The organism is Altericroceibacterium endophyticum (genome assembly GCF_009827595.1).
GTDB classification, from domain to species: domain Bacteria; phylum Pseudomonadota; class Alphaproteobacteria; order Sphingomonadales; family Sphingomonadaceae; genus Altericroceibacterium; species Altericroceibacterium endophyticum.
This window is the reverse complement of sequence record NZ_WTYT01000002.1, coordinates 230687-287747: the sequence shown is the minus strand read 5'-3', so window position 1 is coordinate 287747 and position 57061 is coordinate 230687. Positions and strand designations below refer to the sequence as shown.

52 protein-coding genes, 1 tRNA gene and 1 pseudogene (2 of these 54 cut by a window edge) are annotated in these 57061 nt (G+C 58.4%); 29 read left to right on the top strand and 25 right to left on the bottom strand.

The features are described 5' to 3' along the window. The 3 genes from GRI91_RS05375 to GRI91_RS05365 all read right to left on the bottom strand — a co-directional run. A protein-coding gene (locus GRI91_RS05375; RefSeq protein ID WP_160735605.1) for an amidohydrolase family protein crosses the window boundary here: on the bottom strand, nt 1-941 show its 5' portion. The gene continues 115 nt to the left of window position 1, outside the view; the window shows 941 of its 1056 coding nt (coding positions 1-941); it begins with the start codon at nt 939-941; its stop codon lies off the left edge, out of view. 16 nt (nt 942-957) lie between these two features. Continuing rightward, nucleotides 958-2388, bottom strand: coding sequence for an NAD-dependent succinate-semialdehyde dehydrogenase (locus GRI91_RS05370; protein WP_160735604.1), 1431 nt, complete (start codon nt 2386-2388; stop codon nt 958-960). A 289-nt stretch (nt 2389-2677) separates the two neighbouring features. Next, entirely contained in the window at nt 2678-4090 is a 1413-nt protein-coding gene (locus GRI91_RS05365) for an MFS transporter (protein ID WP_160735603.1), read from the bottom strand. A gap of 158 nt (nt 4091-4248) precedes the next feature. Here GRI91_RS05365 and GRI91_RS05360 point away from each other — a divergent pair, with 158 nt between their 5' ends. The 7 genes from GRI91_RS05360 (at nt 4249) to GRI91_RS05330 (ending at nt 10698) form a co-directional block, all read left to right on the top strand. After that, nucleotides 4249-5157, top strand: coding sequence for an SDR family NAD(P)-dependent oxidoreductase (locus GRI91_RS05360; RefSeq protein ID WP_160735602.1), 909 nt, complete (start codon nt 4249-4251; stop codon nt 5155-5157). A gap of 57 nt (nt 5158-5214) precedes the next feature. Next, complete coding sequence (locus GRI91_RS05355; RefSeq protein ID WP_160735601.1) at nt 5215-5727, top strand: nuclear transport factor 2 family protein; 513 nt, start codon at nt 5215-5217, stop codon at nt 5725-5727. 15 nt (nt 5728-5742) lie between these two features. After that, nucleotides 5743-6660, top strand: coding sequence for an SDR family NAD(P)-dependent oxidoreductase (locus tag GRI91_RS05350; RefSeq protein WP_160735600.1), 918 nt, complete (start codon nt 5743-5745; stop codon nt 6658-6660). A 171-nt stretch (nt 6661-6831) separates the two neighbouring features. Further along, nucleotides 6832-7212: a hypothetical protein gene (locus tag GRI91_RS05345; protein ID WP_160735599.1), complete on the top strand. Its 381-nt coding sequence runs from the start codon at nt 6832-6834 to the stop codon at nt 7210-7212. A 59-nt stretch (nt 7213-7271) separates the two neighbouring features. Continuing rightward, nucleotides 7272-7943 carry a glutathione S-transferase family protein gene (locus tag GRI91_RS05340; protein WP_160735598.1) on the top strand — a complete coding sequence of 224 codons (672 nt, stop codon included), beginning with the start codon at nt 7272-7274 and terminating at the stop codon, nt 7941-7943. A 56-nt stretch (nt 7944-7999) separates the two neighbouring features. Continuing rightward, nucleotides 8000-8401, top strand: a complete 402-nt coding sequence (gene msrB / locus GRI91_RS05335; RefSeq protein WP_160735597.1) for a peptide-methionine (R)-S-oxide reductase MsrB — start codon at nt 8000-8002, stop codon at nt 8399-8401. A gap of 98 nt (nt 8402-8499) precedes the next feature. Further along, the gene (locus tag GRI91_RS05330; RefSeq protein WP_160735596.1) at nt 8500-10698 is read left to right on the top strand and encodes a transglycosylase domain-containing protein; all 2199 of its coding nucleotides are present in this window, start codon (nt 8500-8502) and stop codon (nt 10696-10698) included. 338 nt (nt 10699-11036) lie between these two features. Here GRI91_RS05330 and GRI91_RS05325 read toward each other — a convergent pair whose 3' ends face one another. From GRI91_RS05325 to hflK, 3 genes are all read right to left on the bottom strand, one after another. Beyond that, entirely contained in the window at nt 11037-12551 is a 1515-nt protein-coding gene (locus GRI91_RS05325) for a Do family serine endopeptidase (protein ID WP_337190322.1), read from the bottom strand. 106 nt (nt 12552-12657) lie between these two features. Then, a complete protein-coding gene (gene hflC / locus GRI91_RS05320) occupies nt 12658-13518 on the bottom strand; it encodes a protease modulator HflC (RefSeq protein ID WP_160735595.1) in 861 nt (286 codons plus the stop codon). A gap of 1 nt (nt 13519) precedes the next feature. Next, nucleotides 13520-14650 (bottom strand): protease modulator HflK, encoded by a 1131-nt coding sequence (hflK, locus tag GRI91_RS05315; protein WP_160735594.1) that lies wholly within the window; start codon nt 14648-14650, stop codon nt 13520-13522. A 133-nt stretch (nt 14651-14783) separates the two neighbouring features. On the opposite strand from hflK, the gene GRI91_RS05310 reads away from it, so the two are divergent. The 4 genes from GRI91_RS05310 to GRI91_RS05295 all read left to right on the top strand — a co-directional run bounded on the left by GRI91_RS05310 (nt 14784) and on the right by GRI91_RS05295 (nt 19562). Further along, nucleotides 14784-15752, top strand: coding sequence for an Mrp/NBP35 family ATP-binding protein (locus tag GRI91_RS05310; RefSeq protein ID WP_160735593.1), 969 nt, complete (start codon nt 14784-14786; stop codon nt 15750-15752). Between the two features lie 39 nt (nt 15753-15791). Further along, nucleotides 15792-18056, top strand: a complete 2265-nt coding sequence (locus GRI91_RS05305) for a xanthine dehydrogenase family protein molybdopterin-binding subunit (protein ID WP_160735592.1) — start codon at nt 15792-15794, stop codon at nt 18054-18056. After that, a complete protein-coding gene (hemH, locus tag GRI91_RS05300) occupies nt 18053-19078 on the top strand; it encodes a ferrochelatase (protein ID WP_160735591.1) in 1026 nt (341 codons plus the stop codon). The genes GRI91_RS05305 and hemH overlap by 4 nt, the downstream gene beginning before the upstream one ends. Before the next feature lie 169 nt (nt 19079-19247). Beyond that, nucleotides 19248-19562 (top strand): hypothetical protein, encoded by a 315-nt coding sequence (locus GRI91_RS05295; RefSeq protein WP_160735590.1) that lies wholly within the window; start codon nt 19248-19250, stop codon nt 19560-19562. A gap of 62 nt (nt 19563-19624) precedes the next feature. Here the strand turns inward: GRI91_RS05295 and GRI91_RS05290 are convergent, their stop codons facing one another. Then, the gene (locus tag GRI91_RS05290; protein WP_160735589.1) at nt 19625-19804 is read right to left on the bottom strand and encodes a DUF1674 domain-containing protein; all 180 of its coding nucleotides are present in this window, start codon (nt 19802-19804) and stop codon (nt 19625-19627) included. Nucleotides 19805-19868: 64 nt separating this feature from the next. Between GRI91_RS05290 and GRI91_RS05285 the strand changes: the two genes are divergently transcribed. After that, complete coding sequence (locus GRI91_RS05285) at nt 19869-21104, top strand: RsmB/NOP family class I SAM-dependent RNA methyltransferase (protein WP_160735588.1); 1236 nt, start codon at nt 19869-19871, stop codon at nt 21102-21104. A 4-nt stretch (nt 21105-21108) separates the two neighbouring features. Here GRI91_RS05285 and msrA read toward each other — a convergent pair whose 3' ends face one another. Then, nucleotides 21109-21648 carry a peptide-methionine (S)-S-oxide reductase MsrA gene (gene msrA, locus GRI91_RS05280; protein WP_160735587.1) on the bottom strand — a complete coding sequence of 180 codons (540 nt, stop codon included), beginning with the start codon at nt 21646-21648 and terminating at the stop codon, nt 21109-21111. A 202-nt stretch (nt 21649-21850) separates the two neighbouring features. On the opposite strand from msrA, the gene GRI91_RS05275 reads away from it, so the two are divergent. The 6 genes from GRI91_RS05275 to GRI91_RS05250 all read left to right on the top strand — a co-directional run bounded on the left by GRI91_RS05275 (nt 21851) and on the right by GRI91_RS05250 (nt 27260). Next, nucleotides 21851-22609 carry a class I SAM-dependent methyltransferase gene (locus GRI91_RS05275; protein WP_337190321.1) on the top strand — a complete coding sequence of 253 codons (759 nt, stop codon included), beginning with the start codon at nt 21851-21853 and terminating at the stop codon, nt 22607-22609. 89 nt (nt 22610-22698) lie between these two features. Next, nucleotides 22699-23865, top strand: coding sequence for a 5-demethoxyubiquinol-8 5-hydroxylase UbiM (gene ubiM / locus GRI91_RS05270; protein WP_160735585.1), 1167 nt, complete (start codon nt 22699-22701; stop codon nt 23863-23865). A 61-nt stretch (nt 23866-23926) separates the two neighbouring features. Next, nucleotides 23927-24781 carry an N-carbamoylputrescine amidase gene (gene aguB / locus GRI91_RS05265; protein WP_160735584.1) on the top strand — a complete coding sequence of 285 codons (855 nt, stop codon included), beginning with the start codon at nt 23927-23929 and terminating at the stop codon, nt 24779-24781. Next, nucleotides 24778-25272, top strand: a complete 495-nt coding sequence (gene folK, locus GRI91_RS05260; RefSeq protein WP_237437678.1) for a 2-amino-4-hydroxy-6-hydroxymethyldihydropteridine diphosphokinase — start codon at nt 24778-24780, stop codon at nt 25270-25272. Before aguB ends, folK begins: the two co-directional genes overlap by 4 nt. 12 nt (nt 25273-25284) lie before the next feature. Continuing rightward, nucleotides 25285-25360, top strand: a tRNA-Lys gene (locus tag GRI91_RS05255). Nucleotides 25361-25649: 289 nt separating this feature from the next. Then, nucleotides 25650-27260 carry an inorganic phosphate transporter gene (locus GRI91_RS05250; RefSeq protein WP_202385467.1) on the top strand — a complete coding sequence of 537 codons (1611 nt, stop codon included), beginning with the start codon at nt 25650-25652 and terminating at the stop codon, nt 27258-27260. 58 nt (nt 27261-27318) lie between these two features. Here GRI91_RS05250 and GRI91_RS05245 read toward each other — a convergent pair whose 3' ends face one another. Together GRI91_RS05245 and GRI91_RS05240 are read right to left on the bottom strand one after the other, a co-directional pair. Further along, on the bottom strand, nt 27319-28830 hold the full coding sequence (locus tag GRI91_RS05245; RefSeq protein ID WP_160735583.1) for an aldehyde dehydrogenase family protein: 1512 nt from the start codon (nt 28828-28830) through the stop codon (nt 27319-27321). After that, nucleotides 28827-30512 (bottom strand): GMC family oxidoreductase, encoded by a 1686-nt coding sequence (locus GRI91_RS05240; protein ID WP_160735582.1) that lies wholly within the window; start codon nt 30510-30512, stop codon nt 28827-28829. Before GRI91_RS05240 ends, GRI91_RS05245 begins: the two co-directional genes overlap by 4 nt. A 316-nt stretch (nt 30513-30828) precedes the next feature. Here GRI91_RS05240 and GRI91_RS05235 point away from each other — a divergent pair, with 316 nt between their 5' ends. From GRI91_RS05235 to GRI91_RS05225, 3 genes are read left to right on the top strand one after another with little or no spacing between them, the layout of a single operon-like run. Next, a complete protein-coding gene (locus tag GRI91_RS05235) occupies nt 30829-31233 on the top strand; it encodes a protocatechuate 4,5-dioxygenase subunit alpha (RefSeq protein ID WP_160735581.1) in 405 nt (134 codons plus the stop codon). Next, nucleotides 31230-32087 (top strand): class III extradiol dioxygenase family protein, encoded by an 858-nt coding sequence (locus tag GRI91_RS05230; protein WP_160735580.1) that lies wholly within the window; start codon nt 31230-31232, stop codon nt 32085-32087. The genes GRI91_RS05235 and GRI91_RS05230 overlap by 4 nt, the downstream gene beginning before the upstream one ends. An 11-nt stretch (nt 32088-32098) precedes the next feature. Next, nucleotides 32099-33568, top strand: a complete 1470-nt coding sequence (locus GRI91_RS05225; protein ID WP_160735579.1) for a lignostilbene-alpha,beta-dioxygenase — start codon at nt 32099-32101, stop codon at nt 33566-33568. A 152-nt stretch (nt 33569-33720) separates the two neighbouring features. On the opposite strand, the gene GRI91_RS05220 is transcribed toward GRI91_RS05225, so the two are convergent. From GRI91_RS05220 to ccoN, 11 genes and pseudogenes are all read right to left on the bottom strand, one after another. After that, a complete protein-coding gene (locus GRI91_RS05220) occupies nt 33721-33978 on the bottom strand; it encodes a hypothetical protein (RefSeq protein ID WP_160735578.1) in 258 nt (85 codons plus the stop codon). A 69-nt stretch (nt 33979-34047) separates the two neighbouring features. Further along, nucleotides 34048-35361: an oxygen-independent coproporphyrinogen III oxidase gene (hemN, locus tag GRI91_RS05215; RefSeq protein ID WP_160735577.1), complete on the bottom strand. Its 1314-nt coding sequence runs from the start codon at nt 35359-35361 to the stop codon at nt 34048-34050. A gap of 43 nt (nt 35362-35404) precedes the next feature. Next, nucleotides 35405-35653: a hypothetical protein gene (locus GRI91_RS05210; protein WP_160735576.1), complete on the bottom strand. Its 249-nt coding sequence runs from the start codon at nt 35651-35653 to the stop codon at nt 35405-35407. Nucleotides 35654-35721: 68 nt separating this feature from the next. After that, a pseudogene (ccoS, locus tag GRI91_RS16010) lies at nt 35722-35865 on the bottom strand (cbb3-type cytochrome oxidase assembly protein CcoS); the annotation flags it as partial. After that, nucleotides 35862-37991 carry a heavy metal translocating P-type ATPase gene (locus tag GRI91_RS05200; RefSeq protein ID WP_337190320.1) on the bottom strand — a complete coding sequence of 710 codons (2130 nt, stop codon included), beginning with the start codon at nt 37989-37991 and terminating at the stop codon, nt 35862-35864. The gene GRI91_RS05200 and the pseudogene ccoS, both read right to left, overlap by 4 nt. Next, nucleotides 37988-38446 carry a FixH family protein gene (locus GRI91_RS05195; RefSeq protein WP_160735574.1) on the bottom strand — a complete coding sequence of 153 codons (459 nt, stop codon included), beginning with the start codon at nt 38444-38446 and terminating at the stop codon, nt 37988-37990. The genes GRI91_RS05200 and GRI91_RS05195 overlap by 4 nt, the downstream gene beginning before the upstream one ends. Before the next feature lie 5 nt (nt 38447-38451). After that, nucleotides 38452-39966, bottom strand: a complete 1515-nt coding sequence (gene ccoG, locus GRI91_RS05190; RefSeq protein WP_160735573.1) for a cytochrome c oxidase accessory protein CcoG — start codon at nt 39964-39966, stop codon at nt 38452-38454. After that, nucleotides 39953-40864, bottom strand: a complete 912-nt coding sequence (ccoP, locus tag GRI91_RS05185) for a cytochrome-c oxidase, cbb3-type subunit III (RefSeq protein WP_160735932.1) — start codon at nt 40862-40864, stop codon at nt 39953-39955. Before ccoP ends, ccoG begins: the two co-directional genes overlap by 14 nt. Further along, nucleotides 40854-41018, bottom strand: coding sequence for a cbb3-type cytochrome c oxidase subunit 3 (locus GRI91_RS05180; RefSeq protein ID WP_160735572.1), 165 nt, complete (start codon nt 41016-41018; stop codon nt 40854-40856). The genes ccoP and GRI91_RS05180 overlap by 11 nt, the downstream gene beginning before the upstream one ends. Then, nucleotides 41015-41803 (bottom strand): cytochrome-c oxidase, cbb3-type subunit II, encoded by a 789-nt coding sequence (gene ccoO, locus GRI91_RS05175; protein WP_160735571.1) that lies wholly within the window; start codon nt 41801-41803, stop codon nt 41015-41017. Before ccoO ends, GRI91_RS05180 begins: the two co-directional genes overlap by 4 nt. A 3-nt stretch (nt 41804-41806) precedes the next feature. Then, nucleotides 41807-43474: a cytochrome-c oxidase, cbb3-type subunit I gene (gene ccoN, locus GRI91_RS05170; protein WP_160735570.1), complete on the bottom strand. Its 1668-nt coding sequence runs from the start codon at nt 43472-43474 to the stop codon at nt 41807-41809. A gap of 534 nt (nt 43475-44008) precedes the next feature. Here ccoN and GRI91_RS05165 point away from each other — a divergent pair. Beyond that, nucleotides 44009-44689, top strand: a complete 681-nt coding sequence (locus tag GRI91_RS05165) for an OmpW/AlkL family protein (protein ID WP_160735569.1) — start codon at nt 44009-44011, stop codon at nt 44687-44689. 3 nt (nt 44690-44692) lie between these two features. Here the strand turns inward: GRI91_RS05165 and GRI91_RS05160 are convergent, their stop codons facing one another. Then, on the bottom strand, nt 44693-45379 hold the full coding sequence (locus tag GRI91_RS05160) for a Crp/Fnr family transcriptional regulator (protein ID WP_160735568.1): 687 nt from the start codon (nt 45377-45379) through the stop codon (nt 44693-44695). Between the two features lie 82 nt (nt 45380-45461). On the opposite strand from GRI91_RS05160, the gene GRI91_RS05155 reads away from it, so the two are divergent. The 4 genes from GRI91_RS05155 to GRI91_RS05140 all read left to right on the top strand — a co-directional run bounded on the left by GRI91_RS05155 (nt 45462) and on the right by GRI91_RS05140 (nt 49399). Next, entirely contained in the window at nt 45462-46244 is a 783-nt protein-coding gene (locus tag GRI91_RS05155; RefSeq protein ID WP_160735567.1) for an enoyl-CoA hydratase-related protein, read from the top strand. A 253-nt stretch (nt 46245-46497) separates the two neighbouring features. Further along, entirely contained in the window at nt 46498-48474 is a 1977-nt protein-coding gene (locus GRI91_RS05150) for a pilus assembly protein TadG-related protein (protein ID WP_237437677.1), read from the top strand. Beyond that, on the top strand, nt 48474-48980 hold the full coding sequence (locus tag GRI91_RS05145; protein WP_160735565.1) for a TadE/TadG family type IV pilus assembly protein: 507 nt from the start codon (nt 48474-48476) through the stop codon (nt 48978-48980). Before GRI91_RS05150 ends, GRI91_RS05145 begins: the two co-directional genes overlap by 1 nt. Further along, nucleotides 48977-49399 carry a TadE/TadG family type IV pilus assembly protein gene (locus GRI91_RS05140; RefSeq protein WP_160735564.1) on the top strand — a complete coding sequence of 141 codons (423 nt, stop codon included), beginning with the start codon at nt 48977-48979 and terminating at the stop codon, nt 49397-49399. Before GRI91_RS05145 ends, GRI91_RS05140 begins: the two co-directional genes overlap by 4 nt. A gap of 56 nt (nt 49400-49455) precedes the next feature. On the opposite strand, the gene GRI91_RS05135 is transcribed toward GRI91_RS05140, so the two are convergent. Continuing rightward, nucleotides 49456-50034 (bottom strand): nucleotidyltransferase family protein, encoded by a 579-nt coding sequence (locus GRI91_RS05135; protein WP_160735563.1) that lies wholly within the window; start codon nt 50032-50034, stop codon nt 49456-49458. Between the two features lie 10 nt (nt 50035-50044). Beyond that, on the bottom strand, nt 50045-50917 hold the full coding sequence (locus tag GRI91_RS05130; RefSeq protein WP_160735562.1) for an XdhC family protein: 873 nt from the start codon (nt 50915-50917) through the stop codon (nt 50045-50047). 239 nt (nt 50918-51156) lie between these two features. Between GRI91_RS05130 and GRI91_RS05125 the strand changes: the two genes are divergently transcribed. The 3 genes from GRI91_RS05125 (at nt 51157) to ftsH (ending at nt 55850) form a co-directional block, all read left to right on the top strand. Then, nucleotides 51157-51864 carry a Crp/Fnr family transcriptional regulator gene (locus tag GRI91_RS05125; RefSeq protein ID WP_237437676.1) on the top strand — a complete coding sequence of 236 codons (708 nt, stop codon included), beginning with the start codon at nt 51157-51159 and terminating at the stop codon, nt 51862-51864. Nucleotides 51865-52256: 392 nt separating this feature from the next. Next, nucleotides 52257-53792, top strand: a complete 1536-nt coding sequence (locus tag GRI91_RS05120) for an FAD-binding oxidoreductase (protein WP_160735561.1) — start codon at nt 52257-52259, stop codon at nt 53790-53792. A 102-nt stretch (nt 53793-53894) separates the two neighbouring features. Then, on the top strand, nt 53895-55850 hold the full coding sequence (gene ftsH / locus GRI91_RS05115) for an ATP-dependent zinc metalloprotease FtsH (protein WP_160735560.1): 1956 nt from the start codon (nt 53895-53897) through the stop codon (nt 55848-55850). Between the two features lie 135 nt (nt 55851-55985). On the opposite strand, the gene GRI91_RS05110 is transcribed toward ftsH, so the two are convergent. Continuing rightward, nucleotides 55986-57061 carry the 3' portion of a DUF3667 domain-containing protein gene (locus tag GRI91_RS05110; RefSeq protein WP_160735559.1) on the bottom strand. Its footprint extends 10 nt past the window's final position, so only the last 1076 of its 1086 coding nucleotides appear in the window; its start codon lies beyond the right edge, outside the window; its stop codon occupies nt 55986-55988.

Sequence of the window (57061 nt, the reverse complement as noted above, 5' to 3'; positions counted from 1 at the left end):
TCCATCGCGTACATGACGCGATCTTCGCCCATCACTTCGATCATCAGCTTGATCGCCGGTTCGAATGGCAGGCCGCTGGTCGTCCCCAGAACGTTATTGCGCATATAATGGAACAGGTCGTGTTGCAGCGGCTTCATCCGTTCATAACGGTTGGAGCGTACGCCCGCCTGATGCATGTAATTCGTGCGATACAGCCAATAGGGCAGGGCTTCACAGCCATGACCGGCCATGATCTGCAGGCTGGGATATTTGTCGAATATCCCGATCGTGAGCAGGCGCAGCATGTGATAGCTGGTTTCCACGCCAAAGCCGAAAATCGCGCCATCCAGTCCGGTGTCGACCATATCGCCGACCAGCTTGTCGGGCGGCCCCTGCGGGTGGATATAAAGCGGCAGATCATTGTCCACACAGGCCCGGATGATGGGATCGAACTGTTCTTCATCCAGATATTGCCCATGGGTGTGGCTGTTCACCATCACCGCATGAAAGCCGAGCTCTTCCTTGCCGCGGCGAATTTCCTGGGCGGACCATTCCGGGTCCTGCGGCACGACGGCCACTGTGCCATAGAAACGGTCAGGATGTGCTTCGCAGCGTTCCTTGAGATAGTCGTTGGCGCGTGTGACGATGCCCTTGGCCTGATCGACATCGAATAAAGGCTGCACACCGGGCGAGGTGAGCGACAGGACTGCCTTGTCGATCCCGGTCGCGTCCATGTCCTCCAGCCGCTTTGCGTCAAGATCATACAGACATTCCATGATCCATTGCGCGCGTTCGGATTTGCTGGCGGCATAGAAACCCCACAGGCTTTCGGTGCCCTTATCCGCTTTGCCGTCCTTCACCAGCTGCATGATCGCTTCGATCTGCTCGCGAGTGGCGAAGGCTTCTTCGGTGGCGATGCGCAGATAACCGCGCTCGCCGCCCGTGTTGAGTTCATGTGTCATCGTTATATCTCCCCTCTCAGCCTTCATGCACCGCTTTGGTCACCATGCAGGCACGTACGCCCTCTGGGCCGTCTTCGCTGCCGTGGCCCGACCATTTCACGCCGCCAAAGGGCGCATCCGCGCCGCCGATCATATGGCTGTTGATCCCAACCATACCCGCTTCCAGCTCTGCGCCGAGACGCTGCTGGCGCTTGTAATCCTCGGTCCAGGCATAAGCGGCGAGGCCGTAGGGCAGGCGGTTGGCTTCGGCGATCATGTCGTCTTCACTGCGGAAGGGGTTGATCAGTGCCACCGGGCCAAAGGGTTCTTCATTCATGATATCGGCATCGAGCGGGATTTCCGACAACACGCTGGGCGCATAGAAGAAGCCCTGATTGCCGATCCGTTCGCCCCCCGTATGCAGGGTGGCGCCTTTTTCCTTTGCATTGGCGATCATCGCGTCGATTGCTTCAGGACGGCGCGGATTGGCCATCGGGCCCATCTGTGTGTCTTCTGCCAGGCCATCGCCGACTTTCAACGCCTTGGCGCGTTCGACAAAGCCGTCGCGGAATTTCTCGAACACGTTTTCCTGCACGATAAAGCGGGTGGGGGACACGCAGACCTGCCCGGCATTGCGATATTTGCCCGGTACGGCGGTGTTGAGCACGCGCTCGACATCAACATCGTCAAACACCAGCACGGGGCCGTGGCCGCCCAGTTCCATCGTGGTGCGTTGCATGTTCTCGGTTGCCAGACGCGCCAGATGCTTGCCGACTACCGTCGATCCGGTGAAAGACAATTTGCGGATGATCGGGCTGCCCAGCAAATGGCGGCTGACATCATCGGGAACGCCGAACACGGCCTGCGCGACTTCCTTGGGAAGTCCCGCGTCGAGCAGACATTGCAGCACGCCCAGCGCGGATGCGGGTGTTTCTTCGGCCGATTTCATGATCACCGAACAGCCGGCGGCGACAGGTGCGCCGAGCTTACGGCCGGGATTGCCAATCGGGAAGTTCCACGGGGCAAAGGCTGCGACCGGGCCAACGGGTTCCAGCCGGATGGTGGAGCGTGTGCCCTCCGGGCGGACCAGTTCGCGGCCATACAGGCGGGAGACTTCGCCGGCATAGAAATTGAACAAGCCGACATTCATCATCACTTCGATCCGCGCTTCGGCCAGCGGTTTGCCCTGCTCCATTGTTGCGACGCGGGCGAGATCTTCCTTGCGCTCCATCATCAGGCGCGCCGCGCCCTGCAGCACGGAGGCGCGTTCCTGCGGTGTGGATTTGCGCCAGATGCGGAAACCCTTTTCCGCCACTTCCAATGCCCGATCGAGATCGGCGGCTTCTGCCATGGGCAATGCGCCAATGGTTTCACCGGTTGCTGGATTGACGACGTCAAACGTGTTCCGGCCTCCGCCGGAAACTTTCTCGCCATCAATAATCATATGCAGCTTGGGATAGTTCGACATTTCGTTTCTCCGTGGCCTGTAGCCTGAACATTTAAGCGCAAATGGCGCAGCGGCCCTGAGCATCATGATCGCCTCAGGCCGTGACTGTGCCGGTTACAGCGCCTGTTTGGGGCGCAAAATCGGTCTGTTCGGGGAGAGGCCGTTTCCGGGCCGATCCTGCACCGGGCAGGGACCAGACTTTTCTGATCTGGCGATCAGCGTTTCAGCTCTGACCATCATCGACTCTCCCGTTTGTATGTTTTGCATACGATTGGGAGAGTCGACGCGCCAAGTCAATGGAGTTGATTAATCAAATACCGAGCGCTTCCAGCCGTTCCACTTCTTCACGATAGGGGCGGATGCCGCGATACATGAAGAATGTTGCAATCGGCATGAAGATGACCGCCGTGATCAGAATGGCTTCCCACAATTTCTGCGGATCACCGACAACCAGATCAGCCACCAGTCCAATGACGAAGCTGCCTGCAGCACCGAAGAAGGTGAACATGAATAAATAAACCGCCGTCACCTGTCCGCGCATTTCATTGGGGGCGATCCGCTGAATGGCAGCGTTTTGCGGCACCGCACCGGCCAGACCGAACATTGCGCCGAGCGCCATGCAGCCCAGTGCCAGTTCCGCCGTCGGCATCAACGGCGCGGCGATGGATACGACCGTGGTGCAGGTGAACAGAATGGCGGCTGCACGGATATTCGCATCCTTGTGACGTTTGGCGAGCCAGGTGACGAAAGTGCCGCCAAAGCCGATCCCGAGCAGCATGGCAATCAGCAGCATCGGCGCCAGAATATTGCCGATCTCTGCTTCACTCCAGCCATAGGTGCGCAAGATGAAGGGCACGCGCCATGCGCTGAGACCCTGACTTTCAACTGCGGCCAGAGCCAGTGCGATGAACAGCGGGTAATAGGCCCTGCCGCGCAGATTGATGGCGCGGATCGCATCAAACCCGGTGAAGGCCAGAACCTTGCGGCCAAAAGAGGCCTTTTCCGGGATCATGTTGTCCAGTGCCGGATTGGTGCGCCGGCGGGGTTCGGGCACGAACATGAACAAGACTGCCACCAGCAGGCCGGGCAGGCCGATCATGATCAGGATATATTGCCAGTTGAAGATGGTGAGGCCCAGGAGTTCGCTCTTTTCAGGCCAGCTGCCGGTCCATGCAATCAATTGGCCGCCGCCCCATGTGCCGACCGTCTGGCCCAGAATGAAGCCGAGCTGCATCAGGGCAAACACTAGTGGGATGCGCAAAGGCCGGAAGTAATCCGAGAGCATAGAATAGGAGCCCGGACCATGGGCCGATCCGCTGGCGCCCACAAACAGTCGCGTGCCGACGAATTGGCCGAAACTCTGCGCCAGTCCGCCCAGAGCGGTGATCACGCCGATGATGGCGATCCCGCCGCCCAGCACAAATTTACGCGGGAAAATATCAACCAGCCGGGCCAGTGGAATGCCGATGAACAGATAGGCGATGACCGTTGCAGGGCCGAGCACAAAGCCCAGTGCGGTGTCCGACAGGCCGAAGCTCTGCTTGATTCGCTCTGCCAGCATGGCGAAAACAGTCTGATCGAAAAATGACAGAAACGTCGCAAAAACGATCACGAACAGGGCGTAGAAACCCGCTTTTTCGGAAGGCCAGGGCATATCGACCTTGGCGGCCGAATTATCCGAGCTTTCCGCCTTTAACTCTTGTCCGGTTGGCGCAATCGCCATTGCTATCTCTCCCAAAAATACCACCCAGAAGGCGTGTATTCCATCTTGGAATTTTGTAAGCGTTGAATACAAAAGGCCTAGATGAACATTGACATTGTCTGTCTTATCATGGGGCCTTAACGCCTCTGAAGACAGATTCCAAAGGGAAAGGATGAGAGATGCAGAATATTAGCGGAAAAACCGCTTTCATTACTGGAGGCGCGAGCGGAATCGGACTGGGAATTGCCAAGGCTTTGCTGGGGCAGGGCATGAAAGTGGCGATTGCTGACATTCGGGACGATCACATCGCAGAGGCGGTCGCTGAATTGCAGGGCGGGGATGATGTTCTGGCGCTCAAGCTGGATGTCACCGATCGAGAGGCCTTCGCCCGCGCGGCTGACGAGACTGAGGCGAAATTCGGCAAGATCCATATTCTGGTCAATAATGCCGGTGTGGCAGCGCTCGGCCCGGCGGCGGACGCCGCCTATGGTGACTGGGACTGGACCGTGGGCGTGAATCTGGGCGGCACGATCAATGGCGTCGTCACCATTCTGCCGCGTATTCTGAAGCATGGTGAAGGCGGACATATCGTCTCCACCGCGAGTATGAGCGGCATGATCCCGCATCCCGGTGCGGTAACCTATGTCACGTCCAAGGCGGCGGTGACGGCGATGATGGAATCCATGCGCGGCGAGCTGGAAGGGCAGGGCGTGATCTGTTCCGCCTTCTGCCCCGGTGCGGTACAGTCCAACATTGCCGAAGCAGGTAAGACGCGGCCCGAAAAATATGCTGAGACCGGTTATGAGCAAAGTGACAAGGCACGCCAGAGTGCCGGGGATTTCAGCCATTTGTTCATGACCAAGGAAGAAGTCGGTGAGCGCGTGCTGGAAGGCATTCTGAATGACGAACTCTACATCATGACTCATGCCGAGTTTTATGATGGGGTAAAGGATCGCGGGGCGGCCATGCTGGCGGCTGTGCCGGCCAAGCGGCCGATAAATGAAGAATATCGCGCGACCTTTGCTCCGTTATTCCATAATCCGATCCATCCGGCGGAAGTCGAGCGCCAGGCCAAACTCAAAGGCTGAAGGCTTTAAGGCTAGGTGCTATCGCCCGCCCGATAACAAACAACAGGAGAATTCAGGATGTCTGCACAATATGCGCCGAGCTACGCACAGGATCGCGCGGAGATAGAAGATCTGATGGCGCGTTACCTCTTTGCGCTGGATTACAATGATCTCGGCACATTCATCGACATGTTCACGGAGGATGCCGAATTCGAATATGCCCGGGGAACGGCTGTTGGAAAGGATGATATTCTGGCCACGGTTACCGGTTTCAAAAAGGTGATTGGCGAACATTACGTGGATGAAAGCGGCAATCCTGCCATTTTGCGCCATGTTCTGGGGCAGACTGTCATTCGCGTGGAAGGGGACAGGGCATGGACCCGCGCCTTCTGGTTTGAAATGGCGAATAACGGACCGGGCGACTCCCTGAAAATGGGCACATTCGGTGTCTATGAAGACGAGCTGCGGCGCGTGAATGGCAGCTGGAAATTCTCCAGTCGGCGTATTCTCAACGAATTTCTCGATGGCCGTAAATCTGGTCCGGGCAATCCGGTGTCCGTGATGGATCAGGCCGCAGAAAACGCACAATAAGAAAGGTATAGAGAGATGCAGGATTTTGCAGGCCGCACGGCCTTTGTTACCGGCGGCGCCAATGGCGTGGGCCTTGGTATCGTTCGCGGGCTTCTGAACGAAGGCGTGAAAGTGGCAATTGCCGATATTCGTCAGGACGCGATCGACAAGACGCTGGCCAGCCTCGACAATCGTGAAGTGATGGGCGTGCAGCTCGATGTCGCAAGCCGTGAAGGCTTCAAGGAGGCGGCCGACAAGGTTGAGGCTGAATTCGGTCCCGTCTCGCTCTTGTTCAACAATGCCGGGATCAACCTTTTTCAGCCGATCGAGGAAAGCTCCTATGACGATTGGGACTGGGTCATGGGCGTCAATCTGGGCGGTGTGATCAATGGCGTGATGACCTTCGCCCCGCGTATGAAGGAGCGTGCGCTTTCGGGCGAAGTGAAGGGCGGTCATATTACCAACACCGCATCCATGGCAGCCTTCATTGCAGGTGGCAGTCCGGGGATTTACAACACGGCCAAATTCGCCGTGCGCGGCCTGTCCTATTCCCTGCGCCATTCGATGGTCGATTATGGCATCGGCGTCAGCATGGTGTGCCCCGGTCTGGTCAAGAGTTACATCTATGCCAGTGACGATATCCGTCCGGATAATCTGAAGGGCGACATGAAGCCGGTCGATACGAAGGCGGTTGAGCGTCTGGCCGGACTCCATGAATTCGGGATGGAACCGGATGTAATCGGCGAACGGATTCTGGACGGTATCCGGGAAAACCGGGCCAATATCTTCCCGCATCCCGACCATAAGGATGAAGTCGCCGAATTGTTCGACGAAGTGCTGGCTGACTACCGCGATTATCCGAAAGATGCCGGATATGATCAGCGTGTTGCGTTTGAAAAGATGCGCCGGGATGGTTTCGCCGAAACCCGCCGCAAGGCGCGCGATCTGAAATAGGATTTGGCGGCTGCTCCGCTGCGCAGCGACGTGTCCGATCTGGGATGCTTGCTGCGCAGCTGGCCAGCCAGTCCGGCAGCCTGCTGGCCTGCCATATTGTGGGCATGTTTTTTGTGCGCGAAATGCTGCCTTGTTCACCCATTGCTAAGCACTGGGCACTATTGGGAGCGCATGACACGAAAATTCACCTTTTCTGCCCTTGTGGCGGCAATCCTCGCGGCATCCCCGGTGGCCGCGCAGACAGCTGAGAGCAATCCCGTCCCCCAATTGACCATGGAGCACCACACGTTGCTGCGTTGCTCGGTTGTGTTCGCCATGATTGCCGGCGGTCAGGAAAATGGCGTGGAAGAGGCGCTGGCCTATCCTCCGATGGAGGAGCGCGGAAAGGAATATTTCGTGCGTGCATTGGCCCAGGTCATGCAAGATACCGGCATGAGCCGGCAGCAGATTTTCGATGCGATCAAGATGGAAACCAAGGCGATTGCACAGAGCGACAATCGCGACACCATCATCGATGTCTGTTTGCAATCTCTGAACCAGGCGAAAATGTGAGCGCTACAGCCCATATGACGCTGGAAATATCTCTCTATATAAAGCAATAGCATAGCCACATGTGGCATCTGTATCAATTTCCGCTTTGTCCCTTCAGCCGTAAAGTACGGTTAGCGCTGGGGGAGAAGGGCGTATCCTTCGAAATGCTCCGTGAACATCCCTGGGAGGCGCGCGATGAGTTCTTCGCCTTCAACCCCGCCGGGCGCACACCTGTGCTGCATCACGGGCCCAAAGGGATTACGCTGATCGACAGTCAGGCAATCTGCGAATATTTTGAAGAGACGGTCGACAAATCGCCGCTGATCCTCGGGACTGCGGCAAACCGCGCCGAAATTCGCCGTCTGGTGGCTTTGTTCGATGAAAATTTCTTCGCCGATGTCACGCTGCCTTTGCTGCATGAACGGATGAAGAAACGGCTGGTGCTGCGCGCGCCGCCCGATTCCAAATTACTGCGTCAGGCAATGCGGCTCGCACATGAGCATCTCGATTATATTGATTGGCTGGTCGACAATCGCCGCTGGCTTGCCGGTGCGCAGCTGAGTCTGGCTGATTTGACCGCGGCGGCGCAGATTTCGGTCGTTGATTATCTGGGCGGTGTGGACTGGTCCGGCCATGAAGGGTCGCATGGATGGTACCGGGTGATCAAAAGCCGCCCCAGTTTCCGCCCGCTGCTGAGCGAGAAGATGGAAGGTATCGCGCCGCCCAGCCAATATGCGGATGTGAATGCCTGAGATAGGGCTTGGCCTGCTGCATCCCGTTACCATATTGATGACAAAGGAGATTTGGCATGGCTGACAAGATGGATCTGACCGAAGCGGAATGGCGCGAACGGCTGACGCCGGAGCAATATCATATTCTGCGTGAAGGCGGGACGGAGCGGGCCTTCACTGGCGAATATGAAAAGAACAAGGCGCAGGGTGAATATCTGTGCGCGGCGTGCGGACAGCCGGTGTTCGAATCGGATGATAAATATGACAGCGGCTCAGGCTGGCCGAGCTTCGTTCAGCCGGCATCCGATCAATCAATTGACGAACATAGCGACAGATCGCACGGCATGCTGCGTACGGAAGTGCGCTGCGGAAAATGTGCGAGCCATCTCGGCCACGTCTTCCCCGACGGGCCAGCGCCCACCGGTTTGCGCTATTGCATCAACAGCGCTTCGCTTGATTTTGAGCCGCGAGAGGACTGAGAGCTTTCCCCGTTAACGCTGCATTACAAATACCCTATGCAGGTTATGTAGGGATCTTGGACGGGCACGCCCGCCGAAAAAAGGAATGACGGGGCCAGATGGCTAGAAAACGGAGCAGCGGCTCCTCTCCAAAGAAGCGTAACGAATCGTCCAATGGTGGTTTTGTAAGGCGCTGGTTGAAACGGCTCATACTGGTGGCAGTGGGTGTGATGGTGCTGGGCGCTCTGGCGCTCGGCACAGCCGTCTATTTCGCCGAACGCAGTCTGCCCAGCTATTCTGCGATGATGAATAGCGAACAGGGTCAGATGATCGTGGTCAAGGCGCGCGACGGTACGGAGATCGTATCGCTCGGCCCCTCCTATGGCGAATGGCTCTATTCCAACGAAATCCCACAAGTGATGAAGGATGCGATGGTCTCGGTGGAGGATCGCCGCTTCTATTCACATTTCGGTATTGATCCGCTCGGTTTGCTGCGCGCTGTTTTCGTCTCGTTCCGTAATGATGAGCGGGTGGCGGCGACATCCACCATCACCCAGCAGCTGGCACGCAATATCTTCCTCAGCAATTCACGGACGATTGACCGTAAGGCGCGTGAGGCTGTTCTGGCCATGGCGCTGGAAATGCGATTTTCGAAAGAGCAGATCCTCGAACTCTATCTCAACAAGGTGTATTTCGGCGGTGGCGCCTACGGCATTGATAGTGCAAGCCGCAAATTCTTCAGCCATTCGGCCAAGAATCTGAGCACCGCAGAGGCCGCGATCATAGCCGGTCTGGTGAAGGCACCGTCGCATTATTCGCCAACGGCAGACGTTAATGCCGCTGTTGCGCGGGCCAATGTCGTTTTGGCGCAAATGCGCAAATATGGCGCGATCGGGCCGGGCGAAGCGGCCAGCGTGGACGTATCCGCAGTCAAGCTACGCCCTGATCAGGGCACCAATTCGATCCGTTATTTCACCGATTGGGCTTTGCCGCAGCTGGATATGCTGTTGCCTGATACACGTGAACCAATCGTGGTCTGGACGACTCTGGATATTGCCGATCAACGCGCAGCGACAGAGGCGGTGAAGTCCAATGTGCCCTCCGGAGCGCAAGGTGCACTGGTGAGCATGGACCGCGACGGGGCCATTCTGGCCATGGTCGGCGGTACGGATTATGTCACCACCAATTACAACCGAGCCACAGATGCGTTGCGTCAGCCCGGTTCGGCCTGGAAATTGTTCGTCTATCTCGCCGCGCTGGAATCCGGCTATACGCCTGATGACCGGGTGGTGGACGGGCCGGTGACGATCGGCAATTGGAGTCCCCATAATGCCGGCGGTGGCTATGCCGGCGAAATCGACGTGCGCAGCGCCTTTGCCTATTCCAAGAATACGGTTGCGGCTCAGCTGGGCAATGAAGTTGGCTTCGGCAATGTGGCCTCCATGGCCCGCCGCTTTGGCATCACGACCAAGGTCTCGACCAATCCTTCCATGGTGTTGGGCACGTCGGAAGTGCGGGTGATCGACATGACGCGCGCCTTCGCAGCGGTGTCAGACGGCGGCAAATCAGTCGAGCCTTATGGTATTACGCGTGTCACCACCGCAGATGGCAAGGTGCTGTATCAGCACCAGCCAGCGCGGCGCTATGATCTGGTCGCCGATTATGTCGCGGCGGGGATCACCGATTTGCTGCAGACAGCGGTTGCCACAGGCACCGGACGTGCGGCGCAGATTGGCCGCCCGGTCGCAGGCAAGACCGGCACCACATCTTCCAATAAGGATGGCTGGTTCGTGGGCTTTTCCTCCGGCATCACCACTGGCGTTTGGATGGGGCGTGATGACGCAAAGGCGGTTCCCGGTCTGTCGGGTGGACGTGCTCCGGCGCGCGCCTTTGCGGCCTATATGCGTAAGGCTGTGGCGGACCGCCCCGTTGAGCAATTCGACACCGAACTGAAGCTCCCCGAATGGCAGCTCGAACCTGATGATGAATATTACTATGGCGACCCGGACGAATATTACTTCATCGATGAGCAGGGCAATCTGATTGAGCCGCAGGCGCCGGATGATCCTGGTGACGTGCCGTTCCCGCCTGAGCCGCAGGACGGTGCCACATCGCGGCCGCAGGGTTCTGGTGCTGGCGCGCCGCCACCGCCCGCTGCCGGACAGGCCGCACCACCAGCGGCCAGCGATGATTTTCTGGAAAGGGCGATAGGCGGAGCGGTAGACGATAATCGTCAGCAGCAAAATGCGCCCGCGGTGCCGAGACAAGAGCAAAGGCCTCGTCGGCGTGAAGGGATTCTGGTTCCACCAAGCAATTAGGTCGTAGCCCTCATAAGCGTGGCAATTCAGACTCAGGGAAGGCAACCAACCGAACGGCTGATCTATTGCTGATGGTCGCATGCACAACGCAGGTGGCCTCACGCCTGCCGCTGACAGACATCCTAACTTGCGGGGTCAGCAGCGCAGGAAACGGGAACGCCGCTATCCATATCCGCCTTCTCGTTCTGTGTTCAGGAACTCGAGCGGCGATATTTTGAGCTGTTTGCCGGGACCGCGACCGAGATACGGTCTGCCTGAATCTCGAAGCAACCGGGCACGAAAAAGCCCTCCCCAATCAGGGGAGGGCTTTTTGCTGTCACATCAATCGTGAGAGTGTGTCAGCGGATACGGATGGGCACATATTGTGCCGGACGGCCGCGGCGCTGAACACGCAGCAATACAGCTTCGCGTCCTTCGGCCTTGGCGGATTTTACCACCGTTTCCAATTCATCAAGATTGCTCACGCGGCTGTAATTGGCGGTCAGGATCAGATCGCCGCGCTGCAGGCCTTTGCGGCCAGCATCGGCATTGGGATCGACTGCTGTGACCACCACGCCTGTGGTATCTTCTTTCACCCCAAGCTGCCGCGCAATTTGCGGGGTCAGATTGATAGCCCGGATTCCCAGCGTATCTTCGAGAATGCCTTCGCCAGCTTGTTGAGCGGGGTCGTTCTGAACGTCACCGTCAGGATCGAAGGTCTGTTGTGCCAGCTCATCTTCGCTGGGGCGCTTGCCCACCGTTACCTTGACGTTGCGGGTCTTGCCATTGCGGATCAGTTCGATTGGCACGGTTGTACCCGGTTCGATATTGGCAATCAGGTAAGACAGGCTCTGCTCGGGCGTTACGTCTTCGCCATTGACTTTGAGCACCACGTCGCCTGCCTGAACGCCAGCCTTTTCAGCGGCTTCGCCGGGTTGGACGGACTGAATGAATTCGCCGTGATTTTCAGGAATACCCAGAGCCTCGGCAACGTCTTCGGTCACCGGCTGGATGCGCACGCCCAGATAGCCGCGCTCAATGGCTTCGCCCTTGATCAGCTTATCGACAATCGGGGAGGCGATTTCGGCAGGAATGGCAAAGCCAATCCCGACCGATCCGCCGGAGGGCGAGAAGATCGCATTGTTGATGCCGATCACATTGCCTTCCATGTCGAACAGCGGACCGCCCGAATTGCCGCGATTGATGCTGGCATCGGTCTGGATGTAGCGGTCATAGGCACCGCCTTGCTTGGTGTTACGATATACTGCCGAGACAATGCCGGAGGTTACCGTGCCCCCAAGGCCGAACGGGTTGCCGATCGCAATAACCCAGTCACCCACGCGCGCTTGGCTGGAATCGCCGAAATTGACGAAGGGGAAATCTTTGTCACGCGTGATTTTCAGCACGGCCAGATCGGATGCGGCATCGCGGCCCACCAGTTCGGCAGGATATTCGGTGCCATCGGGCATGGTGACGGTGATTTCTTCCACCTCACCGCGGCCTTCCGCCGTAATGACGTGATTGTTGGTCACAACATAGCCGCTGGCCGAAACGATAAAGCCTGAACCCAATGATTGCGCTTCACGCGTCGTGGGGCGGCCGCCGCCCCCGAACATGTCGGCGAAAGGCGTGCCGGCAAAGGGGTTGTTATTGTTGACTGTCACGCGCTGACGTGTGGCAATGTTGACAACGGCCGGCTGCAATTGCTCGGTCAGATCAGCAAAGCTGGCCGGGGCGCCCGCGCGGGGCACCACCCGGTTCATATGCTGCTGATCATTTTGCGCCACCTGGGCTCCTGCGGGATACCCCGCGAGAAGTGAAATAGCGGCCCCACCGGCAAGCAGGGCAGAAGTTATGCCGTAAGAATATCGCACAGGCTTCACGTCCTTTATGGTCCTTATCTCTTGGCGCGCGATGCGCCGCTGGGTTCCCGTCGTTATCTACACCATCAGACAAGTGGTCTGAATAAGGATTGAATGATTAGCGACTCCGCCCACGAAACTGGCGCAAATATTCATTGTCGGGTGACATGATGATCGAACTTTCACCATTGCCCGTGCTGAATGTCGCGTCATAGCTCTGCATCGCCCGGTAGAAATCGTAAAAGTCCGGGTCCTTGCCAAAGGCCTTGGCATAGGTGTTGGCCGCTTGCGCTTCGGCTTCAGCGCGGATGATCTGCGCATTCTTGCGGCCTTGCGCACGAATGGTCGCAGCTTCCTGTTCACGATCGGTTTGCATCCGGGTGAACGCCGATTCTAGCGGCGTACCATCGGGCAGATCGGCCCGTTTGATTCGCACATCGATGACCTGCGCACCATATTGGCGCGCCTGCCGGTCGAGCCCGGCGCGGATGTTTTCCATCGCATCACCGCGTTCGGCAGTTAGCAGGGACGAGAATTCACGCCGCCCCAGTTCCTGCCGCAAGACAGAGGTCAGAATGGGTTTCAGCTGTTCGGCCACCCATTCCTCGGTCCCGGCGGTCTGCACCATGCGAACCGGGTCAATGATCCGGAAGCGGGCATAGGCATCCACGTCCAGCCGCTGCTGGTCATTGGAGAGAACCTGCTGCCGTTCCATATCCAGATCGAGCACGCGGCGGTCGATCCGCACAACCTGTTCCAGAAACGGAATGCGCGCGATCATGCCAGCACCAGTCTGGCCAAAGTCACGATCCGGGCGGAAGCGGTTGACGACGCGGACCGGTTCGCCCGTCCGCACGATCACGGCCTGCTGGCTTTCAGGAACCACGACCACACTGGCCAGAGCCACGATGACAGCCAGCACCAGGCCGATGATGATAAGCTTGTAGCGATGCCACAATTCTTCGGGATTGAGTGCCATCTTACTGCTCCTGCGAAGCCGTGTCTTGGTTCTGGCTGCGCTTGCGGCCCAATTCGGGCAACGGCAGATAGGGAACCACGCCATCGGTTTCGATAATGGTTTTGTCGGTCTGGCTCAGCACCCGTTCCATGGTTTCGTAATACATCCGCCGCCGTGTTACTTCGGGGGCCAGACGATATTCGGCATAGACCTTGTCGAACGCCGCGGCATCACCTTCGGCGCGGGCCAGCAATTGTTGAGCCCAGGCACGGGCGCGGTTGATTTCCGTTTCGGCTTCCTGCTGCGCAGCGGAAACGCCCTTAAAGGCATCAATCACGCGCTCTGGCGGATCGGTTTTTTCGATTTCGATGCCCTGAACGGTAATGCCAGCCTTATAGGCATTGAGCACGGCCTGCATCCGGTCGCGGACACGCTGTTCGATCTCGGCCCGGCCGGCACCGGACAGCACGCGGTCCAGTTCCTGTTCTGCCACCGATGCACGCATCGCGGCTTCGCCAACTTCGCGCACCGTTTCATCCGGGTCGGCCAGCTGGAATTTATAGAGTTTCAGATCCGAAATGTTCCAGCGGATGAGATAAGACAGGTTCACCAGATTCTGGTCACCGGTCAGCATCAGCTTTTCATTGCCGCTTTCAGGAATATTTTCCCGGCGGATGGAAGACACATCGGTCACATCGACATGCTGGATCGGCCAGGGGGCCGTCAAGGAAATGCCGGGGCCGATGGTGCGGGTATATTTACCAAAGGTGGTGATCACCCCCTGCTCGCGGGGGTTGAGCTGATGGAAACTGGTTGCACCGGCCCAGACCAGCACCAGGGCGATAATGATCAGCGGAAACCAGCTCTTGCCGCCCGGGCGGCTGGGCATACGGAAATTCGGCCCGCTTGGGCCTCCGCCGCCAGTACGGCGCGGTCCTTCCGGTCCGCGGTTGCGAAAGATATCTTCGATATTGGCGCCCTTGCGGGGCTTCCCGTTACCGCTTTGGCCACCTGGTAGCCACGGATTGCGCGGCCCCGGCGTGGAGGGAGGCGTATCATTGCCGTCCTGACCACCGTCCTGGCTATCGCCATTTTCATTACCGTTATCGCCGCCGCCAGAGCCACTGCCCCAAGGGCTATTCTTGCCAGCCATCCACAGTCCGATCCGTTTCGAGAACCCACCCATTCTTATCATCAGGTTGTTATAGGCATCAAAGCTGAGAAAAACAGGGTGAAACGCCAAGTTTTCGCTGCATCGATGGCACAGACGCGCTAGCAGGGGGTCTATGAGTTCCGAAACAAATCTAGAGCAGCATATTCCCGAAACCGCCCGCGCCCGGGTGCAATCCATTCGTTTGAAGGAGGGCGTCGCCACGCTGGTGGTCGATGCCTCCGGCCTTTCGCGCGATCAGGCTGGCCTGTTGGAGGGGGATCTGCGCGGCGCGCTGATGAACCTTCCTGAGGTGAGCGAGATTCGCGTCGCGATGACAGCTGACCGGGTTCAGCGGCGTATCATTGCCGTTGGTTCCGGCAAGGGCGGCGTGGGCAAATCAACGCTGACGGCCAATCTTGCCGTGGCACTGGCGCGGGCCGGGCATAAGGTGGGCGTGGTCGATGCCGATATTTACGGGCCGTCTCAGCCGGTTCTGCTGAATGTGGAGGGCAGCAAGCCCAAGGCGCGTGAGAAACAGCTGATCGCGGTCGATACTGAATATGACGTCAAATTGCTGTCGATGGGGCAGCTGATCGAACCGGGCAAAGCGATTGCCTGGCGCGGGCCGATGACTGGCGGCGCCCTGACCCAGATGATGGAAGCTGACTGGGGCGACACGGAATTGCTGCTGGTCGATCTGCCACCGGGGACGGGTGATATTCAGCTGACCATGCTGCAGAAGTTCAAACCGACAATGGCGGTCGTCGTCTCCACGCCGCAGGATCTGGCCCTGATCGACGCCACGCGCGCGCTCGACCTGTTCCGTCAGGCCGGGGTGCCGGTGGCGGGCATTGTCGAAAATATGGCCGGCTATGTCTGCCCCCATTGCGGAGAAGTGAGCGACCCCTTCGGATCGGGCGGCGCGGAAGCAGCGGCCAAGGCACTGGGCGAGGAATTTCTTGGCCGGGTACCCCTGACCATGGAACTGCGCGTGGCGAGCGATACTGGTCAGCCGCCGGCCGCCAATGACGGGCCGCAGGGTCAGGCCTTTGCCGGGATTGCCAGGAAAGTGGCGGCTCGGCTCGCCGCGATTTCCGGCTGATAGCGGTATGGCAAGACGGCATGATCGGGAGCAGGCGCGATGAGCCTGACGCGGCGCGGGCTTCTGGTCGGGGCCGCCGCGGGCGGAGGATTGCTGGTCGCATGGTCATTGATGCCGCGGTCTTACGATATTCCGCTGGAGCCGGGAGCGGGTGAAACCGCCTTTGGGGCCTGGGTAAAAATTGCCGAGGACGGGGTGATCACCATTGCCGTTCCGCAACTGGAAATGGGGCAGGGTGTCACCACCATCCTGCCGCAATTGGTGGCGATGGAAATGGGGGCCGACTGGCGCCAGATCGCTGTCGAGCCGGCCCCGGTTTCCGGCGCCTATCCCAATTTGCCACTGGCTGCAAAATGGGCGCCCTTATGGCGTCCGCTGATCGCACCGCTGAGCGATGATGAAGATGACATGCTGCTGAAGCGCTGGGCCGAACGGCACCGTTTCAGCGTGACTGCCGATGGCACGTCGCTCGCGGCATATGAGCGCCCCTGCCGCGAAGCTGCCGCAACCGCCCGCGCCCTGCTTTGTATGGCAGCCGCCAAACGCTGGGACGTGCCCTGGGGGGAATGCCGTGCCGCAGAGGGTTTCATCACGCATGAGGATAAGCGGCTGCGGTTTGGCGCGCTGGCGGCAGAGGCTGGCAAATTGACACCGCCCGATCCGCCACCATTGCTGCCGGGGAATCCGCAAGATCCGGGCAGTGGTCTGAGCAATGACGAGCCCGCTTTTCCGCGTATTGATCTGCCATCCAAGGTTGATGGCAGCTATCTGTTTGCGGGCGATGTGCGCCTGCCTGACATGGTCTATGCCGCGATCCGTCACGGTCCACTTGACCAGGCGGCTTTATCCAGTTTTGAAGCCGAAAAAGCCGCCGGGATGAAGGGGCTGGTTGGTGTGGTCCGGGGGAAACGCTGGCTTGCCGCTGTTGCGCATAGCTGGTGGACGGCGGAGAAGGCCTTGGCGGCGATGGCGCCCCGCTTCACCGTCACCGAACCCGTCGACAGCGCAGCGATGATTGATCAGCTTGACGATGCAGTGCGGCGTGGTTCGCCCCAGCGGGTTGCTGAACGCGGGCAGGGGGATGACAGGATGGGCACGCCCAATCTCGCCCTGCGCTATGATGTCGCGCCGGCCATGCATGGCACTGTGGAAACGGCGGCGGCGACCGCGCGCTACGCAGATGGCCGACTGGAACTTTGGATTGCCACGCAGGCGGAGGAACGCGCACGCCGCGCTGCGGCCGAGGCGCTGGATATTTCGCCCGCAGATGTGGTGCTCTATCCAATGCCTGCCGGGGGCAGTTTTGATCGGCGGCTGGATTTCGACCACGCGATTGAAGTGGCACTGATCGCGCGGGAAACCGGGCGTCCGGTGCAGCTGCTCTGGTCCCGCTGGCAGGATCACCTGACCCTCCATCCGCGTCCGCCTGTGGCCGCGGTGCTGAGCGCCGCAGTGCGCGATGATGGCCGGATCGACTCTTTTCGTGCACGGCTGGCGGCGCCCTCCACCGATCGTGAATTTGGCGCGCGCCTGTTTGAAAATGCCACCAATTGGGCAGCCAAGGATTATGCCGCGGATGAGGCGGACCCGATGGTGGCAGCGGGAATGATGCCGCCTTATGGCATCCCCGACGTGGCCGTGGATCATGTGCCCGTTCGGATCGCGCTCCCGACCGGACGGATTCGCGGCAAGGCGGATGGCTACACGGTGTTTTTTCGTGAGAGTTTTATCGATGAAGTGGCCCGGCGTTATAACCGGGAACCGCTTTCCTACCGGATGGAAATGCTGGGCCGTGATGTACGGCTGGCCGAATGCCTGCAACGGGCTGCGCGGCTGGGCGAATGGGACGGCGGCAAGGATCGCAGCGGTAGAGGGCTGGCCTGTCACTGCATGGGCGATGACATCACGGGCGGCCGCATCGCGCTGATCGCCCGCATGCGTGGTTCGGGTACGGGCATGGTGGTTGAAACGATGAGCGCGGCGGTGGATATCGGCCGCGTGGTGAACCGCGACATTGCCTTGCAGCAGATTGAGGGCGGGCTGATCTTCGGGCTTGGGCTCGCTTTGGGATCGGCCACATCCTATCAGAATGGTCTGCCAAGTGCGGCCCGTTTGTCGGCACTGAATCTGCCTAAACTGGGCGACACGCCGGAGATCCGGATCGATCTGATTGAAAGCGACGCGGAACCTTTCGATCCAGGTGAAATTGGTGTCACTGTGGTGGCGCCGGCAATCGCCAATGCCATTCATTCAGCCAGCGGACTACGTATCCGCCGTATTCCCCTGATTTCGGAAAACCTATGACCCATCAACCGCAAGCCCTTCCCGCAGACCACCCTGCTGTAAAAAGCGGAAAAATCGGGGTGTTGCTGGTCAATCTGGGCACGCCTGATGCGCCCGATGCGCCATCGGTGAAGCGCTATCTGAGGGAATTTCTGTCCGATCCGCGCGTGATCGAGATCCCGCAAATCGCGTGGCAGCCGATATTGCGCGGGATCATCCTGAATGTTCGTCCCAAGAAATCGGCCCATGCCTATTCTCAGGTGTGGACGGATAAGGGATCACCGCTCGCCGCGATCACTGCGGAGCAGGCTGAAAAGCTTCAACCACGGCTGGGTTCGGCGGTGCGAGTCGATTGGGCGATGCGGTATGGCAAACCGGCAATCGACGATAAATTGCAGGAAATGATGGATGCCGGGTGCGAGCGCATCCTGCTTGCTCCGCTCTACCCGCAATATTGCGCGGCGACGACGGCCACGGTGGTGGACAAGGCCGCGGATACGCTGCGCGATATGCGGTGGCAGCCATCCTTGCGGACACTGCCGCCCTATCACGATGATCCGGATTACATTGCGGCGCTGGCAAAAGACCTATCGGCACAGCTTGATGCCCTGGCGTTCAAGCCTGACGTGTTGATGCTGAGCTTTCACGGCATGCCCAAGGCCACGTTGAAACAGGGCGACCCCTATCATTGCCATTGCCAGAAGACGGCCCGGTTGCTGGAACAGGCGATGGAGCGGCCAGATCTGCGTTTCCTAACGACGTTCCAGTCGCGCTTCGGCCCGGCAAAATGGCTGGAGCCGGCGACGGATCTGACATTGGAAGCCGAAGCGAAAGCGGGGGTGAAGAATATCGCCATCGCGGCACCCGGCTTCTCGGCCGATTGTCTGGAGACATTGGAAGAACTGGCCATTCGCGGACGCGAGCAATTTATCGAGGCCGGAGGCGAGAACTTTGCCGCGCTTACCTGCCTCAATGCGCGTGAGCCCGGTATGGATATGCTGGAGGCACTTATCCGCCGTGAACTGGCCGGCTGGGTGAATTGAGTACGGCCGATTCGAGACATTTAAGCCATCCCAGTATTCATCCGTATACGCTTATCGGTTAGACTTTATTTACCATAAGCCATGCCAGCCACTGCGGTGGATTGGATAGCAAGCACGAACGTGCGGCTGACTTCAGGCCGCTTGGTTCACAAAAGCTATAGGCAGGGCAATGATCGCAAAGTTTGTAGAGCTAAAGATTCAGGTGTTGTCCGTTACCGGCATCCCCCGAGATGTGTTTTACATTCATGCGGGCCTGCTGACATTCTTAATCGTCCAGATGATTATTCGGGCCCGAATCGGGGACAAATCGCTGTGGCTCTCCGTGCTGGTATTGGCAACTTTGGGACAGCTCTGCGACTTGAGCTATCATGTTTCAAACCAGCTGGCATTCTCGCCATGGCAGGCCTTGCACGACATATTTAACGCAATGCTCTGGCCAACCGTTCTGACCTTTGCGGTCAGGCTGCATCTGGTGCGGTATTGAAGCGTGGACCTTCTGACATCTGGCAGCAGCAGAGACTTCGCCAGATGCAGGTAGCGCCGCCGTCAGAAGTCGATCGCTATCCCGTCCTTCACCCAGTCACCATAGCGAGTGGGGCTGAGACCGGCAGGGTCCTCATCCGCACCATTGCCCGGCTTCGCGCCCGAAGGCTGCGGCGGGGGATCGTCGGTCCAGTAATCCGGCTTTTTGAAAGCGGGCTTTTTTGTGGGTTTGGCCTTGCTCATACATGCAAGATGGCGTGTCGGAGGCTCTATTGCAATTCCTCGCGGCAGCGCTAGGGCTGCGATTATGCACACACCACCCGGATTGCCCGCCCGCCGCGCGGCGCTGCGCCTGCTCGATGCCGTATTGCGGCGCGGTGAAACACTGGATCAAGCCGCGCCGTCTGCGCTCGGTTCCGTGAACAGTTTTGCTGACAAGGCACTGGCCCGCGCCATTGCCAGCGAAGTCCTTCGCTGGCTGGTCGATCTCGATCAGCTGATCGATAGTGCCACGAAAAAGCCGCTGCCCGATGATTCCAAGGCGCGCAGCGTGCTGCGGCTGATGCTGGCGCAATCCTTGCGGCTGGGCACACCGCCCCATGCGGTGATTTCCACCGGGCTGGAATTGTTGCAGGGCGGGCCGCGGCGTTTGGCGCATGGCGTATTTTCAACCCTCACGCGTAAGGAAGTGGAGCTGCCCGCGCAGCCGACCATGCCCGACAGTGTTGTTTTGCGTTGGGGGGAAAAAGCCTCGGCCATTGCCGCCGCACTGGCCGATCCGCCGCCGCTGGATCTGGCTCTGCGTGATCCGTCCGAGACGGAGCGCTGGCAGGAGGAGCTGGGCGGAACATCGCTGATGCCCGGCCATATCCGGCTCGCGCGCGGGTCTGCGGTTGAGGAACTGCCCGGTTTTGAAGAGGGTGCATGGTGGGTCCAAGATCTTGCCGCGAGCATTCCTGCACGTCTGCTGCATTCCGGCGAAGGGCGCCGGGTGCTGGATCTGTGTGCCGCTCCGGGGGGCAAGACTTTGCAACTGGCAGCGGCCGGCTGGGATGTCACCGCGCTTGATAATAACGGCAAACGGCTGGAACGGCTGGAGGCCAATCTCGCCCGCACGGGTCTGTCTGCAAAAATCGTAAAGGCTGATGTGCTGGAATGGCAGGCAGAGGCACCCTTTGACGCCATTTTGCTGGATGCGCCCTGTACGGCGACGGGTACCTGCCGCCGTCATCCCGATGTGCTGCACCGTATTGGTGCGCGGCAAATTGCCGAGATGGTGGAATTGCAGCAATCCATGCTGGCGCGGGTTACCGATTGGCTGAACCCGGGTGGTCAGCTGGTCTATGCGGTGTGTTCGCTGGAACGGGAAGAAGGCGAGGATCAGGCTGCGCTGATCAATCTGGGGCCCGATCCGCTGACTGCGGATGAACTGCCCGAAGGGCTGGCACCCACAGCGCAGGGCTGGCTTCGGACCAGCCCTGACATGCTGGGCGAGAAAGGCGGGCTGGACGGCTTCTTTGCCGCCCGCTTCACCCGCTCCTGATCAATCAGGCTGATTTGCTCTTTTCAGCAAAGCTCTTGCGCAATTTCTGTAGCTTGGGAGGAATGACGGCGAGGCAATAGGGATTGCGCTGTCCGTCGCCTTCCCAATATTCCTGATGATCATCTTCAGCCGGATACCACATGGCCGGGCCCTCAATCGCCGTCACCACATGACCATCCAGTTCCGCATTGGCGCGTTCGATCGCGACATGCGCATCGGCCTGCTGTGATGCGTCCTGCGGGAAGATCGCGGAGCGATATTGGGTGCCAACATCATTGCCCTGACGGTTCAGCTGGGTCGGATCGTGCGTCGCCATGAAGACTTCCAGCAATTCGGCATAGGATATAGCGTCCGGATCGAAAGTGATCTTGATCGCTTCGGCATGACCGGTCGTGCCGGAGCAGACCTGCTTGTAAGTCGGGCTGGTCACCATGCCGCCGGTATAGCCGCTTTCAACCTCTTTGACGCCTACGACATCACGGAACACGGCCTCGGTGCACCAGAAGCACCCTCCGGCCAGAATAGCTGTCTGGGTGTCACTCATCGAAAATCTCCTGTTTATTCGGTGCGATGCGCTGGGCCTCCAATTAGGGAACGCATCGCCACTTGTCATGGGGCGGATGTGCGATAGTCTGCAAAGACCATAGACATGGGAGAGACATATGCGCCGGACTATCGCCTTATTCGCTGCGTTTGGAATGGCTTGCGCCTTGCCAAACGTCTCATTCGCTCAAGCAGGCGAAGGGGTGGAAAGTTCCGAAAATATCGCTGCCGTGCTGGCCGACTCGCGCCGTGACGAAGATCGCGCCCGCGATGTCTACCGGCATCCAGCCGAAACGCTCGCATTCTTCCAGGTCGAACCCGGCATGGCGGTGGTCGATTACATGCCCTCGAGCGGCTGGTACACGCGGGTTCTGGTGCCCTATCTTGGTTCTGAGGGCCATTATATCGGCCTCAATCCGAAGGTTGCCCCGGATGCGACGGGCTTCATGGCCTCCCTGCGCAATTATTCTGAGAAATTGCCGGCGCAAGTTGAAGAATGGGTCGGCGACGACGGCACCGAAATCACCGGCGTCAATCTCGGTAGCGTACCCGAAAGCCTTGATGGCACGGTCGACCGTTTCCTGATCTTCCGTGAAATGCACAATATTCTGCGCAACAACTGGCTTCAGCCGACTTTGGTCGAAGCCCGCAAGCTGCTGAAGGATGACGGGCTGATCGGTGTGGTACAGCACCGCGCGAAAGAAGATGCTCCGGCCAGCTATACCGATGGCAATAAGGGCTATCTGAGGCAGAAGGATGTGATTGCCCTGTTCGAGGCGCATGGTTTCGATCTGGTCAATTCGAGCGAGATCAACGCCAATCCGAAAGACCCCGCCAATCACGTGAACGGCGTGTGGATGCTCCCGCCAGGCCTGGGCGGCGCAACCGATGAAACGCGGCCCGCATTGGAGCAGATCGGCGAAAGCGACCGTATGACTTTGCTGTTCCGCAAGCGCCCCTGACACATTCTTTTTTGCCAATCTTGCGCGTCTTTGATCGGGCGCAAGATTGGCACTAAAACAATAGTGCATGGCACCCGGCAGGAGGCGCCATGTATGATATCGTAATTATCGGCGCTGGCCCGTCAGGGCTGGCCTTTGCTTGCTCACTCGCCGGGTCCGGCCTTTCAATCGCACTGGTTGATCGCAAGCCGCGCGAAGCGATTGAAAATCCCGAGGATGATGGTCGCGAAATCGCGCTGACCCATCATTCCATCAATATCCTCAAGCAATTGGATGTGTGGTCATTCATTCCATCTGATGCCGTTTCGCCCTTGCGTGAAGCACGCGTGCTCAATGGCGGATCACCCTTCGCGTTGCGCTTTGGCCCGCCAGACAAAACGGGGGAAGCGCTAGGGCGTCTGGTGTCCAATTTTCAGATTCGCCGCGCGCTCTACCGTCAGCTGGACGTGCTGAACAATGTGGATTTCTATTCCGGTTGCGCGATCTCGGCAATGCATCGGATGACAGACCGGACTGATCTTGATCTGGAGGATGGTCGAAAGATCTCGGCCCGTCTGCTGGTCGGGGCAGATTCGCGTTTTTCATGGGTGCGGGATCAGTTGGGTATTTCAGCTGAGATCGACCGCCTTGGCCGGGGCATGCTGGTTACCCGAATGAAGCATGAAGGGAATCATGGCGGCGTTGCGACCGAATGGTTCGACCATCACCAGACCATGGCCATGTTGCCGCTTAACAATCATCGTTCGTCCGCCGTGATCACTTTGCCCATGGCGGAATCTGCCAAGCTGGGCGCGATGCCGGAGGAAGAATTCGCCGCTGAAGTTGCCCGGCGATATCGCCACCGACTGGGCGCGATGCAGGTCGATGGGCCGCGTTGTCTCTATCCATTGGCCACCACCTGGTCGCGCCAGTTCGTGAAGCCGCGCGCCGCCCTGATCGGTGATGCGGCAGTGGGGATGCATCCGGTTACTGCGCATGGTTTCAATCTTGGGCTGCAAGGGCAGGAATTGCTGGCCCAGTACGTTCTGGCGGCGCATAAAAAGGGACGCGACATTGGTTCTCTGGCAACGCTGCGCCCTTATGAACGGCGCCATCAGATGAATGCCATGCCGATCTTCCGTGCGACCAATCTGATCGTGAAGCTGTTTACCGATGAACGCCCGCCTGCCTGGGTGGGACGGCATGCGGCCTTGCGAATTGCCAGTTTCGCACCTGGCCTGCGCCGCCGAGTGAGCAATATGCTACTGGCGGATTGAGTGATGCCGGGCGAATCTCGGTGGCGATAGACATTTGCCATGGCATGCATAAATAGGCTGCATGGCTGAAATCACCGTCGCTGCATTGCAACTCGCCCTTGGTTCAGAGGATGAACAGGAAAATATCGCCGCCGTCTCCGCTCTGGTGGAGCAGGCGGCGGGCGAGGGAGCGCAGGTCATCCTGCCTCCTGAGCTGTTTTCCGGTCCCTATTTCTGCTCTGTGGAAGAGGAGGAGCTGTTCGTGTTGGCTCGCCCAACACAGCAGCACCCTTCCGTAACTGCGATGCAACATCTGGCGAAGACACTGGGCGTTGCCATCCCGACCAGCTTTTTCGAGCGTGACGGACACCATTATTACAACACGCTCGCCATGATCGGCCCGGATGGTGAGATCATGGGAACTTACCGCAAGAGCCACATCCCCGACGGGCCGGGCTATGAGGAAAAATTCTATTTCCGCCCCGGTAATGATGGTTTCAAAGTGTGGGACCTGTTTGGCACGCGGATCGGCGTCGGCATTTGCTGGGACCAGTGGTATCCCGAATGCGCACGGGTGATGGCGCTCAAAGGGGCGGAGCTGCTCTTATATCCCACCGCGATCGGCTCAGAGCCTTATGATGCCGATCTCGATACCACCCGCATGTGGCGCCGCGCGATGCTCGGCCATGCTGCATCCAATTGCATGCCGGTCATCGCCGCCAATCGCATTGGCGAGGAAACCGCGGGGCAGAAATTCTACGGCCACAGTTTCATTACGGATGAATGGGGCGATTATCTTGCCGAATATGGTGCGGATGAAAGCGGCGTTCTGAGCGCGACGATCGATCTTGCCCGCGCAGCGAAGCACCGGGCGGGTATGGGCTTCTTCCGCGACCGCCGCCCGCAACTCTATGGCCGGATCTGCGAGGATATTTGAACCATCTCTATCTGATCGCGCTGGGTTCCAATCAGCGCCACCCCCGATATGGCGCGCCGCGCGCGATCCTGTCTGCCGCACTGGAGGAGCTGTCGGCGGCCAATATTGACGTGCTGGCGCAATCGCACTGGATCGACAGCGCGCCGATCGGCCCGTCGCTGCGTCGCTATGCCAATGGTGCAGCAGTAATTTCCACAGGTCTCTCACCGCGAGAATTGTTGACCGAATTGAAGCAGGTGGAAGCGCGCTTCGGCCGCAATAATGCAGGCCAGCGTTGGCGGTCCCGCCCGCTCGATCTGGATATCATATTGTGGGATAAGGGTTTTTTCAGTGATGAAGCGCTCACCATCCCCCATGCGGAATTTCGTGGGCGCTTTTTTGTGACCGGTCCGGCGGCAGAAATTGCGCCCGATTGGCGCGACCCGCTGACGGGCTTTTCGCTCCGTCAGCTACATGCGCGCTTGACCCGGCCGCGAAGCCTGCCTAGGTGACGCGCCGTGGTCGGGCCCTTAGCTCAGTCGGTAGAGCAACTGACTTTTAATCAGTAGGTCGCTGGTTCGAACCCAGCAGGGCTCACCACATTTTCTGCATGATCAGATCGCCTGAACATTACTCTTCGTTTTTCGAAGTGTGATGGTCGGGATGCCGGGGCAGGGTTTGACCTGAGTGCATGATCTCCATCGCTTTCCATTCACTTGTCGCTGCGGATATGGCTGTGACCAGTGCTGCCGTGCGCTTCCCTGATAGCTACACTGTGACCCAGCCCGCTGCTCCGTGAGGCAAGATGCGCTGCTGGATGGTAAACCCTGTCATAATTCGGTGACATTAGGGAAATAACGCGGCCCCTTAATCGTATGGGGACGCGTTGATGGACAGTGTGACGAAGATGGGCGAGTCCGGAATGCAGGGTGCAGGGCGGGATTTGCCATGGACAAGTATCGCCTTCGCCTTATTGATGGTCGCTTCGGCGGGTTGGTTTCTGATCTGGGGGATCGATTATACGAACTCCACCCATCTCGTCCTGTTCGTGCTGGCAACCGCTTTCGGCTTGTTCATGGCCTTCAATATCGGCGGCAATGATGTTGCCAACTCCTTCGGCACCAGCGTGGGTGCGGGAACGATCACGATCAAGCAGGCGCTGCTGATCGCGGCGATTTTTGAAGTCAGCGGCGCGGTGATCGCCGGGGGTGAGGTGACGGATACGATCCGCAAGGGGATCGTCGACTTGTCCGCCATGCCGGTTCAGCCGCTGCAATTCGTCTATATCATGATGGCGGCATTGCTGGCGGCGGCACTGTGGCTGCTTTTCGCCAGTCGGCGTGGCTGGCCGGTTTCCACCACCCATTCGATCATTGGCGGGATTGTTGGCAGCTCGATTGCATTGGGTGCTTTTTTAAGCGGCGGGGACGCGGTGCTGGGCCTGGTTCATTGGGACCAGATTGGCTTGATCGCGATTTCCTGGGTGCTCTCCCCCGTGCTGGGCGGCCTCGTCTCCTATGCGCTGTTCTATCAGATCAAAACGCATATCCTGCGCTATAATGATCGGATGAAGGAACGGCTGCAGGAGTTGCGGCAGGAACGGCGCAGACTGCGCGATGAGCACAAGAACGCGTTTGAACGGCTGAGCGACATTCAGAAAATATCCTACACCCATATGATGGTCCGCGATGCCGAGGCGCTGTCTGAGGATACCTTCAGTCCGGAAGATCTGGAGACCGATTATTACCGCAAATTGCATGATCTGAAGCAGAAGAAAGAGAATGTCGCCGCGCATAGGGCGCTGCAGAACTGGGTGCCACTGGTAGCTGCCGGCGGGGCCGCGATCATTTCCTCCATGCTGCTCTTCAAGGGATTGAAGAACATGCATCTGGGCCTCACCACGCTGAACAATTACCTGATCATGGGCATGATCGCCGCCGTGGTGTGGATGGCGACCTATATCTTCGCACGAACGCTGCGGGGCAATTCGCTCGACCGGTCCACTTTTCTGATCTTCAGCTGGCTGCAGGTGTTCACGGCTTCGGGCTTTGCCTTCAGCCATGGTGCGAATGACATTGCCAATGCGATCGGCCCCTTCGCGGCGATTCTGGATGTGCTGCGCAATGGGCAGATCAACGCTTCTGCGGCGGTTCCGGCACCGGCGATGATCTCTTTCGGTATCGCGCTGGTGGTGGGCCTGTGGTTCATCGGCAAGGAAGTGATTCAGACGGTGGGCCGCAATCTCACCGAAATGCATCCGGCATCAGGCTTCGCGGCGGAGCTTTCCGCTGCGGCGGTGGTGATGCTGGCCTCCACCATGGGGCTGCCGGTATCGAGCACGCATATTCTGATCGGCGCGGTGCTGGGGATCGGTCTGGTCAACCGGCAGACGAACTGGAGCCTGATGAAGCCGATTGCGCTCGCCTGGGTGGTGACGCTGCCTGCGGCCGCATTGATGGCGGCGGGCTGTTTCTGGGTCTTGAACTCGGTTTTCGGGTAACGACAAAAAAGGGGGGCGGTGCGATGCACTACCCCCCCAATTTCAGATTGGTGTGGGCTTACCCCAGACCGATCGAGACCGTTTTCAGCTCCGTATAGGCTTCCACCCCGGCGCGGCCGCATTCACGGCCCCAGCCGGACTGTTTGAAGCCGCCCAGCGGCAATGCCGGGTCAACCCCGCCGCCCACGCCGTTTATGCGGACATTGCCCGCCTCAAGACGCCGCGCCAGCTTGAGCGCGGAGGTGATATTCTCGGTCCAGATGCTGGAGGAGAGACCGTAATCGGACGCATTGGCCGATTTGGCGATCATGTCGATATCGTCATCGCCAAACCGCATGGCGCACAGGACCGGGCCGAAGATTTCCTCTTCCACCACTTTCATGCCCGACACCGTGCCGGTGAGGACCGTCGGCTGCACGAAATAGCCACCTTCGCAGCCCTCCGGTGTGACGGTTCCACCACCCACGGCAACACTCGCACCTTCGGAGCCGCCGCTTTCGATATAGGAGAGCACGCGTTCTTGCTGCTTGTCGGAGACGAGCGGACCCATCTGGGTTTCAGGAGAAAGGCCGGAGCCAACTTTGAGATTCTGCGCCATCGCGCTGATCCCTTCAACCACTTGTTCAAAAACGCTTTCATGCGCGAACAGACGTGAACCTGCGGCGCAAACCTGCCCCGAATTGCCGAAAATCCCCATCGCGGCGGAGGGGATCGCTTTCGAGAGATCGGCATCGCCAAAGATCACCGTGGGCGATTTACCGCCCAGTTCGAGCGTCACGCGCTTGAGATTGCCGGTGGAGGCGCGGATGATTTCCTTGCCGATCGCGGTGGAGCCGGTGAAGCTGACCTTGTTGACATCAGGATGCGCGGCAAGCGCGGCACCGGCGCTGTGGCCATAGCCGGTGACGATATTGACCACGCCTTCCGGGAAGCCAGCCTCACCAATCAAACGGCCCAGCAGCGCGGCGGTGAGCGGCGTCTGTTCGGCGGGCTTCAGCACGATGGTGCAGCCAGCGGCCAGAGCAGCGGCCAGTTTGCTGACCGCCATGGCGAAGGGGAAATTCCACGGCACGATCGCGCCGACCACGCCGACCGGCTGGCGCAGTGTCATGCATTGCCATTCGCCGGGGAAGGAGGGGGTGATCGTCTCACCCGTGATCTTGGTCGCCCAGCCGGCATTATAACGCAACTGTTCGGCTGCGGCGCCGACCGCGCCCATCTTCGCCATCATCAGCGGCATGCCGTTGTCGAGCGTTTCGGTGAAGGCCAGTTCGTCGGCATTGGCTTCGATCAGATCGGCCAGTTTTAGCATCAGCCGGGCGCGCTGGGCGGGGCTGGTCTGCGGCCAGCCCCCGTCAAATGCCTTGCGTGCAGCGGCGACGGCGCGATTGATATCTTCCTCACCGCCGGCAGCGGCAGTGGCGAAGCTCTGGCCCGTTGCAGGATTGACGACGTCGATCGTTTCGCCACTGGCGGCGGGGACATATTTGCCGCCGATGAAAAGTTCGCGCGATTTTGCCGAAAGATCGGCTTTGAGCGCGTCGAGATCGAAATTGGTAGGGGCGTTCATGCTGGTACCTCTGCGTTGGAATTTGAGATTGTGTCGCGCGTCTGATCGCGTGGATCTTCGGCGGGGAGGGGCGCTTTGCCCAGGATCATGTCAGATGCCTTTTCGGCGATCATGATGGTTGCGGCATTGGTGTTGGCGCCGGGCACGGTCGGCATGATCGATGCATCGACCACGCGCAGGCCTTCCAGCCCGTGCACACGCAATTCGGGATCGACCACCGCCATCGGCCCCTGGCCCATCGTGCAGGTGCCGACCGGATGCTGGGTCACACCGGCGGTACGGCGGATATAGTCGTTCAGCTCCTGCTCGCTGGTCAGATCGGCGCCGGGGACCACTTCATCTCCGGTCAGTTCTGCCTGCGGCTCGGTGCGATAGACCTTGCGGGCGATTTCAATCCCGCGCCGCGCCGTGGCGAAATCTTCCGGGTCGGCAAAATTGTTGAGCGTGATGGCCGGGCTGTCATCGGGATCGGCCGAGCGCAGTTCCATCCAGCCACGGCTGGCCGGGTGAAGCAGGATGACATCGGCGATGATCTGATCCTCCTGCTTCTTGCGCCAGCCGGGAAACCATATTTGCGCATCGAGCCGGATCGGATTGGCGAAGAGCTGAATATCGGGTTGCTCCAGACCTTCACGGCTGCGCAGGATGATATTCGCACTGTTGAGCTGACTGGCGAAGGCTCCCTTGCCGCTGAGCGCCCAGCGCGCGACCGAGCGCACAACGCGATCAAGCCGCAACTCGTTGAGAAAGCTGACCGGCTTCTTCAGTTTGAAGGTTAGCGGGACGCGCGGATGCTCAGACAAATTGCGGCCCACACCCGGCAGATCGTGCTGCACCGCAATGCCTTTATCGGTGAGATGTTCTGCCGGGCCAATGCCGGACAGCATCAGCAATTGAGGCGAGTTATAGGACCCGCCCGACAGGATGACTTCACCCTTCGCATGGGCGGTCTTGAGTTCATCCTCGTGCAGATATTCCACCCCGATCGCGCGTTTACCGTCCATCAGCACGCGGCGGGTTTTGGCACCGGTGATGATGGTGAGGTTGGAACGCTCCATCGCGGGTTCCAGATAGGCGCGTGCGGTGGAATGACGGCGACCCTTTCGATCGATGGTCAGTTCCCCGCGGGCGAAGCCTTCCTCGACCTCTCCGGCGAGATCGTCGCTGGTACTGTAGCCAGCGGCCTCGGCCGAATCCATCAGCGGATGATGGAGGCGCTTTTCCGTATCGACCGCGACCACGCTGAGCGGACCTTTGTCGCCGTGATATTCGTTCTCACCGCGCCAGCTATCCTCCATCCGGCGGAAATAGGGCAGCACGCTGTCATATCCCCAGCCGGTGCAGCCCATCTGTCGCCAGCCGTCGAAATCGCGGCTGTGGCCGCGCATGTAGAACATACCGTTGATTGAGGACGAACCGCCCAGCACTTTGCCACGCGGTAGCGGGATGCGCCGTCCGTTGAGATGCGGCTCCGGCTCCGACATGTAGCCCCAGGTGAATTCGGGCTTCATCAGCGCCCGCAGGAAGGCCATGGGCATGGTCAGATAGAAGCGTTTGTGGCTGCCGCCAGCTTCGAGCAGCAGCACGCGTTTCGTCGGGTCCGCGCTCAGCCGATTGGCCAGCACGCAGCCCGCAGAGCCAGCCCCCACAATAATATAATCAAACGAATCGGCCGCAGACATCGGCTACACTCCTCTTTCCCGAAGCCGGATTTACCGGCTCATTCGCCAGTGAAGGGAGCAGAAGCAGCCGCCAAAGGCTGCCCTTTTTATCATGTGCGCGCTATTTCTGCGTGCTGCATGAAAACCGGGCTATGCTGCCCGTTCTCCCGTCAATTCGGCTTATTTTGTAAGCTATACTGACGATATGCCGAACCTGCAGTCGGGACAAGACATTGTCGTGTGAATCACTGGCTGGAAAAATTTTGATTTAGCGCAAGGCACGCCGCTTTTCTTTCCCTCATCTTGATTTGGATTTGACGATCAGGAGAGGTCTACAATGAACGGAACATTTGATCCGCCTGCCACTGGCAAGCGAGTGATCCCCGGCACCTATGTCTTTGACGGTGATGCTGCACGGCGCGGCTTTGCCATTAATGAGATGTGCTTTTCTTTTAACGAAGACGCCAATCGCCGCGCCTTCGCCGAAGATGAGGAAGCCTATATGGAGCGCTTCCACCTCAGCGAAGAGCACAAGAAGGCCATCCGTGAGCGCGATGTTATCGGCATGCTCAATGCTGGCGGCAATATCTATTATCTCGCCAAACTGGCCGGCATTCTGAAGCTCGGCGTGCAGGATATTGGTGCACTTCAGACCGGCACCACCGTTGATGAATTCAAGGCAGCACTGCTCGCCCATGGGGCCAAGCTGAAAGAGCTGCAGACTCAGGGAGAGACAGCATGAGCACGATCGCAGGCGGAATCTTTACCAGTCATGTCCCCGGCATCGGTCAGGCCATCGCCAAGGGACTGAAGCAGGACCCCTATTGGAAGCCCTTCTTCGACGGTTGGCATACCGTGCACGACTGGCTGAAGCGCGAAAAGCCCGATGTGCTGGTATGCTTTTACAATGATCACGGGCTCAACTTCTTCCTCGATAAGCTACCGACCTTCGCCATAGGCGCGGCGGATGGTTATCGGCATGAAGATGAAGGCTGGGGTATTTCCGGGTACAAGCCCTATCCCGGCATGCCCGAACTTTCCTGGCATATCATCGAACAGGTCGTGCATGACGAATTCGATCCGACCATGTGTCAGAAGATGCTGGTCGATCATGCGCTGGCCATTCCTGTCGAAATGGCCTGGCCGGATGAAGAGGAAAGCTGGCCCTTCAAACTTGTGCCGATCGCGATCAACACCGTGCAATATCCACTGCCCAGCCCGAAGCGCTGCTTCGAATTTGGCCGCTCCGTCGGCCGAGCACTGGAAAGCTGGCCGGGTGATGAGAAGATCGTCGTCATGGGGACGGGCGGCCTCTCGCATCAGCTGGAGGGCGAACGCGCCGGTCATATCAATATCGAATATGACACCTTCTGCATGGATAATCTGTCCCGCGATCCCGAGGCGCTGCTGCAGCATTCCTCGCTCGATATTGCCGAACTCGCTGGCAGTCAGGGCGTTGAAATTCTCAACTGGATTGCAGCGCGCGGCGCCATGCGCGGTTCGGTGACGGAGCTTTCGCGCAATTATCACATCCCGATTTCAAACACGGCAGCCGCCACGATGCTGCTGGAAAATCACGAGACTGTTTTGGCCTGAGGAGAGGCGCTTTGGTACATTTTCCTAATTCCCCCTTGTTCGATGACGTTCTGCGCCTTGTGCGGCTGGAAGGCGACATCGCTGATATAGAGATCGAGGGTGAAATTCCCGCGGAACTGGATGGCGCTTTTTACCGTGTCCATCCCGACCCGCAATTCGCGCCCAAATATGACAATGACCAGTTCTTCAACGGCGATGGTATGGTATCCATGTTCCGCTTCAAGGACGGCAAGGTCAGTTTTCGCCAGCGCTATGCCAAGACGGAAAAGTGGAAGCGTGAGAATGAGGCCGGCCATGCCTTGTTTGGCGCCTATCGTAACCCGCTGACCGACGATCCCTCGGTGAAAGGCGTGCCTCGCGGCACGGCCAACACCAATGTGCTGGTCCATGCCGGCAAGCTCTTTGCCATGAAAGAGGACAGCCCCTGTCTGATCATGGACAAGAACACGCTGGAAACGGACGGTTATACCGATTTTGACGGCGATCTGGAGATTCCGACCTTCACCGCCCATCCCAAGATCGACCACGACACCGGCAATTTCTGCGGTTTCGGCTATGCGACCAAGGGTGATCTGACCCGCGATGCCAGCTATTTCGAAATCGATCCGCAGGGCAAGATCGTCCGCCGGGCCGATTTCCAGGTGCCTTATTACACCATGCTGCATGATTTCGCGATTGCGGGTGATTATGCGGTCTTCAATGTTTCACCCTATTCCTCCGACTGGGAAACGCTGGAACAGAACCGCCCGCATTTCTGGTATGACCGTGAATTGCCCTTCTATCTCGGCGTGATGCGCCGTGATGGCGATGGCAGCGATATTCGCTGGTTCAAACAGGAACCCAGCGTTTGCGGATGCCATGTGATGAATGCCTATCAGGACGGGACGAAGATCTATTTCGACCTGCCGATTTCCAAGACGGGCAGCCTGCCGTTCTTCCCTGAAAAGGATGGCACGCCGTTCAATCCGGAAGAAGCGACCACATTCCTTCACCGCTTCATGGTCGATCTGGCATCCAATACGGATGAAATCACCAGCATGGAGAAGATCGGCGACATGCCGGGCGAATTCCCCCGGATCGACGATCGTATGGCGGGCAAGCCCTATCGCCATGGCTGGATGATCACCTATGATTTCGACAAGCCCTATAATGGTCCGCAGGGCCCGTTTGTCGGCGTGATCAATTCCCTGACCCACTACGATCATGAAACCGGCAAGGAACAGAGCTGGTGGTGCGGCCCGGATGGCGCCATTCAGGAACCCTGCTTCATCCCGCGTTCGCCCGATGCACCGGAAGGTGATGGCTGGCTGGTCGCGTTGGTCGATAACCACATGACCAACTATTCCGACCTGTGCATTTTCGATGCGCTGGATCTGGAAAAGGGGCCGATTGCCAGGGCGAAGCTCCCCATCCGTCTGCGTCAGGGGCTGCACGGCAACTGGGCGGCCGGTGACAAGCTGGAAGACAAACTGGCGGCCTGACCTCTCCAAAGACTAACCGCCAGTTCAAGGGCGCCCACTCAGCGGGAGTGGGCGCCCTTTTCGTGCAGGAAGCCGACGCTCTATTGGCTGCGCATTATCGCACTGCGCCCCATTGCTCGGTATCGATGCATAGGCTGCCTACGCAAATGGGCTCAGCTGACGTTTGAAGCGGTATCACCGAAAGCAGTCATCCAGATGATCAGCGCGCCGATCCAGCCCGCATTGAACAGGACAAGCGCGGTCCAAATGGCAGAGCGTGATTTTGGATTGCTATCGCGCGAAGCAACGACATCCGCGTTACCAGAAAACATCCGCGAAAGACTGGCCAGGTTGAGGAGCAGCCAGATTGCGGAGCCAAGGCAGACGAGTGAGCAGAGGGCTAACAAGGTGGGGAAAAACCAAAGCGGCATCACATTTCTCCTTTTTAAGGAAAAGCGTGATGCCGTTATTGGTGCCCGGCGTTAAAAAACGGAACGTGCTCAGACTGCCGAGCTGAAGCGTCGCGGGGAATGTTTGCGGTAGGGATCAAAGGCGGCGGCGATGCTGCGCATATAGGGCGTGGCATCGGCGGAAATGACCAGATCCTGCCCCTCATAGGTGCACAAATCATGATCCAGATAGGGAGCAAGCCGTTCGGAAACTTCATTCCGCAATTGGCCCGTGATGCGCGCCCGTCCGTGGCACAGCAATTCGCGGACTATCTCGCCACGCTTCTGATCCTCTGCGCTGCGGCTGATGCCATTGGCAAGAGGCAACTGATCCTGAGACAGCATCATTCGGTAACGTCCGCTATTCTTCTCATTCTGGATCAGCAAATCGGGGAAGCTGCTGATGGACGACGCCCCAAGGCCGATCAGAACCGGCGCGGTATCCTCGGTAAAGCCCTGGAAATTGCGGCTCAGTTGCCCTGATTTTGCGGCTTGCGCCAGCGGATCGGCGGGGAGGGCGAAATGATCGAAGCCGACCGGCTGATATCCCGCATGGGTCAGATATGTATGGCCAAATTGGGCCATGCTAAAACGCGCATCCGCATCGGGCAGGGCGCTGGCATCAATCTGGCGCTGGCGCGGAATGAGGTGCGGCACATGGGCATAGCCAAACAAGGCGATCCGATCGGCCCCCATCTGATTCGCCAGATCGAGCGAGCTTTCCAGATCGCCCATTTCCTGACCCGGAAGACCGTACATCAGATCGAAATTGAGCGAAGTAATGCCAGCATTGCGGAGCATGCGGGTACTGCGTTCAATCATGCAGAGCGGCTGAATGCGGCCGATCCGTTCCTGCAGATGGCTTGAGAACGTCTGCACGCCCAAACTGGCATGGGTGGCGCCGATACCGGAAATAACTGGCCCCCAGTCTTCCGTAAGCGTCCGTGGATCAAGCTCGATGGAAAAGATCGGATCTTCGAGCCGGAAATGGAGAGTCAGTTCATCAATCAGGCGAACGAAGTCGTAAGGTGCAATGGCGTTGGGGCTGCCGCCGCCAAAGGCGACGCGGCGCACGCGTGCACCCGCGGGCAATCTTGCCCCCACCAAGGCGATTTCGCGGTGTAGCGCATCGAGATAGCTGGCCAGCCGCTGCTTGCGATTGGCTGCGCCTGTATTGCAGCCGCAATACCAGCAAATCTTCTCGCAGAAGGGAATGTGGACATAGAGTGAGACATCACCCTCCACCTTCGCAATGGCTGCCTCATAATCGGCAGGTGTCACCTCGCTGCCGAATTCGGCAGCAGTCGGGAAGCTGGTATAGCGCGGAACGGGCACTGCCAGCAGTTCTGGATAATATGGCCACATAAGCTCTGTTTAGCGTAGCAGCCTCCCCGATCATTGCGGAGGATCAATTTTCGTCTGCTTGATCCGTTTCGCTATTTTTGCGCTTCTTTTCAGAGGAATGGCAGCCTTTGGCGCAGCAGGCCGCGCCCGGCGTGCCCGGTAGTGGCGGCTGATCCAGTGGAATGGTGAGGGCTGGCCGGTCTGGCGCCCCGCCGCACAGCGCCAGCGTTATCCCCTCCGCCTGCGCGATAAGTGACGGGTTGAGCGCCGCAGGAAGCAGTGCGGTGAGAGACAGGAAGGAAACGCGCATCATTCGCTCTCCTGAATATTCGTGTTCACAGTCTCTGGTGGCCCTTTTTCGTGACCGGATGCGGGCGGAGCCGGTTCTTCCTCATCCATCAATATGCGGTTAGCCGCACCATCCGGGTCGCTAAATTGCCCATTGCGCAAGGCCCAGAAAAAGGCAGCCAGCCCCATCAGGCCCAGGCCCAGTGCAACTGGGATCAGGATCAGTAAACCGTTCACTTTGCCGCTCGTGCCAGTCGCAGCGAATTGGCAACCACGATCAGCGAACTGGCCGACATCGCGATGGCTGCAATTAATGGTGTGACAAAACCGGCCACGGCCAGCGGCACGGCGCAGACATTATACGCAATGGCGAGGCCGAAATTCTGCCGTACAACGGCCATGGTCCGCCGCGATGTCGTGACGGCGCGGGGCAGGGCCTGGAGCGATTCACCCATAAATACGAAATCTGCCGCCTGCAGCCCGACATCGCTGGCTGACCCTGGCGCCATCGAGGCATCCGAGGCGGCGAGGGCCGGGCCGTCATTCAGTCCGTCGCCCACCATCAGGACGCGCTTGCCGGCATTTTTGAGCCGGTCGATCGCCTCCTGCTTATCCTGCGGGCGGGCATTAGCCTGCGCGGTCAGGCCGGTGGCACGGGCCACGACGGCCACGGCGTCCGATCCATCGCCCGACAGGATGGTGCATTCGATTCCCATTTTGCCAAGCCGCTGCAATGCGGCGGCGGCATCGGGGCGCAATTGGTCGCTATAGGGGATGAGCCAGATCGGCTTGCCCGGAATTTCCAGTGCCACCGCCACGCGCGTGCTGTGATCGGGTCGGCGCAGGGCGACCGCCTGACCCTTCCACTGCGCAAATACACCCAGACCGGGGCGTTCCTCTACCTCGGTGATGGCGGCGGCGCGGTGGCCAGCCTTCGTCAGGGCCTGGGCCAGTGAGCGTGAAAGCGGATGCCGGCTGTTGGATGCCATGGCGAGAGCGATGGCGGCATCTTCAGCTGGCAGGCTGGCGATCACGGCTGGATCAGGCAAGGGCTGCCCCTGCGTCAGCGTGCCGGTCTTGTCCAGCAACGCACGGTTGACCGTGGCCAGTCTTTCCAGTCCAGCACCATCTTTCACCATGATCCCCTGACGCATCAGGGAGCCGCTGGCGACGACCTGTGCCACCGGGACAGCAAGGCCCAGCGCGCAAGGGCAGGTGATGATCAGCACGGCAACGCCAAAGACCAGCGCCTGATACCAACCGGCACCGGCAATCAGCCAGCCCACGACGGTCAGCGCAGCGAGCGAGTGAACGGCGGGTGCATAGAGCCGGGCAGCACGGTCGGCGATGCGAACATAGCGGGAGCGGTTTTGGCTGGCCGCTTCCATCAATCGCGCGATTTCGGCCAGTGTAGTATCCTGCCCTGCGGCGGAAACGGTCACATCAACCGGTGCATCGATATTCAGCGTACCGGCCAATGCCTGATCGCCATCATGCAGCGGCACGGGACGGGTTTCACCGGTCAGCAGCGATTGATCGAAGCGGCTGGTACCGCTGGCAACAGTGCCATCGGCTGCGCAGCGTTCACCGGCGGCGACACGCATCACCATGCCGGGCTGCAGATCCTTGGCTTCGTGCCAGTTCAAGGCGCCATCCGCGCTCACCACCATGGCCCCCTGAGCGGCTTGGCTGAGCAGGGCATCCACGCCGGCGCGCGCACGGTCGCGCATCATCGCGTCCAGAATGCGGCCAGCCAGCAGGAAGGTCAGCAGCATCAATGCGCCGTCGAACCACGCATCTTTGCCGCCAACGATGGTTTCATACAGGCTCAACCCGGATGCGACGATCACGCCGATGGAAATCGGCACATCCATATTGGTGCGCCCATGGCGCAGCATTTTCCAAGCGGAGCTGAAGAAAGGCCGTCCGGCATAGGCGATGGCGGGGATCGCGATCAGTGCCGAGAGCCAATGGAACATTGACCTTGTGGCACCTTCTGCTCCGGACCAGACGCTGACGGAAAGCAGCATGACATTCATCGCCGCAAAACCTGCCACGGCCAGCGGGGCAAGCAGAGGCTTCACGGCGGACACCGGCGCGCTCAATTCATCACGGCGTGGCTGCGCCTCGAACCCGATCTGATCCAGTTCTTGTACCAGCCGGCGACTGGTGAGTGCAGGGTCATGGGTCACGGTAACAAGGCGCGCGGACAAATTGACACGGGCGCCATCAATTCCGTCAACTTTGGCAAGGCCGCGTTCGATCTTGCTCATACAGCCCGCGCAATGCATGCCGGGTACGGCCAGAACCGTATGCTGGCTGGCCCCGTCTGCTTTGCCGCCGGTTTCAGCCAGGGCAGTCACTGCAGGTCTTCCTCAAATCTGGAAATCGCGCCATCGGCGCTGACGCTGTAACGCAGGGTCCAGCGGCCATCGGGCAGCTTTTCCTGAGACATGAAACTGCCGTCGCTCTGCCGTTCCAGATGAATATGCCGATCGGGCAGGCGGCCCAGCGGGTGATAAGCCTTCATTTCAACCACCGCATCGTCAGGCGCATTATCCACAAACAGGACGATCTGGCCATCCGGGCGCCAGGAAATACGCGGTTCCCAGCCCAGTTCCTTTTGCTTTTCTGCATCGCGCAGCCAGCCATTGAATTGCTGGCTGGCGACATAGGAATTCTCCACGACGATCCCGCCAAAGGTGGAGGTAGCAAACCGTGCCATGAGCATATTGACGCCAACCACCACGCCGAAAAAAGCGATCAATATGGCGGTCATGTGATAGCCGGTGAACTTGCGTGATCGGGCCTTGCTCATAGCGGTTACTCCGGCGCGTTGAAGCGCGCTTCATTGCTGTCGGTTTCGGCTTGCTTATCCAGTGAGGTAACCGTGAAGGTGAACTCATCTTTGGCCACATCTGCCGGTTGAACCACATAGACACGAAATGCCTGTGTAGCATCCGCGGGCATTCGCTGGATGAGTGTACTTGCGGCATCTTCACGACCCATTGCATCGGTCCACATAACACCTTGCGGCAAGCCTTCCAACGCGATGCGCATATCGCGAGGCCGGCTTTCCATGTTCCGCAATTTCACAGTGTAGGCGTTACGGACTGAGCCGTCACTGAGCATCACATAAGGCGGATTGCGGTCCTGTGCGACAGAGATGTCGGTATGATCGCGATTGCCCAAGGCAAAGAGCAAGCCGAGACCAATCGCTGCCCAGATGCTGAAATAAGCGATCGTGCGCGGGTGGAGCAGCGTTTTCCATACGGGGCGCGGTTCTTCACCCGCAGCCTCGCGCTCGCAGTCTTCCAGCGTAGCATAGTCGATCAGACCCCGCGGACGACCAACTTCGGCCATCACCCGGTCACAGGCGTCAATACAGAGGGCGCAGGTTATGCAGCCGACTTGCGGCCCTTCACGAATATCGATTCCGGTGGGGCAGACGGCGACACATTGATGACAATCGATGCAATCGCCGTAAGTTTCAGGATTCTTGGCTGCTTTCTTTACGCTGCCGCGCTTTTCACCGCGCCAGTCCTTATAGGTGACGAGCAACGATTTTTCATCGAGCATGGCGCTTTGAATGCGCGGCCAGGGGCACATGTAAATGCACACTTGCTCACGCATGAACCCGCCGAGACCGACGGTGGTCAGGGTGAGAACGGCGACAGTGATATAGGCAGTCGGTGCAGCTTCACCCGACCAGAAATCACGCACCAGAGTGGGGGCATCAGCGAAATACATGATCCATGCACCGCCGGTCCAGAATCCGATGAAGAGATAAATTGCATATTTGAATGTGCGGCGGAAAAACTTGGATGGGCTGAGGGGTGCCTTGGCCAGACGAATCTGGGCATTGCGATCACCGTCGATCAACCGGTCAACATGCTGGAACAAATCGGTCCAGACCGTTTGCGGGCAGCTATAGCCGCACCAGGCGCGGCCGACCGCGCTGGTCACCACAAACAAGCCGATTCCGGCCATGATCAGCAGACCGGCTACAAAATAGAATTCATGTGGCCAGATCTCGATGCCGAACATGTAGAAACGGCGATGGGCGAGATCGATCAATACGGCCTGATCGGGAGCATATGGCCCCCGATCCCAGCGCAGCCATGGGGTAATGTAATAGATGCCCAAGGTAATGAGCATTACCAACCATTTGAACCTGCGGAACTTCCCGTCGATTTTTTGCGGAAAGACGCCTTTACGTTTTTCGTAAAGATTGAGGGGAACCTCATGCTGCGGCGGTTCCGTCGGATCGTGACGTGTCAGATCCTCGGGAGTCGCTGCAGCAGACGATTCGGGCGGGCGGGTTTCAAGATTGTTCATCTACCTCCGTCGCCGGATCTTCGGCGACCTCCACAAAATCTTCGCCGCCCCCCAGCGAGTGAACATAAGCGGCCAACATCTTGATGGTGACCGGATCCAGCCTGTCTTTCCAGGCGGGCATGACACCGTAACGCGAATTGGTAACCGTTGCGATCACATCCTCGCGCGATCCGCCATACAGCCAGATCGGATCGGTAAGGTTGGGTGCGCCAAATTCACGCATCCCCTTACCGTTAGGACCGTGACAGACGGCGCAATTATCCGCGAAGATTTGCGCGCCAGCGGCGTTATCTTTCGCCTTACCGGACAGGCTCAACACATGGTCTGCCACCTGGCTTACCTGCGCGCTGGTAAGGATGCCATCGGCACCGAAAGCGGGCATCATGCTGAAGCGTGTATCTTCACCATCAGGCTGACGAACGCCGTGTTCCAGCGTGTAGGTGATCGCCTTGAGATCACCGCCCCACAACCAGTCATCATCGTTGAGGTTCGGATATCCCTTGCTACCGGCTGCGCCGGCGCCGTGGCATTGCACGCAATTGACCTTGAAGGCGGCCCGACCGCCGGCCACGGCCGCACGCATCAGTTCGCTATCTTCGGGCAGGCGTTCGATCGGAATCTTGGCCAGAGCTGCGCGAATGGCGCCTTTGCTTTCGTCAGCCTTGGCCATTTCTTTCGCCAGCTGTTCATGGCTCGTCCAGCCAAGCATCCCCTTGGTGGCGCTGTTGACCATCGGCCATGCCGGATAGGCAATGGTGTAGCCAATCGCAAATACGATACAGGCGTAGAAGGTCCACAGCCACCAGCGTGGCAGCGGGGTGTTCAGTTCTTCGATTCCGTCCCATTCATGGCCGACGGTTTCGGTGCCGGTTGGCTTGTCGATCCGTTTATTCGCCATCATTTTCGTCCTTGAAAATCATATGCGCCGCATCATCAGAATGCCGCTTTGCGCCCGGCCGGAACGGCCAGGCACAGAGCACGAAAAATACGCCGAACATGAACAGCAGAGCATAGCTGTCAGCAAAGTGACGCAGGGTGTCGTAGAGGCTCATTGCTGCGCCTCCTCGGCATTATCCTGCTTGTCTTCCTGAGCGGTGGCCAGATTATGCGCCAGCTCTTCCTGAGCGGTTGCGCCGTTCACGTCGACCAGCGTGCCGAGCATCTGAAGATAAGCGACCAGCGCGTCCATTTCCGTCAGACGGCTTGGATCGCCATCGAAATCACGGATCTGGGCCTTGGGATAACGGGTCGCGAGATCGTCCGCGTCGACATTGGGATCACCCTGCGCGACGAGATCGGTCTCTGCCTTGGCAACATCATCATCCGTATAAGGCACGCCCACATTCCTGAGCGTTGCCAGCCGTTCAGAAGGCTGACTGACTTCCAGATCATTGTCCTTCAGGAAGGCATAAGGCGGCATGATGCTTTCACCCACCACCGAACGCGGATCGATCAGATGCTGGACATGCCATTCATCCGAATAGCGATTGCCCACACGCGCCAGATCCGGCCCGGTGCGCTTTGACCCCCATTGGAACGGGTGGTCATACATGCTTTCCGCAGCCAGGCTGTAATGGCCATAGCGTTCCACCTCGTCACGGAACGGGCGGATCATCTGACTGTGACAGTTGTAGCAACCCTCACGGATATAGATGTCGCGTCCGGCCAGTTCGAGCGGAGTGTAGGGACGCATCCCGTCCACTTTCTCAACCGTGTTGTCGATCCAGAACAATGGCGCGATTTCCACGATCCCGCCGACCGTTACCGCCGCAAAGGCGGCAACGGCGAGCAGAGTGACATTGCGTTCAAGCTTTTTGTGACGTTCTGTCAGGCTCATGGTTCAGGCTCCCTGTTCGGCGGGGCGGCCGGCCAGCGGCCGGTCGGCTGCGGGGTCGTATGTGGCATCGCTCATCGGAGCCTCCTCGCGCAGTTTGCCAAGGATAGTGGCCCAGACATTGATCACCATCAACACCGCGCCGCTGAGATAGAGCAAGCCACCAAAGGCACGCATCAGATACATCGGGTGAAGTGCGGCAACCGTTTCGACGAAGCTGTTCACCAGATAACCGTCAGCCCCGTATTCGCGCCACATAAGGCCCTGCGTAATCCCGGCCACCCACATGGAGGAGGCATAGAAAACGATGCCGATCGTGGCGAGCCAGAAGTGCCAGTTCACCATTCGCAGCGAATACAGACGGCTCCGTTTCCACAGACGCGGCGTCAGGAAGTAGATTGCACCGAAGGTGATCATACCGTTCCAGCCCAGTGCGCCAGAGTGAACGTGACCAATGGTCCAGTCCGTATAATGGCTCAGCGAGTTGACCGACTTGATGCTCATCATCGGGCCTTCAAATGTGCTCATGCCATAGAAAGCAAGGCTCATCACAAACATCCGGATGATGGGATCGGTGCGGATCTTGTCCCAGGCGCCGTTCAGCGTCATCAGGCCGTTGATCATCCCGCCCCAGCTCGGCATCCACAGCATGATCGAGAAGACCATGCCGAGCGTCTGCGCCCAGTCGGGCAGAGCCGTATAATGAAGGTGGTGCGGACCGGCCCAGATGTAGAGGAAGATCAGCGACCAGAAGTGAATGATCGACAGGCGATAGGAGTAGATCGGACGTTCGGCCTGCTTCGGGACGAAGTAATACATCATCGCCAGGAAGCCTGCGGTCAGGAAGAAGCCCACCGCATTATGGCCATACCACCACTGCGTCAGTGCATCCTGCACGCCGGCAAACGCGGAATAGCTCTTCGAACCAACCAGGCTGACTGGCAGCGCCAGATTGTTGACGATGTGCAACATGGCAATCGTCAGGATAAAGGCGAGATAGAACCAGTTGGCGACATAGATATGTGGTTCGGAACGCTTCACAATCGTGCCGATGAACACCGCAGCGTAAACAACCCAGACGATCGTCAGCCAGAGGTCGACATACCATTCAGGCTCGGCATATTCCCTGCCTTGCGTGATCCCGAGCAGATAGCCGGTGGCCGCAAGCACAATGAAAAGCTGATAGCCCCAGAAGACGAAGCGGGCGAGACCAGGGAAGGCAAGCCTCGCCCGGCACGTACGCTGCACCACGTAAAAACTGGTGGCAATCAGCGCGTTGCCCCCGAACGCGAAGATGACAGCCGACGTGTGCAGCGGCCGCAATCGCCCGAAGGTCGTGTATTCAAACCCCAGATTCAAAACCGGATAGGCCAACTGCAGAGCGATAAACAGACCAGCCAGAAAGCCAGCCATGCCCCAGAAGACAGTGGCAATAACGCCCCAGCGAACCACATCGTCATAATAGAGTGACTCATCGGCCGGGACGCGCAAAATACCGCGCGCAATGGCGGAATAATCCGGTTTGCTAATAGTAAACCACAGCCCGATCAGGGCGGCGGCCATTATAATACCCATATGAATTGCGAAGCCGCTATCCTGTGCTGCTGCCATCGCCAGAAAGGCGGCGATGACCAACACGAACCAGATACCGGCGCGCGAAAGAACGCTTTCCATGGAGTTTCCCTTCCCTTGGAATCTCGATGCATGTCCCCTGACAGCGCGGTGCCCAGAAAACATTGATTAGTGTCAAATCAATGTTCAGCTTTCCTATTCTGCCAGCAATTGCAACCGGGGCGCTTGTTGATTCAGGAGTGATGGGAAATAACGCCTTGAATATCCTATGATGTCATTTTTGGGTGTTTGGAGTCTCAGTTCCTGCTCCAGGGAGGCAGATGGTTGGGGCCTTCATGCAAATGAGGGGCAGGTGATGACCATATGCCGATGAGAGTCCGCCATCCGGGACACCGTGACAGTCAGATTCGATCCCGAAAGGGAACTGGTGCTGATGGGGGTGAAAAGCATGGATTCTGCCGAGTGATCTGCCTGAACAGGGCGGGGCGGGCGCCAATGTGACAAAAGAAAGATCACATTTCTTCAAATTTGAGCCGCATCAATGTTTGGCGGGCGAATTGGACACAAATGCATCCCCGACGCCGTACTCATCCTTGCCGCACAGGGCGGCAACTACGGTGCATGAGGAATGAATTGATGCGTAAGACAGCAGCAATGGCAGCGCTCGCCGCCGCCGCCGTCTCTTTCACGGCTCCCGCACATGCAGCCGATTCTGAAGGGCGCCTTCAGATCAAGGTTCTGGGGACCTATGTTATGCCCGATGGTGACCTGTCCAAGGTCAAAGTGGATGAAATCGGCCTGCCTGCGGATCTTAAAACCGAAGCGAATGACAATTTCGTGCCCACCGTGGCGATTGAGTATTTCCTCGCTGATTCAATCTCGCTGGAAACGATCTGCTGCGTGACTCAGCATGATGTCGATGTCAGCTCCGGTTCGCTGGAAGGCGCGGAACTCGTTTCCGATGCCAAGATCATTCCGGCAACGCTGACCGTGAAATATCACTTCGCTCCCGATGGCGCGATCCGTCCTTACGTCGGTGCTGGCCCGTCCTATTTCATCTTCATTGATGAAAAGCCTGGCAAAGCGGCTGTTGGACTGGGTGCTGACAAGTTCCGCATGAACGACAAGTTCGGTGTTGCTCTTCAGGCCGGTGTGGATATCCCCGTCGGAGACAACGGCATGGCGCTTACTCTGGATGCCAAGCGGTATTTCCTGAAAAGCTCTGCCCATTGGTTCGCCAATGGTGAAGAAGTTATCTCCACCCGTCACGACATTGATCCGTGGCTCCTCAGTGCGGGTGTTGCATTCCGCTTCTGATGCTTAACCGGCGCGATCCTCAAGCGCAGTGCGGTTGAGGATTACGACCTCGCGGCGAGAAGGAAGGTCAATGACACCTTCCTTCTTCAGCTTGGTGAACTGGCGGCTGACTGTTTCGATGGTCAGCCCCAGCACATCGGCAACCTGCTGGCGGGAAAACGGCAGGGCAATAGTGACTTCACGGTCACCATCCTCGGGCTTGCCCAGCCTTTCGACCATATCCATCAGGAAGGTTGCGATTTTTTCCTCGGCATTCTTGCGACCGAGTAACAACATCCAGCGGCGCGTCCGGTCCAGTTCCGCCAGCGTACGCTGCAGCAATTTGTGTTCCAGCCCCGGATGCTCGGCGGCAAAATTATCAAAATCACCACGCGCAAACACGCAAACCGTCGCTTCGGTCAGGGCCGTAACGCTATGACGCGTGGTCGAGCCAAAGGGCCGCCCGATGAAATCGGCGGGATAGACGACGCCGACAATCTGCTCGCGCCCGTCTTCGGTGCCGGTCGAGAGTTTGAGTACGCCATCAATGACATTGGCGACCAGAACCGAATCGTCACCTTCCCAGATCAGCGAATCGCCCGGCTCCAGCATGCGCCGACGACCAATCTTGTTGAGCGCTTCCAGCTCATTTGTATCCAGCGCAGCGCAAATCGCCCGGTTGCGCACCACACATGTATCGCAATAACTCATGATTTGCGCGTATCAGCAGTTTTACCTTCGCGCAATCTACCCAATTTGCAGCATTAGCTTCATCATAGTAGGAGCGGTGACCATGACTTTTGAAACTATCCAGGTCGAACAGCACGACGCCGTAACTTTAGTGAGAATCAATCGGCCTAAGGCCTTGAATGCGCTTAATAGTCAGGTGCTCGAAGAATTGATCGAGGCTTTCGGCTCGTTTGAAGCGGACGATACGCAGCGCTGCGCGGTGCTGACCGGTGCTGGTGAAAAAGCGTTTGCGGCTGGCGCCGATATCAAGGAAATGGCTGAGAAGCCGCTCGCTGAATTCTATGGTGAGAACTTCTTCTCTCGCTGGACCAGCCATTTTACCCGCGCCATTCGCAAACCCTGGATCGCCGCAGTCAACGGCTTTGCCCTGGGTGGCGGTTGTGAAGTGGCGATGATGGCCGACTTCATTCTGGCGAGCGACACGGCCAAATTCGGCCAGCCGGAAATCAAGCTCGGCGTTTTGCCCGGAATGGGCGGCAGCCAGCGTCTGACCCATGCAGTGGGTAAGGCGAAGGCGATGGAGCTGGTGCTGACCGGACGATTGATGGATCCCGAGGAAGCAGAGCGAGCTGGGCTGGTCGCGCGCGTAGTCCCCGCAGCAGATTTGTTGAACGATGCGTTGAAAACCGCCGCAACTATCGCATCCATGCCGCCACTTGCGGCGATGGCGAATAAGGAAGCCGTCAATGCGGCCTTTGAACTGGGGCTCGACATGGGCATTCAGCATGAACGGCGATTGTTTAACGTGCTGAGCGGAACCGAGGACAAGCGCGAGGGTATGCAGGCCTTTATCGAGAAGCGCGACCCCAGCTGGAGCGGTAGGTAAAGCGGTAAGCAGGCGCCACTTAATTCTCTGAATGGCCGCTAGGGGCGCTCTATTTACCTTTACAGCTGGCGCTTTGCGTCAGGAGCTCTTTCCCGGCCGGGCAGGTGGGAAAGGATGGGCTTAAAGCCAATCTTAACTACTATGCGCCTAGTGTTGGCTCATGGAACACTGCGGATTATACCGGCTACGCAGGGCCTTTGGGCGCATCAGGCGAGACAGCTCGGCAAGTGTTGCAACTATCGCAGCTTTGTCGATGCCCGTTGTGATCGGAGCGCTGGGCCTCGCTTTCGATCTCAATCGAGGGTACGAGCAGCGCGTCTTTAATCAGCGCGCGGCAGATCTGGGCGCGCTGGGCGCGGCTATGGCCTATAGTTCGGCGGATAACACCTCAGTACTGACGCCTTCGGCGCGCGACATCGCATTGGCCAACGGGCTGAGCGGTGCGACCATTAATGCAGAATTGGTCGAGGACTTCCCCAATGCGGGCGATAAGGCCGTGCATGTCACGGTGCGCAAAAGCGTGCCCTATATGCTGGCCAGCGTGCTTGGTTTCTCGGGCAGTTATGATGTCGAGGCAGAAGCCTATGCCTCAATGGGCGGCGAAAAACCCTTCGCCGCTCCTTGTTTCCTCGCGCTGTCATCTGGGAGTCAGGCCATTAAAGTCAGCGGCGGCGCGTCTATCAGCGCATCAAGCTGCACGGTTGCTGCGATCGGATCTATCGTAAACACCAGCGGATCGGTCACCGCCCATGACATTATCTCGGGCAGCGGCGACGTCAGCACGCAATCGGGTGCACTTAATGCGGAAAGCATCCGTTATGCGGGTGAATTCAGCGCTCCGGAGTGGAATTCGCAGGTAACGCCGTCAAAGGATCGGACGAAGGGCGAAACAGCTTTGTCCGATCCACTGGCAAACGATCCTGCACTCGCTTCCGCGCGAAGCCAGATCGGCCATGCCGACACAGTCCCGGCACTGACAAATCCGACAACTCCGTCCGGCAGCGACTGGTCCTTCAGCTGGTCACCCAGCTCTGCAGTCGCTGGCTATCGCACCACCCCATATGGCGGAGAATATTATGTCCCCAGAGGCAATTACACGGTCGGAAGGCTGGAGGTCGCAGGTGGCATAACCGTTCGCTTTGAGAGCGGATCAAGGATAACTGTCCGGAACGGACTTTCGATCGGCGGCGGATCGACGGTCAAGTTCAACGACATGGATCTTTATGTAAACGGCGGTTTCAACAGTGGCTCCAGCGGTGTGACAATCGGCGATGGTGCGTTGTGGATCGGCGCCGGAGCGGTGAATTTTGAGGGCACCAACGTCAAAGGTGATGGCGATGTGACCATCGTGGGTACTATGCAGCTTGGCGGCGGGCAGCATCTCAAAATGGGCAAGGGCAACCATTTCTTCGGTGGTCTGAAGGTGTCAGGCGGCGGAACCGCATGGCTGGGGGATGGTGATTTCATTTCCCGCGGGGGTGTCGATCTGAGTGGTGGCGATAGCACGCTCGAACTTGGCGCGGGCGATATACTGATTGGCCGGGATTCCCATCACACTGCCATCAAGGTTGGTGGCGGTGCGCGGATGTATATGAAAGATGGCAAGTTCAGTGCCGATGGTGATATCGACACCGAAGGCGGCAGTATTATCGTCTTTGGCAAGACCGCTAACCACTATGTAAATGGTGATTTGAGAGTGAAGGGCTCAGTCCTGTTCGGGGCAGGACGATATACGGTCAACGGCGACTTTGTGAATGGAACCGGTGGCAGTCCGACTTGGCCGCAATCCACTCCACTCTCCGGGCAGACCTACGGCCCGAGGCTGGCAGACGAGGATATCAGCGGTTTCGAAATGGTCGGGGTAGATGTCAGCTTCATTCTCGCTGGAACGCTGAATCTGGCAGGTGGTGCCAAAACCAAGCTTATAGCCCCGAATGAAGGAGTGACGGGCGGACAGATTGCTCAGCTTCTGATCGACAGTCTGACATCATCAAACACGACTTGGAGCGGCGGTTCTCAGAGTATCTTTTCCGGGATTGTGCATTTGCCCCATTCGAAAGTCACCATGACGGGCGGCAATTCAACACTGAATGACGGGCATTGTTTCAGTCTGGTCGCGGATGAGATTGTCGTGTCGGGGGGCGCGCAGACAGGGTCTGCCTGTGCCGCTATCGATGACGCCAGCGGTGACGATGGCGGCAGCACCGGCGGTATCCGGCTGGTGCGCTGATGCAGAAGTTCCTGCGCAAACTTCGAAGTGATGAAAAGGGCGCTGCTCTGGTGGAGTTTGCGCTCTACACCACGCTGTTTTTTCTGGCGGCTCTTCCAGCTCTTGATTTCGGCGCCTTCTATCTCGAACGCAGCAAGCTGGATGAAGCGGTTTCTGCAGGCAGCATGGTGGCGTTCCGCAATGCGGACAGTGTCGCCTTCGACGACTTGCCTAATCAGGTGCGAGCACTGGCCGAAGATGCGAACCTGACCGTCACGCTGAAATGCAATGGCGTTTCAGGCAGCTGCACCAATTTTTCCCGCAGTTGCTCCTGTCTCAAGACCGATGGTTCATATCAGCCGACCGGCGCCTGCGGAGAACCCTGCGGCGGCGGAGCAACCGGTGGGTCAACATCCGGCTATTATCTTACTATTGAAGCGCGCAGCAGTTATGAACCATTGGTGCTGCCGGGCAGTGTTTTGTCTGACACGGATTTGCAACGCGAAGCCACGGTGCGGCTGCAATGATGTTGAAAATCCGCCAGATGATGGCCTGCCGCAGCGGTGCAGCGATCATCGAGTTCGCATTATTGGCGCCTATATTTATCGCCATGCTGATCGGTTTGATCGAATTTTCGCGCTTGCTGTGGACACGTCACACGCTGGACGAGGTCGCCTATAGTACCTCCCGCTGCATGTCGATGGATTCGGTTTGCGATACCGATGCCAAGGCCAAAGCCTTCGCCAAGAACCGCGCACGTGGTCTGGGCGTGGCTATTTTGGAAGCAGATGTCACGCCGCAAGATGGCACCAGCTGTCGCCAGCTCTTGAATGCCAACGAAGTGACGATCGAAATCGAGTTCAATTCGCCCTTGATGAGCTTTGTGCCGGGAATGAGCGGGGAGATTATCAGCGAAGGCTGCTACCCGGTTCTGGGTTCCGATTGATTCCTCTGAACAGAATGCGTGCAGCTATCAGAGCGCGTCTAAAAGCGTGGAGCTGATCACAGGAGCTCCGCGGCCACTTTTTTGAGATCCATCGGATAGTCCACATCCGCAAGGCTGGTGGAAGCGGGCGAATAGCAGCGCAGATCAGGCTGCTTTAGCAACATAGACGCCGCCCCATGGGCAGGGTCCATCATTGCCAGGGCTTTCAGCAGGCTTGCCGGGAAGAAAGCGGGCGTGCCCGGCTTGCCATCTCTTTGCCGGGTGGCCGCCGCCGTTGGTCCGGGCAAGGCACGCAAATGTGCAGGCTCCAGCAAGGGCATATCGGCCAGCATAAGCAAAAGTCCCTTCGCACCATCGTGCTGTGCGGTCTGGGCCGCAAGCGCTACCGATGTACCAATACCATCCTTGGCCGCGTGATTGGTGACGCAGCGCCATTGGGGATGCGCGCGAGGAAAGGCGGGGCATTCTGGCGGGACGATCACGATTCCGGGGGAAAAGCCGGCCGCTTCAACCGCCAGGATCGCCCATTCCCCCAATCTGCGTCCGGCGCATATTGCATCCAGCTTGCCGCCACCAAAGCGTTGTGCTTGCCCTGCGGCCAAAATAGCTACGGTCGTGGTCGCGGTAGACGTCATCGGGTCACTATCAGCTCGTCTGCTGCTGCTCATATTGCGCGACGACTTCGGCCAGTACCGACAGGGCCAGAATCGCGGGGTCGCGGCTATGCGGAATCAGGCCAATCGGGCTGCGTATTCGCGTCAGTGCCTGCGCCGAATATCCCCGGTCCTGCAGCATTTCCAAACGGTTCTGGCGGGCGATTTGTCCCCCTTGGGCACCAAGGTAAAAACCCGGATTCTCTAGCGCCCATTCCAGAATGCTGCGTTCCCATTCATGATCATGAAACAGCAGAACTATCGCGCTTTGTGGATCGGACACTGCTTGTGGTTTCTGGCCTAGTGCAAGCTGCTGCGGATCGCGGCGATCAAAGCTCACGGTGTCAAATTCGCAAGACAAGGCAAGTGCACGCAGCTGTTCAAGCTCCGGACCTTCGCCAAAAATCAGCAGTCGCAGTGCTGGCTTGTAAAGCCGCTTTTGCAGCAGGCTGGCGGGGGCATTGGCTGGAAGCGGCAGGCCCAGCTCTGCTGGCTTCCGATTGTCGAGTGCATCAATCGTACGGGTCAGTGAAGGCTGATCGGGCGCTGGATCGATCAATATGTCCAGCCCGCTTCCGCAAGGGAGCTGAAAATCGATGACAGATGATCCTGCGCCAAACCGTTTCAGTATCGGCGCGCCTGCGGCACAGGCGGTTTTTGCTTCGCTCACCAATTGCTGCTCCAGGCAGCCATCGGCCAGGCTTCCGGCGAGCGTACCATCGGGGCCAATCGCAAGCTGTGCGCCAAGGCGGCGGGAAAAGCTGCCCTCAATCCCCACCAGAGTGCATAAGGTCCACCCATCTGCAACACTGTGACGCAAGGCGACATCATCTGCAAAAGAGGGCGTTATGCTCGCATTTCTCATGGTTTGTGTTCTAGAGATTCCCCCGGGAACGCCAAGGAAGAAAATTTTCCCCATCCAGCGGGTTGAAAAAATCGACTGACCCTAGGAAAAGTAAGGCAAATATCGCTCCTGTCGCTCCAAGGTGGGGCTGGGATTTGAGAGTAACGCATGGGGGCACCTTTTTGCCAATTTCAGTTGAACAGGAAATCGCCCGATTTCCCCGTACGGGGAGGTTTTTGCTCGGTCGGTTGCGACATGCCTTGACCGAACGTGAGCGGGACCTGCTGGAATCCCTGATCGAAACCGAAGAATACTATGCAGATGGTGAGCATGTGGTGCTGGAGCGCGGGCAGCTCTGTGACCGCAGCACCATGCTGATTGAAGGATTTGTGATCCGGCAGATCCGCTCAAGCGATAAACGCTTTATCGTTGGCGTTCAGGTGCCGGGGGACTTTGTAGATTTGCACGCTTTTGCGCTGAAGCGACTGGATCACGATATCGTGACCGTCGGTCCGGCAAGGATCGGCTATGTTCCGCATGAGCGACTGCGCGAAGTGCTTGAAAACGAGCCGCATCTCACTCGCCTCTTGTGGTTCTCAACATTGCTGGATGCGGCCATCCACCGCGAATGGATCATGGCGATGGAGCGGATGCCTGCCGATGGCCGCCTTGCGCATTTATGCGCGGAGATGTGGTGCCGGCTCCAAATGGTGGGACTGGCTGATGACGCGGGCTTCTACATGCCGGTCACCCAAAGCGATTTGGCGGATATGTGCGGGACGACTGCGATTCACATGAACCGTACCCTTCGTACTTTGCGTGAGGAAGGTATTCTCGACCTCAAGCGCGGGCATGTAACGGCGAAGGATCGTCAGCGGCTCGAAGAATATGCCAATTTCACCAAGGATTATCTCTATGGTGAAGGGGAACTGGGTCTGATCGGTCAGCGCCAGCTTAGTATCGACTGATACCCCTCTTGCGGCACCGCATATCAACGCGGCCACTGACCTTTATACATATCGACCGCAAATTTTTTCCGTAACAGGGAACGCGAAAAGCCCTGCCTCGTTAGCCAATCGACACGGTCGATATTGCACGGCATCGGACCCCGCCGGGCAGACCATAGTCCTCGTTTTTGCGGCCGCATGCCCCCTTTTAGCGGCTGCAAAAACGTAATGGTGAGGAGGTTTCCCGTACCTCCTCACCATTACAATTTTATCCTTACAAATTCACCGTTTCTATCTGCAGCACTGGCCTTTTGACCATGCGTGTGACCGCAGGGCAATGTCTATCGTAACATCTGTTAGCTTGCGCCTGTTGCTGTACCCTGCCTAGAAAAGGCGAGGGAGAGATGCGTGTGATGACTGCTGAACTTATCGACCAGAATGCGCTTGCGCGCTTTTGGGATGCTGCTCGTGCGATTGTCGGCGAGGCGCGTGTTTTCAACAGCGAGCAAGACCAGCTGAGCTATGCTGACCAGATGGCTTTTGATCTGAAAAGCCATGCGCCAGCTGGCGCCGTCGCCGCGCAAAATGTTGATGAGGTGCGAAACCTGCTGAAGGCGGCCTCTGCTACGCGGGTTCCGCTATGGCCCATAAGTCGCGGCAAAAATCTTGGCTATGGTGGTTCGGCGCCGGTGCAGGCCGGAGCGGTAATACTCGATTTGTCGCGCATGAACCGTATTCTCGAGATCAATACCGCGCTCGGCTATTGCGTCGTGGAACCTGGCGTCAGCTTCTTCGATCTTTATGATTTTCTGGCCGAAATGGGGCATCCCTTATGGATGAGCGTGCCTGGCAATAGCTGGGGCAGTGTGGCTGGTAATGCGCTTGAACGCGGTGTTGGTCCGCAACCCTATGGCGATCATGCGGCGCAGATTTGCGGGATAGAGGCTGTCTTGCCCGATGGTTCGCTGGTGCGGACCGGCGCCGGGGCGATTGCCGATGGCAAGGCATTTCATGTCACGCATAACAGCTATGGTCCTGGGTGGGATCAGCTCTTCTGCCAGTCTAATTTTGGCGTTGTCACCCGTCTTGGCTTGTGGCTGATGCCGGCACCTGAAGCGACCATGACCTTGGAGCTGCAACTGCCTGAGGCCGATGACATCGCCAAGGGTATCGCTTTGTTTCAGCCGCTGCGCCAGCGCGGGATAATTGATCATGACGCAGCTTGGGTCTCTTATGTCGGTATCGCCAGCTATGTCGGTCCGCGTTCGATGTTCTGGCAGGGGGAAGGCCTTCTGCCCGAAGATGCGGGGCGCGAAATCCGTCAGAAATTGGGAATCGGCTGGTGGAATGCGCAGGTCAATCTCTACGGTCCGGAAGAGGTAATCGCGGCCAAGGCCAGGATTATCAGCGCAGCGGCACAGGCTGCGGGCATCGCGGCGCCCGATTGGCTGACCTGGCGGAAGGGCGATGATTTCGGTCTCAGCCGGGCAGGCATCCCCAGCACCAGAGATATGATGATGATCGACTGGTATGGCGGGCGCGGTGGGCATATTGGTTTTTCACCGATCATGCCGTCGGATGCCAAGCTCGCTGCCGAACAATTTACCCGTACCCGTGAACGCTATGAAGAATTCGGCGTCGATTATTACGGGGCCTTCGGAGTCGGCGGGCGTCAGACCGTGGCGGTGAACGAAATATTATATGATCGCGACGATAGCGATCAGCAACGCCGGGTGAACGCTTTGTTCGAAGCGCTGATCCAGGACACGCATCAGGCTGGCTTTGGCGAATATCGCACGCATATTGATTATATGGATCCGGTTGCCGATACATTTGATTTTAACGGCCACGCTCTGCGCAGACTAAATCAGACATTGAAGGATGCGCTCGATCCGGTGGGGATTCTGGCGCCCGGCAAGCAAGGTATCTGGCCGGCCCGCTTCCGCTGATTGCAATTTGGCGGGATTGGCAGATTTTCTCCGTAGCGAGTCAACTTGCCATTCACCTTTCATGGCCTACATTAGAACGCTGAAAGGTAGGATTCCGTAAATATGAGCGACAAGCGCGAGCCGGATGAAAATAACAACGGCAATCCCTGGGTGAAAAGCCTGATGATCTGGGGCGGGGTTTTCCTCGCTCTGATGATCGTGGTGTCCATGTTCAATGGACCGGCGACGAGCACCGACACGCAGCTGGGCTATTCGGATTTCCGCGCCAAAGTTGCCGCGGGTGGTGTCGAGGAGGTGAAGATCTCCCCGGATCAGATCACCGGCAAGCTGGAAAATGGCAAAACCTTTTCCACCGTGCCAGTGGCCAATGATACGGAACTCACCAAATTGCTGGACAGCAACGGGGTGCGCTATTCCGGGGCCAAGAAGGAAGAAATGGGTGTTCTGGCCTATATTCTGATCCAGTCCTTGCCCTTCCTGCTTATTCTGGGTGTCGCGTTCTTCGCTCTGCGTCAGGTGCAAAAGGGCGGCGGTTCGGGTGCCATGGGCTTTGGCAAATCCAAGGCCAAGATGCTGACCGAAAAGCAGGGCCGCGTCACTTTTGACGATGTCGCCGGTATCGATGAAGCGCGTGAGGAACTGCAGGAAATCGTCGAATTTCTGCGCGATCCGCAGCGTTTTTCCAAATTGGGCGGTCAAATTCCCAAGGGTGCCCTGCTGGTCGGTTCGCCCGGTACAGGTAAGACCTTGCTGGCCCGCGCCATTGCGGGTGAAGCACGCGTTCCCTTCTTCACCATTTCAGGTTCGGATTTTGTCGAAATGTTTGTCGGCGTCGGCGCAAGCCGCGTGCGCGACATGTTCGAACAGGCGAAGAAGAATGCGCCTTGTATTCTCTTCATCGACGAAATTGATGCCGTAGGCCGCAGCCGTGGCCATGGGCTTGGCAATTCGAATGACGAACGCGAACAGACACTCAACCAGTTGCTGGTCGAGATGGATGGTTTTGAAGCCAATGAAGGTATCATCATCATCGCCGCCACCAACCGCCCCGACGTGCTTGACCCGGCATTGCTGCGCCCCGGCCGGTTTGACCGTCAGGTCGTTGTGCCGGTGCCCGATATTGACGGGCGCGAGCGGATTCTGGCCGTGCATATGAAGAAGGTGCCGCTGGCACCTGACGTCAATCCGCGTACGATTGCCCGCGGTACGCCCGGTTTCGCCGGTGCCGATCTTGCCAATCTGGTGAATGAGGCTGCCTTGCTGGCGGCGCGCCGCAACAAGCGGCTCGTGGCGATGCAGGAATTTGAAGATGCCAAGGATAAGGTGATGATGGGCTCCGAACGCCGGAGCATGGTCATGACCGATGATGAGAAGAAGATGACCGCCTATCATGAGGCTGGCCATGCCATCGTCGCGGTGCATGAACCGGCATCTGACCCGATCCATAAGGCCACGATCATTCCACGTGGCCGGGCACTCGGTATGGTGATGCGTCTGCCGGAGCGTGACAGCTATTCATATCATCGTGACAAGATGCACGCCAATCTGGCGGTAAGTATGGGTGGCCGCGTGGCGGAAGAATTGATCTTTGGCCATGACAAGGTGTCTTCAGGCGCATCTTCGGATATTCAATATGCCACCGATCTGGCCCGCAACATGGTCACGAAATGGGGCATGTCGGACAAACTCGGCCCGCTGCAATATGAACAGAGCCAGGAAGGCTATCTGGGCATGAGCGGCAATCAACGCCTGATGATGTCTGATGAAACGAGCAAATTGATCGACAGCGAAATTCGCGGTCTGGTGGATGGTGCGCATGCCAAGGCGAGAAACATTCTCACCGAGCATGAGGACCAACTGCAATTGCTCGCCCAGGCCATGCTCGAATATGAAACTTTGACCGGTGAGGAAATCAAGAAGCTCCTCGATAGCGGCAAAGTCGACCGTCCTGATGAGCCGATTGGCCCGGCTGTGGTTAAGCCCATGCACGGCTCGGCCATTCCGAAGTCAGGCAAGCGTTTCGGCGGCGAAGGTGGGATGAAACCACAAGGCGCCTGATCTGCCTCTGTCCGCTCTCAAAATTAAAGGGGCCGCTTCAGTTCTGTGAAGTGGCCCCTTTTTTTATATATCGGCAGTCGGCTCTTCGGTTGGAAGGCGGCTGCGCCGCTGACATTGCGTGCTGGCGCTGTGCGCTCACAGCAGGCCGAGCAGCAACAAGAGAGCGACAAAGATCACGACGATGATCGTGATAAACACACACATCATTATCAGCCGCCAAAGAGCAGAAAAGTGGCTGAGCGCATAGGTTCCGCGGAGCTGGCGCCCAATATGCCAGAAGGCGGCTGTCGCCCCGATTATGGTCAATACATAGCCGGACACGCCCGACAGCCCGAGGATAGACAGCGTCACGAATAAAAGGGACATGAAGCTGAGCGAATAGGTCACAAAAATTGCGTGATCATACAGCCCAAAGCGCCGCTTCCAGAAAAAGAGCAACCACATGAAGGGCAGTGAAAGAGGGATCAGCAGCCACGAGAATTTGTAGCTGTTGGCCTGCAATTTATACATTGCCAGGCCTGGATTATGGATCGCCTTGTGGATGCCCTTGTCGAGCCTTTTCCAGCCTGAGTGCCATTCACCCATTCCCGTGCGGCCGTCTTGGGTGATGAGTGGCTGCGTCGTGTCGAACGCGGTCAGCCCGGCTTCCGCTTCCGCCAATTGCTGCTGAAGCTTTGCTCGGCCGGAATCATTCGCGGGCAAGGCGCTGAGCTCCTTGCGTGCCCGATCACGTCTCTGCTCCAGCGTGTCGCGGGCCGTTTCAAATTCTCGCACCACTCCCGGCGTGGCATTCAACGTCGCGGGCGGAGCAATACCTGCCACCTGAAACATTGCGAAGATCAGAAAAATCGCGAACAGAAACAGCGCCATGGGGGAAACGAAGCGCGCCCGTTCGCCGTCGATATAGCGTCTGGTCAACTGGCCCGGGCGCCAGGCGAGTAGGGGCAATGTGTGCCAGATCTTGCCTTCAAAATGCAAAGCGCCGTGCAACAGATCATGCCAGAACGCGCCGAGTGTCTTGTGGACATGGGCGTGCTGACCGCAGGCATGGCAATGGGAGCCGATCAGCTGGGTGCCGCAATTCAGGCAGTTATGCTCATGCGTGTGGCCGTCAGGGCCAATCTCACCATTGCTGTCATGCGGTGCTGCTGCTGGCGCGTCCGCTTTGGTTGATGCTGCGCCTGCTCCCGGCGTGCCAGATGCATCTGAAA

Bases quoted from the DNA above. Each gene is read 5' to 3' on its own strand.
- GRI91_RS05370 (WP_160735604.1), bottom strand. From the start codon at position 2,388: ATGTCGAACTATCCCAAGCTGCATATGATTATTGATGGCGAGAAAGTT.
- GRI91_RS05365 (WP_160735603.1), bottom strand. From the start codon at position 4,090: ATGGCGATTGCGCCAACCGGACAAGAGTTAAAGGCGGAAAGCTCGGAT.
- GRI91_RS05360 (WP_160735602.1), top strand. From the start codon at position 4,249: ATGCAGAATATTAGCGGAAAAACCGCTTTCATTACTGGAGGCGCGAGC.
- GRI91_RS05355 (WP_160735601.1), top strand. From the start codon at position 5,215: ATGTCTGCACAATATGCGCCGAGCTACGCACAGGATCGCGCGGAGATA.
- GRI91_RS05350 (WP_160735600.1), top strand. From the start codon at position 5,743: ATGCAGGATTTTGCAGGCCGCACGGCCTTTGTTACCGGCGGCGCCAAT.
- GRI91_RS05345 (WP_160735599.1), top strand. From the start codon at position 6,832: ATGACACGAAAATTCACCTTTTCTGCCCTTGTGGCGGCAATCCTCGCG.
- GRI91_RS05340 (WP_160735598.1), top strand. From the start codon at position 7,272: ATGTGGCATCTGTATCAATTTCCGCTTTGTCCCTTCAGCCGTAAAGTA.
- msrB (WP_160735597.1), top strand. From the start codon at position 8,000: ATGGCTGACAAGATGGATCTGACCGAAGCGGAATGGCGCGAACGGCTG.
- GRI91_RS05330 (WP_160735596.1), top strand. From the start codon at position 8,500: ATGGCTAGAAAACGGAGCAGCGGCTCCTCTCCAAAGAAGCGTAACGAA.
- hflC (WP_160735595.1), bottom strand. From the start codon at position 13,518: ATGGCACTCAATCCCGAAGAATTGTGGCATCGCTACAAGCTTATCATC.
- hflK (WP_160735594.1), bottom strand. From the start codon at position 14,650: ATGGCTGGCAAGAATAGCCCTTGGGGCAGTGGCTCTGGCGGCGGCGAT.
- GRI91_RS05310 (WP_160735593.1), top strand. From the start codon at position 14,784: ATGAGTTCCGAAACAAATCTAGAGCAGCATATTCCCGAAACCGCCCGC.
- GRI91_RS05305 (WP_160735592.1), top strand. From the start codon at position 15,792: ATGAGCCTGACGCGGCGCGGGCTTCTGGTCGGGGCCGCCGCGGGCGGA.
- hemH (WP_160735591.1), top strand. From the start codon at position 18,053: ATGACCCATCAACCGCAAGCCCTTCCCGCAGACCACCCTGCTGTAAAA.
- GRI91_RS05295 (WP_160735590.1), top strand. From the start codon at position 19,248: ATGATCGCAAAGTTTGTAGAGCTAAAGATTCAGGTGTTGTCCGTTACC.
- GRI91_RS05290 (WP_160735589.1), bottom strand. From the start codon at position 19,804: ATGAGCAAGGCCAAACCCACAAAAAAGCCCGCTTTCAAAAAGCCGGAT.
- GRI91_RS05285 (WP_160735588.1), top strand. From the start codon at position 19,869: ATGCACACACCACCCGGATTGCCCGCCCGCCGCGCGGCGCTGCGCCTG.
- msrA (WP_160735587.1), bottom strand. From the start codon at position 21,648: ATGAGTGACACCCAGACAGCTATTCTGGCCGGAGGGTGCTTCTGGTGC.
- ubiM (WP_160735585.1), top strand. From the start codon at position 22,699: ATGTATGATATCGTAATTATCGGCGCTGGCCCGTCAGGGCTGGCCTTT.
- aguB (WP_160735584.1), top strand. From the start codon at position 23,927: ATGGCTGAAATCACCGTCGCTGCATTGCAACTCGCCCTTGGTTCAGAG.
- GRI91_RS05250 (WP_202385467.1), top strand. From the start codon at position 25,650: ATGGACAGTGTGACGAAGATGGGCGAGTCCGGAATGCAGGGTGCAGGG.
- GRI91_RS05245 (WP_160735583.1), bottom strand. From the start codon at position 28,830: ATGAACGCCCCTACCAATTTCGATCTCGACGCGCTCAAAGCCGATCTT.
- GRI91_RS05240 (WP_160735582.1), bottom strand. From the start codon at position 30,512: ATGTCTGCGGCCGATTCGTTTGATTATATTATTGTGGGGGCTGGCTCT.
- GRI91_RS05235 (WP_160735581.1), top strand. From the start codon at position 30,829: ATGAACGGAACATTTGATCCGCCTGCCACTGGCAAGCGAGTGATCCCC.
- GRI91_RS05230 (WP_160735580.1), top strand. From the start codon at position 31,230: ATGAGCACGATCGCAGGCGGAATCTTTACCAGTCATGTCCCCGGCATC.
- GRI91_RS05220 (WP_160735578.1), bottom strand. From the start codon at position 33,978: ATGCCGCTTTGGTTTTTCCCCACCTTGTTAGCCCTCTGCTCACTCGTC.
- hemN (WP_160735577.1), bottom strand. From the start codon at position 35,361: ATGTGGCCATATTATCCAGAACTGCTGGCAGTGCCCGTTCCGCGCTAT.
- GRI91_RS05210 (WP_160735576.1), bottom strand. From the start codon at position 35,653: ATGATGCGCGTTTCCTTCCTGTCTCTCACCGCACTGCTTCCTGCGGCG.
- GRI91_RS05195 (WP_160735574.1), bottom strand. From the start codon at position 38,446: ATGAGCAAGGCCCGATCACGCAAGTTCACCGGCTATCACATGACCGCC.
- ccoG (WP_160735573.1), bottom strand. From the start codon at position 39,966: ATGAACAATCTTGAAACCCGCCCGCCCGAATCGTCTGCTGCAGCGACT.
- ccoP (WP_160735932.1), bottom strand. From the start codon at position 40,864: ATGGCGAATAAACGGATCGACAAGCCAACCGGCACCGAAACCGTCGGC.
- GRI91_RS05180 (WP_160735572.1), bottom strand. From the start codon at position 41,018: ATGAGCCTCTACGACACCCTGCGTCACTTTGCTGACAGCTATGCTCTG.
- ccoO (WP_160735571.1), bottom strand. From the start codon at position 41,803: ATGAGCCTGACAGAACGTCACAAAAAGCTTGAACGCAATGTCACTCTG.
- ccoN (WP_160735570.1), bottom strand. From the start codon at position 43,474: ATGGAAAGCGTTCTTTCGCGCGCCGGTATCTGGTTCGTGTTGGTCATC.
- GRI91_RS05165 (WP_160735569.1), top strand. From the start codon at position 44,009: ATGCGTAAGACAGCAGCAATGGCAGCGCTCGCCGCCGCCGCCGTCTCT.
- GRI91_RS05160 (WP_160735568.1), bottom strand. From the start codon at position 45,379: ATGAGTTATTGCGATACATGTGTGGTGCGCAACCGGGCGATTTGCGCT.
- GRI91_RS05155 (WP_160735567.1), top strand. From the start codon at position 45,462: ATGACTTTTGAAACTATCCAGGTCGAACAGCACGACGCCGTAACTTTA.
- GRI91_RS05150 (WP_237437677.1), top strand. From the start codon at position 46,498: ATGCCCGTTGTGATCGGAGCGCTGGGCCTCGCTTTCGATCTCAATCGA.
- GRI91_RS05145 (WP_160735565.1), top strand. From the start codon at position 48,474: ATGCAGAAGTTCCTGCGCAAACTTCGAAGTGATGAAAAGGGCGCTGCT.
- GRI91_RS05140 (WP_160735564.1), top strand. From the start codon at position 48,977: ATGATGTTGAAAATCCGCCAGATGATGGCCTGCCGCAGCGGTGCAGCG.
- GRI91_RS05135 (WP_160735563.1), bottom strand. From the start codon at position 50,034: ATGACGTCTACCGCGACCACGACCGTAGCTATTTTGGCCGCAGGGCAA.
- GRI91_RS05130 (WP_160735562.1), bottom strand. From the start codon at position 50,917: ATGAGAAATGCGAGCATAACGCCCTCTTTTGCAGATGATGTCGCCTTG.
- GRI91_RS05120 (WP_160735561.1), top strand. From the start codon at position 52,257: ATGACTGCTGAACTTATCGACCAGAATGCGCTTGCGCGCTTTTGGGAT.
- ftsH (WP_160735560.1), top strand. From the start codon at position 53,895: ATGAGCGACAAGCGCGAGCCGGATGAAAATAACAACGGCAATCCCTGG.